54 protein-coding genes and 1 pseudogene (2 of these 55 only partly in view) are annotated in these 55,108 nt (G+C 63.7%); 23 read left to right on the plus strand and 32 right to left on the minus strand.

Annotation, left to right across the window (positions count from 1 at the left end):
• Positions 1-2,676, minus strand: partial view of a DNA polymerase I gene (gene polA, locus DEIDE_RS08735; RefSeq protein ID WP_012693592.1) — the 5' portion only. Its footprint begins 96 nt before the window's first position; the window shows 2,676 of its 2,772 coding nt (coding positions 1-2,676); it begins with the start codon at positions 2,674-2,676; its stop codon lies off the left edge, out of view.
• A 96-nt stretch (positions 2,677-2,772) separates the two neighbouring features.
• Positions 2,773-4,101, minus strand: coding sequence for a phosphoglucosamine mutase (gene glmM, locus DEIDE_RS08740; protein WP_012693593.1), 1,329 nt, complete (start codon positions 4,099-4,101; stop codon positions 2,773-2,775).
• A gap of 114 nt (positions 4,102-4,215) precedes the next feature.
• Here glmM and DEIDE_RS08745 point away from each other — a divergent pair, with 114 nt between their 5' ends.
• The gene (locus DEIDE_RS08745) at positions 4,216-4,491 is read left to right on the plus strand and encodes a hypothetical protein (protein WP_041227191.1); all 276 of its coding nucleotides are present in this window, start codon (positions 4,216-4,218) and stop codon (positions 4,489-4,491) included.
• A complete protein-coding gene (locus DEIDE_RS08750) occupies positions 4,488-5,489 on the plus strand; it encodes a phosphotransferase family protein (protein ID WP_012693594.1) in 1,002 nt (333 codons plus the stop codon). Before DEIDE_RS08745 ends, DEIDE_RS08750 begins: the two co-directional genes overlap by 4 nt.
• Before the next feature lie 4 nt (positions 5,490-5,493).
• Here the strand turns inward: DEIDE_RS08750 and DEIDE_RS08755 are convergent, their stop codons facing one another.
• On the minus strand, positions 5,494-6,588 hold the full coding sequence (locus DEIDE_RS08755; RefSeq protein ID WP_012693595.1) for a DNA glycosylase AlkZ-like family protein: 1,095 nt from the start codon (positions 6,586-6,588) through the stop codon (positions 5,494-5,496).
• Positions 6,589-6,790: 202 nt separating this feature from the next.
• Here DEIDE_RS08755 and nadE point away from each other — a divergent pair, with 202 nt between their 5' ends.
• Entirely contained in the window at positions 6,791-7,636 is an 846-nt protein-coding gene (gene nadE / locus DEIDE_RS08760; protein WP_012693596.1) for an ammonia-dependent NAD(+) synthetase, read from the plus strand.
• Here nadE and DEIDE_RS08765 read toward each other — a convergent pair.
• Complete coding sequence (locus DEIDE_RS08765) at positions 7,623-8,615, minus strand: SDR family NAD(P)-dependent oxidoreductase (RefSeq protein WP_012693597.1); 993 nt, start codon at positions 8,613-8,615, stop codon at positions 7,623-7,625. The two genes, nadE and DEIDE_RS08765, sit on opposite strands and share 14 nt — an antisense overlap.
• A gap of 86 nt (positions 8,616-8,701) precedes the next feature.
• On the opposite strand from DEIDE_RS08765, the gene DEIDE_RS08770 reads away from it, so the two are divergent.
• From DEIDE_RS08770 to DEIDE_RS08790, 5 genes are all read left to right on the plus strand, one after another.
• Positions 8,702-9,049, plus strand: a complete 348-nt coding sequence (locus tag DEIDE_RS08770) for a histidine triad nucleotide-binding protein (protein WP_012693598.1) — start codon at positions 8,702-8,704, stop codon at positions 9,047-9,049.
• Positions 9,046-9,732, plus strand: a complete 687-nt coding sequence (locus tag DEIDE_RS08775) for an HAD family hydrolase (RefSeq protein WP_012693599.1) — start codon at positions 9,046-9,048, stop codon at positions 9,730-9,732. The genes DEIDE_RS08770 and DEIDE_RS08775 overlap by 4 nt, the downstream gene beginning before the upstream one ends.
• 63 nt (positions 9,733-9,795) lie before the next feature.
• Entirely contained in the window at positions 9,796-10,104 is a 309-nt protein-coding gene (locus DEIDE_RS08780; protein WP_012693600.1) for a PadR family transcriptional regulator, read from the plus strand.
• Positions 10,101-10,640: a hypothetical protein gene (locus tag DEIDE_RS08785; protein ID WP_012693601.1), complete on the plus strand. Its 540-nt coding sequence runs from the start codon at positions 10,101-10,103 to the stop codon at positions 10,638-10,640. The genes DEIDE_RS08780 and DEIDE_RS08785 overlap by 4 nt, the downstream gene beginning before the upstream one ends.
• The gene (locus DEIDE_RS08790) at positions 10,637-11,158 is read left to right on the plus strand and encodes a hypothetical protein (protein WP_012693602.1); all 522 of its coding nucleotides are present in this window, start codon (positions 10,637-10,639) and stop codon (positions 11,156-11,158) included. The genes DEIDE_RS08785 and DEIDE_RS08790 overlap by 4 nt, the downstream gene beginning before the upstream one ends.
• A 58-nt stretch (positions 11,159-11,216) precedes the next feature.
• Here DEIDE_RS08790 and DEIDE_RS08795 read toward each other — a convergent pair whose 3' ends face one another.
• The 5 genes from DEIDE_RS08795 to hutU all read right to left on the minus strand — a co-directional run bounded on the left by DEIDE_RS08795 (position 11,217) and on the right by hutU (position 17,660).
• The gene (locus DEIDE_RS08795) at positions 11,217-12,107 is read right to left on the minus strand and encodes an L-serine ammonia-lyase, iron-sulfur-dependent, subunit alpha (RefSeq protein ID WP_012693603.1); all 891 of its coding nucleotides are present in this window, start codon (positions 12,105-12,107) and stop codon (positions 11,217-11,219) included.
• Between the two features lie 191 nt (positions 12,108-12,298).
• Positions 12,299-13,798 (minus strand): histidine ammonia-lyase, encoded by a 1,500-nt coding sequence (hutH, locus tag DEIDE_RS08800; RefSeq protein WP_012693604.1) that lies wholly within the window; start codon positions 13,796-13,798, stop codon positions 12,299-12,301.
• Positions 13,799-13,841: 43 nt separating this feature from the next.
• The gene (gene hutI / locus DEIDE_RS08805) at positions 13,842-15,041 is read right to left on the minus strand and encodes an imidazolonepropionase (RefSeq protein WP_012693605.1); all 1,200 of its coding nucleotides are present in this window, start codon (positions 15,039-15,041) and stop codon (positions 13,842-13,844) included.
• Positions 15,034-15,957, minus strand: a complete 924-nt coding sequence (locus tag DEIDE_RS08810; RefSeq protein ID WP_012693606.1) for an arginase family protein — start codon at positions 15,955-15,957, stop codon at positions 15,034-15,036. Before DEIDE_RS08810 ends, hutI begins: the two co-directional genes overlap by 8 nt.
• Positions 15,954-17,660, minus strand: coding sequence for a urocanate hydratase (gene hutU / locus DEIDE_RS08815; RefSeq protein WP_012693607.1), 1,707 nt, complete (start codon positions 17,658-17,660; stop codon positions 15,954-15,956). The genes DEIDE_RS08810 and hutU overlap by 4 nt, the downstream gene beginning before the upstream one ends.
• A 103-nt stretch (positions 17,661-17,763) precedes the next feature.
• Here hutU and DEIDE_RS08820 point away from each other — a divergent pair, with 103 nt between their 5' ends.
• Positions 17,764-18,528, plus strand: coding sequence for an IclR family transcriptional regulator (locus tag DEIDE_RS08820; protein WP_012693608.1), 765 nt, complete (start codon positions 17,764-17,766; stop codon positions 18,526-18,528).
• Between the two features lie 91 nt (positions 18,529-18,619).
• On the opposite strand, the gene DEIDE_RS08825 is transcribed toward DEIDE_RS08820, so the two are convergent.
• The 3 genes from DEIDE_RS08825 to DEIDE_RS19380 all read right to left on the minus strand — a co-directional run bounded on the left by DEIDE_RS08825 (position 18,620) and on the right by DEIDE_RS19380 (position 20,176).
• Entirely contained in the window at positions 18,620-19,096 is a 477-nt protein-coding gene (locus DEIDE_RS08825; RefSeq protein ID WP_049760458.1) for a WGxxGxxG-CTERM domain-containing protein, read from the minus strand.
• 182 nt (positions 19,097-19,278) lie between these two features.
• Positions 19,279-19,944, minus strand: coding sequence for an L-serine ammonia-lyase, iron-sulfur-dependent subunit beta (gene sdaAB / locus DEIDE_RS08830; protein WP_012693609.1), 666 nt, complete (start codon positions 19,942-19,944; stop codon positions 19,279-19,281).
• Positions 19,945-20,005: 61 nt separating this feature from the next.
• Complete coding sequence (locus DEIDE_RS19380; RefSeq protein WP_012693610.1) at positions 20,006-20,176, minus strand: hypothetical protein; 171 nt, start codon at positions 20,174-20,176, stop codon at positions 20,006-20,008.
• A gap of 630 nt (positions 20,177-20,806) precedes the next feature.
• Between DEIDE_RS19380 and DEIDE_RS08835 the strand changes: the two genes are divergently transcribed.
• From DEIDE_RS08835 to DEIDE_RS08845, 3 genes are read left to right on the plus strand one after another with little or no spacing between them, the layout of a single operon-like run.
• Entirely contained in the window at positions 20,807-21,688 is an 882-nt protein-coding gene (locus DEIDE_RS08835; RefSeq protein ID WP_162485428.1) for an alpha/beta hydrolase, read from the plus strand.
• A gap of 56 nt (positions 21,689-21,744) precedes the next feature.
• Positions 21,745-22,125, plus strand: coding sequence for a hypothetical protein (locus DEIDE_RS08840; protein WP_012693612.1), 381 nt, complete (start codon positions 21,745-21,747; stop codon positions 22,123-22,125).
• Positions 22,125-22,541 carry an inorganic pyrophosphatase gene (locus DEIDE_RS08845; protein WP_012693613.1) on the plus strand — a complete coding sequence of 139 codons (417 nt, stop codon included), beginning with the start codon at positions 22,125-22,127 and terminating at the stop codon, positions 22,539-22,541. Before DEIDE_RS08840 ends, DEIDE_RS08845 begins: the two co-directional genes overlap by 1 nt.
• Positions 22,542-22,924: 383 nt before the next feature.
• Here DEIDE_RS08845 and DEIDE_RS19030 read toward each other — a convergent pair whose 3' ends face one another.
• A complete protein-coding gene (locus DEIDE_RS19030) occupies positions 22,925-23,161 on the minus strand; it encodes a hypothetical protein (protein WP_162485429.1) in 237 nt (78 codons plus the stop codon).
• A gap of 610 nt (positions 23,162-23,771) precedes the next feature.
• Between DEIDE_RS19030 and DEIDE_RS08850 the strand changes: the two genes are divergently transcribed.
• Positions 23,772-24,020: a hypothetical protein gene (locus DEIDE_RS08850; protein WP_012693615.1), complete on the plus strand. Its 249-nt coding sequence runs from the start codon at positions 23,772-23,774 to the stop codon at positions 24,018-24,020.
• Between the two features lie 558 nt (positions 24,021-24,578).
• On the opposite strand, the gene DEIDE_RS08855 is transcribed toward DEIDE_RS08850, so the two are convergent.
• From DEIDE_RS08855 to DEIDE_RS08865, 3 genes are all read right to left on the minus strand, one after another.
• Entirely contained in the window at positions 24,579-25,484 is a 906-nt protein-coding gene (locus tag DEIDE_RS08855) for a hypothetical protein (RefSeq protein WP_012693616.1), read from the minus strand.
• A 68-nt stretch (positions 25,485-25,552) separates the two neighbouring features.
• A complete protein-coding gene (locus DEIDE_RS08860) occupies positions 25,553-26,248 on the minus strand; it encodes a response regulator (protein WP_012693617.1) in 696 nt (231 codons plus the stop codon).
• A complete protein-coding gene (locus tag DEIDE_RS08865) occupies positions 26,245-27,867 on the minus strand; it encodes an ATP-binding protein (protein ID WP_012693618.1) in 1,623 nt (540 codons plus the stop codon). The genes DEIDE_RS08860 and DEIDE_RS08865 overlap by 4 nt, the downstream gene beginning before the upstream one ends.
• Before the next feature lie 207 nt (positions 27,868-28,074).
• Here DEIDE_RS08865 and DEIDE_RS08870 point away from each other — a divergent pair, with 207 nt between their 5' ends.
• From DEIDE_RS08870 to DEIDE_RS08880, 3 genes are all read left to right on the plus strand, one after another.
• The gene (locus tag DEIDE_RS08870) at positions 28,075-29,034 is read left to right on the plus strand and encodes a Bug family tripartite tricarboxylate transporter substrate binding protein (RefSeq protein ID WP_012693619.1); all 960 of its coding nucleotides are present in this window, start codon (positions 28,075-28,077) and stop codon (positions 29,032-29,034) included.
• A gap of 79 nt (positions 29,035-29,113) precedes the next feature.
• Positions 29,114-29,644, plus strand: a complete 531-nt coding sequence (locus DEIDE_RS08875) for a tripartite tricarboxylate transporter TctB family protein (protein WP_012693620.1) — start codon at positions 29,114-29,116, stop codon at positions 29,642-29,644.
• A complete protein-coding gene (locus tag DEIDE_RS08880; protein WP_012693621.1) occupies positions 29,645-31,165 on the plus strand; it encodes a tripartite tricarboxylate transporter permease in 1,521 nt (506 codons plus the stop codon). It begins immediately after the preceding gene.
• 58 nt (positions 31,166-31,223) lie between these two features.
• Here DEIDE_RS08880 and DEIDE_RS08885 read toward each other — a convergent pair whose 3' ends face one another.
• From DEIDE_RS08885 to DEIDE_RS08940, 12 genes and pseudogenes are all read right to left on the minus strand, one after another.
• On the minus strand, positions 31,224-31,874 hold the full coding sequence (locus tag DEIDE_RS08885; RefSeq protein ID WP_012693622.1) for a response regulator: 651 nt from the start codon (positions 31,872-31,874) through the stop codon (positions 31,224-31,226).
• On the minus strand, positions 31,871-32,899 hold the full coding sequence (locus DEIDE_RS08890) for a DUF4097 family beta strand repeat-containing protein (RefSeq protein WP_012693623.1): 1,029 nt from the start codon (positions 32,897-32,899) through the stop codon (positions 31,871-31,873). Before DEIDE_RS08890 ends, DEIDE_RS08885 begins: the two co-directional genes overlap by 4 nt.
• Positions 32,896-34,623, minus strand: a complete 1,728-nt coding sequence (locus tag DEIDE_RS08895; RefSeq protein WP_012693624.1) for a sensor histidine kinase — start codon at positions 34,621-34,623, stop codon at positions 32,896-32,898. Before DEIDE_RS08895 ends, DEIDE_RS08890 begins: the two co-directional genes overlap by 4 nt.
• A gap of 82 nt (positions 34,624-34,705) precedes the next feature.
• Positions 34,706-35,401, minus strand: a pseudogene (lepB, locus tag DEIDE_RS08900) (signal peptidase I).
• Complete coding sequence (locus DEIDE_RS08905; protein ID WP_162485430.1) at positions 35,398-35,727, minus strand: hypothetical protein; 330 nt, start codon at positions 35,725-35,727, stop codon at positions 35,398-35,400. The pseudogene lepB and the gene DEIDE_RS08905 overlap by 4 nt, the downstream one beginning before the upstream one ends.
• The gene (locus DEIDE_RS08910; RefSeq protein WP_012693628.1) at positions 35,724-36,041 is read right to left on the minus strand and encodes a PadR family transcriptional regulator; all 318 of its coding nucleotides are present in this window, start codon (positions 36,039-36,041) and stop codon (positions 35,724-35,726) included. Before DEIDE_RS08910 ends, DEIDE_RS08905 begins: the two co-directional genes overlap by 4 nt.
• Positions 36,042-36,291: 250 nt before the next feature.
• Positions 36,292-36,768: an NUDIX hydrolase gene (locus tag DEIDE_RS08915; RefSeq protein WP_012693629.1), complete on the minus strand. Its 477-nt coding sequence runs from the start codon at positions 36,766-36,768 to the stop codon at positions 36,292-36,294.
• Complete coding sequence (locus DEIDE_RS08920; RefSeq protein ID WP_012693630.1) at positions 36,765-37,217, minus strand: acyl-CoA thioesterase; 453 nt, start codon at positions 37,215-37,217, stop codon at positions 36,765-36,767. The genes DEIDE_RS08915 and DEIDE_RS08920 overlap by 4 nt, the downstream gene beginning before the upstream one ends.
• Positions 37,214-37,501: a 30S ribosome-binding factor RbfA gene (gene rbfA, locus DEIDE_RS08925; protein WP_012693631.1), complete on the minus strand. Its 288-nt coding sequence runs from the start codon at positions 37,499-37,501 to the stop codon at positions 37,214-37,216. The genes DEIDE_RS08920 and rbfA overlap by 4 nt, the downstream gene beginning before the upstream one ends.
• Positions 37,502-37,562: 61 nt before the next feature.
• Entirely contained in the window at positions 37,563-38,873 is a 1,311-nt protein-coding gene (locus DEIDE_RS08930; protein WP_041227527.1) for a LysM peptidoglycan-binding domain-containing protein, read from the minus strand.
• A gap of 99 nt (positions 38,874-38,972) precedes the next feature.
• On the minus strand, positions 38,973-39,455 hold the full coding sequence (locus tag DEIDE_RS08935) for a hypothetical protein (protein ID WP_012693633.1): 483 nt from the start codon (positions 39,453-39,455) through the stop codon (positions 38,973-38,975).
• 14 nt (positions 39,456-39,469) lie between these two features.
• Positions 39,470-41,596 carry a vWA domain-containing protein gene (locus DEIDE_RS08940; RefSeq protein WP_012693634.1) on the minus strand — a complete coding sequence of 709 codons (2,127 nt, stop codon included), beginning with the start codon at positions 41,594-41,596 and terminating at the stop codon, positions 39,470-39,472.
• 278 nt (positions 41,597-41,874) lie between these two features.
• Between DEIDE_RS08940 and DEIDE_RS08945 the strand changes: the two genes are divergently transcribed.
• The 5 genes from DEIDE_RS08945 to DEIDE_RS08970 all read left to right on the plus strand — a co-directional run bounded on the left by DEIDE_RS08945 (position 41,875) and on the right by DEIDE_RS08970 (position 47,937).
• Positions 41,875-43,899: a DNA topoisomerase subunit B gene (locus DEIDE_RS08945; RefSeq protein WP_012693635.1), complete on the plus strand. Its 2,025-nt coding sequence runs from the start codon at positions 41,875-41,877 to the stop codon at positions 43,897-43,899.
• Positions 43,900-44,339: 440 nt separating this feature from the next.
• Positions 44,340-45,236 (plus strand): haloalkane dehalogenase, encoded by an 897-nt coding sequence (locus DEIDE_RS08950; protein WP_012693636.1) that lies wholly within the window; start codon positions 44,340-44,342, stop codon positions 45,234-45,236.
• 568 nt (positions 45,237-45,804) lie between these two features.
• Positions 45,805-46,560: a cupredoxin domain-containing protein gene (locus tag DEIDE_RS19035; protein ID WP_012693637.1), complete on the plus strand. Its 756-nt coding sequence runs from the start codon at positions 45,805-45,807 to the stop codon at positions 46,558-46,560.
• Positions 46,561-46,577: 17 nt separating this feature from the next.
• Positions 46,578-47,024 (plus strand): CHRD domain-containing protein, encoded by a 447-nt coding sequence (locus tag DEIDE_RS08965; protein ID WP_012693638.1) that lies wholly within the window; start codon positions 46,578-46,580, stop codon positions 47,022-47,024.
• A gap of 292 nt (positions 47,025-47,316) precedes the next feature.
• Positions 47,317-47,937 (plus strand): cyclase family protein, encoded by a 621-nt coding sequence (locus DEIDE_RS08970; protein WP_012693639.1) that lies wholly within the window; start codon positions 47,317-47,319, stop codon positions 47,935-47,937.
• Positions 47,938-48,161: 224 nt separating this feature from the next.
• On the opposite strand, the gene DEIDE_RS08975 is transcribed toward DEIDE_RS08970, so the two are convergent.
• Together DEIDE_RS08975 and DEIDE_RS08980 are read right to left on the minus strand one after the other, a co-directional pair.
• On the minus strand, positions 48,162-48,617 hold the full coding sequence (locus tag DEIDE_RS08975) for an acyl-CoA thioesterase (RefSeq protein WP_012693640.1): 456 nt from the start codon (positions 48,615-48,617) through the stop codon (positions 48,162-48,164).
• Complete coding sequence (locus DEIDE_RS08980) at positions 48,614-48,940, minus strand: 4a-hydroxytetrahydrobiopterin dehydratase (protein WP_012693641.1); 327 nt, start codon at positions 48,938-48,940, stop codon at positions 48,614-48,616. The genes DEIDE_RS08975 and DEIDE_RS08980 overlap by 4 nt, the downstream gene beginning before the upstream one ends.
• A 363-nt stretch (positions 48,941-49,303) precedes the next feature.
• Between DEIDE_RS08980 and mutS the strand changes: the two genes are divergently transcribed.
• Positions 49,304-51,853: a DNA mismatch repair protein MutS gene (gene mutS / locus DEIDE_RS08985; protein ID WP_012693642.1), complete on the plus strand. Its 2,550-nt coding sequence runs from the start codon at positions 49,304-49,306 to the stop codon at positions 51,851-51,853.
• Between the two features lie 54 nt (positions 51,854-51,907).
• Here mutS and DEIDE_RS08990 read toward each other — a convergent pair whose 3' ends face one another.
• Positions 51,908-52,315 (minus strand): hypothetical protein, encoded by a 408-nt coding sequence (locus DEIDE_RS08990; protein WP_041227193.1) that lies wholly within the window; start codon positions 52,313-52,315, stop codon positions 51,908-51,910.
• Positions 52,316-52,766: 451 nt separating this feature from the next.
• Here DEIDE_RS08990 and DEIDE_RS08995 point away from each other — a divergent pair, with 451 nt between their 5' ends.
• Entirely contained in the window at positions 52,767-54,065 is a 1,299-nt protein-coding gene (locus DEIDE_RS08995; RefSeq protein ID WP_242402896.1) for a DUF2254 domain-containing protein, read from the plus strand.
• A gap of 121 nt (positions 54,066-54,186) precedes the next feature.
• Here the strand turns inward: DEIDE_RS08995 and DEIDE_RS09000 are convergent, their stop codons facing one another.
• Positions 54,187-55,108, minus strand: partial view of an alpha-hydroxy acid oxidase gene (locus DEIDE_RS09000; RefSeq protein ID WP_012693644.1) — the 3' portion only. The gene runs 158 nt beyond the window's last position; 922 of the gene's 1,080 nt are visible here — the last part of the coding sequence; its start codon lies off the right edge, out of view; it ends in the stop codon at positions 54,187-54,189.

Genomic DNA, 55,108 nt, shown 5'->3' on the forward strand with positions numbered 1-55,108 from the left:
AGCCACATCCTCGGCGCGGTTTTCCGGAGCCTCGATCAGCAGTTCGTCGTGGACCTGCAGCAGCAGCCGGCCACCCAGCGCTTCAAGCTCGCGGTCCAGGCGGATCATGGCGTGCTTGATGATGTCGGCAGCCGTGCCCTGGATGGGCATGTTGTAGGCCAGTCGTTCGCCGGCCTCCCGGACATTCCGGTTGGTCGCGGCCAGCTCCGGAACGTAACGCCTGCGCCCATACATGGTCTCGACGTAGCCCTGAGTACGCCCGAATTCGAGCGTGCGGTCGATATACCCGCGAATGCCAGGATACGTATTGAAGTAGGTCTCGATAAAGCCAGCGGCTTCAACGTAGGAAATGCCCAGCTCATTGCTGAGGCGGTGGGCACTCATGCCGTAGAGCACCCCGAAGTTGACGGTTTTAGCGGCGCGCCGTTGAGTGGATGTCACGCTCTGCTCCTCAAGCCCCAGCACCTGCGCGGCCGTGCGGCGGTGAATGTCCGCGCCCTCGCGGAAGGCCTGCTGCATCAGGGGATCGTCGGCGATGTGCGCCAGCAGCCGGAGTTCAATCTGCGAATAGTCAGCGCTGATCAGACAGTAGCCCTTGTCGGCGATAAAGCCCTTGCGGATCTCGCGGCCCATCTCGCTGCGAATCGGGATGTTCTGCAGGTTGGGGTTGAGGCTGCTCAGGCGCCCGGTGGCCACCGCCGTCTGCGCGAAGGTGGTGTGCAGACGCCCGGTGCGCGGATTGACCAGACTGGGGAGCGGGTCGAGGTAGGTGCCCCGCAGCTTGTCGAGTTCGCGGAATTCCAGAACCAGAGGAATAACCGGGTGTTCGTCACGCAGGGGTTCCAGAGCGGCCACGGCCGTGGAGCGCTTGCCGGTCAGCTTGGTCTTCCGGCCACTGGCCAACCCGAGTTCGTCGTACAGCACAGTTTCCAGCTGTGAGGGGCTGCGGACACTGAACTCACGGCCCACGTGCTGGTGGATTTCGGTCTCCAGCGCGGCGAGGCGGGCGGCTGCAGCGCCGGCCAGCCCACGGATGTACTCGCTGTCCAGCCGCACGCCACGCACTTCCATACGGGTCAGCACTGCCGCGAGCGGCTTTTCCATACCGGCATAGAGCTTCGTGCGTGCCTCGTCAAGCTGCGGCGGCAGATCCCGGAGGAGCCGCGCCGTGACTGCCGCGCGGCCGGCAGCGTCCGCAGGCCAGGGCACTCCCAGGTACCGGGGCGTGACGGTGGCCATGGTTGTATTCGAAGGGTCCAGCAGGTAGGCGTGCAGCAGCGGGTCGTCGCCGGGGTCCACCACGGTTCCCCGGACGCTCAGGTGCGCTGCCAGTGCCTTGGCCCCGGCCGCTGTAACTGCCCGCTGTCCGATGAACTCAGCCTCGCTGACCGTGTCGGGATACCGCGTCGCCAGTTTCGCTGCAGCCTTTTCCGCCTCACGCCGGGCCTTTTCCTGGGCCTTAAGCTGCGCTTTGGTGGGCGGCGCGCTGCCCTGAGGATCCAGCATGCCCTCGAACAGGGTCTGCGGCCCCACACCAGTCTCAGCCAGCCGCTGATCGGGCCTGATCAAAGGCGCGACACGCACGACACCGGGCTCTCCGTCCTCTGAGGCCTCGAATGTCGCCGCAGCGGTCAGTGCAGCTGTGAGGTCATCCTCGCGTGACAGCACATATCCCCAGACCACGTCCTGCCCCGGAGTGCGCCAGGGCGCTACCGCCGGAGTGTCCAGCGGATCGGCAGGTTCCGGGCGCGTACTGGCCTCCGCGTCATGAATGCTGTCCGGGACGTTCAGCTCTGCTCCAGAAACTCCGTTGAGTGCCAGCACGTCGCGCCGCACGGAATGCAGTTCGAGTTCCGTCAGCAGTTCGTCGAGCCGGGCAGGGTCTCCAGGAAGCCGGCCCACCCCGAAGTCCACCTCCAGCGGCAGATCCGTGACCATGCACGACAGTTCGTGGCTGAATTTCACCGCCTCTTCGGAATCCAGCAGTTTCTGCCGGGTGCCGTCGGGCTTCAGGGTGCCGGCGCGGGCTGCCTCGTAGATGCCCTCGAGCGTGCCGTATTCCTGCAGCAGCTTGGCGGCTGTCTTGGGTCCGATCCCCTTGGCCCCGGGAATGTTGTCGCTGGCGTCACCAGTCAGAGCGCGGTAGTCCACCCACTGACGCACGGTAACCCCATACTTTTCGAACACCTGATCCGGACCGATCAGGGAAAAGTCGTTGGCAATCACCTTGACGTGATCGTCGAGCAATTGATAGGCGTCGCGGTCACTGGTCACGATGCGCACCTGCATGCCGCTGCCCTCGGCCTTGCGGGTCAGGGAGGCAATCACATCGTCAGCTTCGTACCCCGGTTCTTCCAGGCGGGGAAACCCCAGGGCGTCAACGATGGCCCGGATGCGGTTGATCTGCGCCGGCAGGTCCGCCGGGGTCTCGGCGCGGCCGGACTTGTACCCGTCGAACTGTTCGTGCCGGAACGTCTTGACCGGCGGATCGAACACCACGATCACCTGATTGCTGCGCTGCTTGGCCAGCCGGAGGGTCATCCGCAGAAACCCCAGAATGGCGTTCGTGGCCTCGCCCCGGCTGTTGGTCAGGGGCGGCAGCGCAAAGTACGAACGGAACGCCAGCGCGTGACCGTCAATCAACACCAGCGTATCGGGGGTGGGGGACGTGGTCATACCGGGCATTCTACCGGGCCGCCGCATTCTTCTGAGAACAGAACGAAGCCGGAACAGGGAGGATCCTGTTCCGGCTCTACCTGGGGTCTTTCTGGCTCAGGCCTGTCCGCGCGCCTCGACTACGCCGGCAAGCACCCGCGCGACCTCGTGAATTTCTGCGGCGTCCTGGCCCTCGACCATAACGCGGATCAGGTTCTCCGTACCGCTGGGGCGCAGGTTGACCCGTCCACGACCCAGCAGTTGCTCCTCGGCCTGCCGCACTGCCTGCTGCACCTGCTGGTCCACGGCAATGGCCTTCTTGTCCTGCACACGCACATTGACCAGGGTCTGGGGATACATCACGAGATCATCGTGCAGAGCGTCCAGTGTGGTCCCCAGTTTTTTCATGCTGGCCAGGGTCAGAAGGGCGGTCAGCACCCCGTCGCCTGTAGGCGAGATGTCCAGGAACAGCACATGGCCGCTCTGTTCGCCACCCAGGCTGAGACCCTTTTCGTGCAGACGCTCGTGCACGTAACGGTCACCTACGGCGGTACGCTCCAGCGGAATTCCGGCGTCCTGCAGCTTGGCCTCCAGGGCCATGTTGGTCATGATGGTGGCCACCACGGCCTGCTCGCCGCGCGCCCGGGCGTTCAGCAGCAGCATGTGGTCGCCGTGAACCACCTGACCGCGCGAGTCCACGAACAGTGCCCGGTCGGCGTCGCCGTCAAAGGCGACGCCCAGGTCATATTCGCCCTCGCGGACGATCTGACGCAGGTGGTCCATATGTGTGCTGCCGCACCCCCGGTTGATGTTGCGCCCGTCCGGGGTGGTATAGATCGCAAACACATCCGCTCCTGCCGCCTGAAACACCTTGGGAGCCACCCGGTAGGCCGCGCCGTTGGCGCAGTCCAGCGCAATCTTCAGGCCGCTCAGGTCCGGAGCGTGGCTTTTCAGGAAGTCGGTATACAGGTGCTCGGCCTCGGTGTAGTTGGTCACGCTGCCCATGGCTGTGCCTGTCAGCGGCGCAAAGCCGGGAACCTCATCGATGGCCGCTTCGATCTGAAGTTCGGTAGCGTCACTGAGCTTCTGGCCGTCTGCTCCGAAGAACTTGATGCCGTTGTCCTCGTAGGGGTTATGCGAGGCGCTGATAACAACCCCGGCGTCGGCCTTCAGGTGCCGGGTCAGGTAACTGACCCCGGGAGTCGGCAGGACGCCGACATGAATCACAGTGACGCCTCTGCTGGTCAGGCCAGCCGCGAGCGCGGCTTCGAGCATGTCACCGCTCTGGCGGGTGTCTTTACCAATAACCACGCGGGCGTGCGGGTTGACGCGCCGCAGCACCTCACCCGCAGCTGCCCCCAGGCTCATGACCCAGGCAGATGTCAGGGGAAATTCTCCGGCCACGGCCCGCACTCCATCGGTGCCGAAATACTTGCGTTCGCTCATGCTGCGCGCATCATACGCCCATGAGTGACGTGAGTACCTGACACATCCTTCACTGCCTAGGTCTCAAATTTATGGCATCGCAACTTTTTGGGCTTGCAGGGCGTACTCTGGGGCATGAGTGGATTTTCTGGAGGAGGATTCTCGTTTAGCCGCAGCAGTCATGGTCGCGGAGGCTTCTTCGCCCATTCACGCTCCAGTGGTCACCGCGGCGGAATGGTCGGCGGTTTGTTGGGCCACAGCCACAGCAGCGGGCGGCGTGGACACTATGTCCAGGGTGGCCACTACCGTCAGGCCAAACGGCGCCGCTCTGGCGGATGCCTGGGGGCCTTCCTGGTCACGGCTGGGCTGGCAGGAGCCGGGGTCATGGGCCTGGTGTCACTGATCGCTTGATTCTGGTTCCACCGCTGGCCGCACTGCACGATGCCTGGGCGGTGATACGCGGCGCAGGCCCGGCTGGCACAGCTCGGGTGTGGCCTGCGGAGTTGCAGGCCGCCTTTCCTGGCCGGCGACAGCTTCTGGAAGCCTGGACGGGAGAGGGCGCCGCGTTTGTCCGCTACGCTACGACTGAGGGGCCCCTTTTTCTCAAGTATCTTCCGGCCGGCTGGCGGGACCAGAACGCCTACCGCCGGCTGGAACGTGAAATCAGGTTTCTGCGTGATCTCGCACCAGTGATGCCAGTGGACCACGCGCCTCTGCTTCATGCCGCCCTGGATCGCACGCGGCTGCGCGCGCACCTGCTGACGCCCGATCTCACAGCCCAGACCACCGGATGGGGAGCGTTGACCACGGATGATCAGCGAGAAGCCGCTCTTCACGAGATCGTGCGGTTGCTCGCCCGCCTGCATGCCTTCTGGGCTGGTCCAGGTTCTGTGCACCTGACCGGGCGCTGGGCCTGGGATCCTCGGGAGGTGCTGACCCAGGCCGAACGCATCGCCGCAGCGGTTCCATCTGGCCATCCAGCATTCTTTGCCGTACAGGCGGCCGCCCAGGCCCTGCCAGTTCTTTTACAGGATGCGCCTGAAGTCACGCTGGTCCACGGCGACATTCACGCCGGACAGGTGCTGTGGCGCGTGCATGACCGTCAGCCGGTCCTGATTGATTACGGGCAGGTGCACACCTCGGTGCCCGGTGAAGACCTGGCCCATCTGCTCAGCGTGCGGCTCAGCTCAGCCGAGCGCCTGAGGCTTGGTCCGGCACTCAGAGAAACCTACCGTGAGACCCTGGCGGTTCATGGCCTTGGCCTCTCCCCTTCCAGGCTGGCAGCTCAGGAACGGGCGGGGACAGGGCTGAACCTGTTGTCAACGGCCCGTCAGGCCCGCCAGTCTTCGGGCAGCGGGGTTCAGGAGGCGCTCGGCAATGTGGTTCAGGCCTGGAACGAACTGGGCTGAGCGCTCAACCGCGGAGGCCCAGAAAAGCCTGGTAGCGGCCCAGCTCCGTCTCGAGCCCCCGGCGCAACGTGGCGGTCTGGCGCACACCCGGCACGAACCCGAAGTCTGCCTGGAGCCGGTCAGAGTTCACGCTCAGGTTGGCCCACCCGACGGCCCGCTCGGCCTGGAACACCGGCAGGGCGTAATAGCCCATACGCCGCTGATCCAGCGGAGTGTAGGCCTCAAACCGGTAAGTCCAGCCGTGCAGGTGCGTGAAGCGGCGACGGTCCCAGACGAGTGGGTCGAATGGACCCACGATGCGTACACCGCGTGGCGCACGGACATCCAGCAGCTGCTCAGCGCGCCAGACATAGCGCATCCCCTCAACGGTGCCGCTCTGCAGCTCGTCCTTCACCACTTGCCTGTAGACCGCACGCAGCGGGCCATGCAGGTGTGGAAATCCAAACCGGGACAGGCTGATCAGATACCCCAGGCTGGCTTCCGGCAATGGGCCGTAAAGTCCGGCCAGCAGATGCACCGCGCCCCGCAGTCTCTGTTCGTCCGGCAGCGGCGCTTCCCTCAGGGCCTGGAGATGTGAAGCGGCGGCGTACAGGCGGACGCCGCCAACCCGGCGCGTCACGCGGGCTTCACCGGAGTAATGCAGGGCCTCCAGAGCCCGGGTTGTGGCACTGGACTGCCCGCCCCAGGCATTCGTGACCCGGCTCTGCCCCAGGGCTGCGGAGACATCACGTGGGTGCAGTTCTCCGCGTTCGTGCAGCATGGCGCGCACCTGCGCAAAGAGCTCCGGGTGCTGAAGTTCGGCGCGACTCCGCGCCGGAACACGTGGATGCAGCAACGCCTGCACCTGCCGGGGCACAAAGCCGTAGTTGGGAAGCATGTCCTCTTCGGCGTCCAACTTCGGGTAGAGCCGCTCAAGATCTCCGGCACGGTAGCCGCGCACCCGCTGCATCAGCGTGAGGTCCTGGGCACGGGCTGGAGCGCGGATCGGATCGGCCTGCACGAAGCCCATGCGGTCCAGCGCACCTTGCAGCGTGCCACGCGGCCCGAAAGTGGAAAAAGCCGCCGCTCGCAGGGTGGCCGGGGTCAGGTGCGCTGTCATGCTCCTCTGAGGCTAGCGTGGGCAGAGCAGCAGGATGTTCGACCCCGTCAGGACCTCACACACAAGGACAACGTCCTGTTCACTGCACAGCGGTAGGGCAGGCACAGCCCCTAGTGGCCGGACCACACCAGGCAGAAACGTCCTGGTACGCTACTCCCCACTTCTCCTTCACAGCGCTCCGGCACATGGAATACTCCATGGCATGACCACTGGCCTGCGTGAACGGATTCAGCGCGAATTGCACGTGCAGCCCATCATTGACCCTGCGGCTGAAGTCGAACGCCGCGTGACCTTTCTGTGCGATTACCTCAGCAGCACCCCGGCACGTGGTTTTGTACTGGGTATCAGTGGCGGTCAGGACAGCACCCTGACCGGGCGGCTGTGCCAGCTGGCTGTAGAGAGGCTGCGTGCCCAGGGCCGTGAGGCGGTGTTCGTGGCCATGCGACTTCCTTACGGCGTGCAGGCGGATGAGGCCGACGCACAGGCTGCGCTGACCTTTATCAGGCCAGACCGGAACCTCACGCTGAATATTCAGCCCAGTTCCGACGCCGCTGCCGACGCCGCGCATGACGCGCTTGGCACCGGCTTACGCGATTTTGTGCGGGGCAACATCAAGGCGCGCGCGCGGATGGTCGCGCAGTATGCCGTGGCTGGTCAGGAAGGCCTGCTGGTGGTGGGCACCGACCACGCCGCCGAGGCCGTCACAGGTTTTTTTACCAAGTACGGAGACGGCGGCGTGGACCTGACGCCCCTGACGGGACTGACCAAGCGGCAGGGAGCAGCGCTGCTTCAGTCCCTGGGCGCCCCCGAATCAACCTGGCGTAAAGTGCCCACCGCTGACCTGGAAGATGACCGCCCTGGCCTGCCCGACGAGGTCGCGCTGGGCCTCACCTACGAGCAGATCGATGCCTACCTGGAAGGCCGCGAGGTCAGCGAGGAAGCCGCCCGCCGCCTGGAAGGGATGTTTCTGAACACCCGCCATAAACGGCAGCTTCCTGCGACGCCATATGACACCTGGTGGAAAGAAAACAGCCTTACAGCTCGTTGAATTCGGACTCTGCCCGGCGTTTGAGGGGGTTGCGCCGCGTCACGTCCGACTCGGCCTGCGCCCCCAGGACCATGCGGTCACTTGAAGCTGGCGCTGGAAGCAGGCGGTTACTCAGGGCCAGGACATCGGCGGTGAGTTGTGGGGCCAGCGCCTGAACATACCGCAGCATCAGCGCCGGCCCGCCGATCATCACTTCCGCGTCACCACGGACCAGGGCAGCGATCATCCGGCGCGCAGCGGTGGGCGCGTCCAGCGACAGCACCGGCAGGTTATCCAGTGTGGCGAACAGGGCGTACTCCTTCTTATGCTGACCCTTGACCTGCGCATGGCGGGGGCTGCCCGTACGCATCAGGCTCGGATGGACAGCCGTGACGGTCACCCCTTCGCGGGCGAGTTCTGCACGCAGGGCCTGTGCCAGGCCAGCCACGGCAAACTTGCTCATGCAGTACGGACCGAGATGCGGCACAGCCACCCTGCTTCCCACCGACCCGACGACCAGAACCCGGCCCTGGCGGCCGCGCAGATACGGCAGCGCGGCCCGGGTCAGGCGAAGGGTGGCAAAGGCGTTGATTTCCATGATTTCCCGGAAATCACCTTCGGTCATGTTGGCCAGCGGGCCGGTCTGGATGATGCCAGCGTTGCTGACCAGCACGTCCAGGCCTCCATGGACCCGAACCGTTTCCTGAACGGCGCGGTCCACATCCGCCTGAATGGTGACGTCACCAGCCACGGTATGAACCCGGGCACCATGCGAGCGCAGATCTTCGGCAGCACGCTCCAGCGCGTCAGCGTGCCGGGCCATCAGGGTCACGGCTGCGCCAAGCGAGCACAGCTCCCGGGCCAGCATCAGCCCCAGGCCGCGTGATCCCCCAGTGATCAGCACTGAGCGCCCCTGAAGGTCATATGGCGCGTTGAAGGCGCGGCGCGCGGCCACCGCTCCGAGACCGGCAGCCAGCAGCAGTCGTTTCGGAAGTCTCATAGCCGCAGTTTGCCCCCCGGTTCGTCAGGCCGGGAGGCGTCTAAGGGAACGGCTAAGAACTGGCCTTCAGCGGCTACAGTGGAGGCATGACCGCGCAGCCTACCCTCTTCGAGCGCATCATCGCCCGCGAGATCCCCAGTGACATCGTGTATGAAGACGAGCATTACATCGCCATCCGCGATATTGCCCCCAAGGCGCCAATTCACCTGCTCGTCATTCCCAAACGGGTCTCGGCGCGCATAGACGAGATTACCGACGCCCAGGAAATGGGCGAGTTGTGGCTGACCGCGGTGAAGGTTGCCCGGCAGCATGCCGCGGATTACCGCCTGCTGGTCAATGCTGGCAAGGGCGGCGGTCAGGTGGTCTTTCACACGCACATCCACATCATGGCCGGCTGGGAACACGGTCCGGATAACGATACAGGCAGCGCGTGACGCCAGAGAAGTTCAGCGCTGTCCTGTTTGACCTCGACGGCGTGCTGGTCGACACGGAGACCATTATCGGCGAGCTGTGGGCCGACATCTTCACTGGACACGGACTTAACCTGACGCCCAGCGAAATCACCCGCCTGACCTCCGGACAGCGCTTTGAAGGTGTGATGCAGGCGCTGGACGAGCAGCGCGGTTGGAAAGCGCCGGAAGATTTTCTACCCATGCTCGATCAGCGCTTCAATGGAGCCTTTTCACATGTTCCCTCAATTGAGGGTGCAGCGGATACTCTGCGCGCCCTGCAAGCTGCAGGAATCCCTTTCGCCGTAGCCAGCAACAGCGAAAAGGGCCGCCTGCATATGAAACTACGTGGTGCGGGACTGGCTGATCTGGTCGAGCCACACGCCTATGACCCCTCGTATGTGGGTGGTCTCGGCAAGCCTGCACCGGACCTGTATCTGTACGCCGCCGCGCAGCTTGGCGCAGAACCCGGCCGCTGCCTCGTTATTGAAGACAGCGTGCCAGGAGCGCGCGCAGGGCTGGCCGCCGGCGCGACAGTCTGGGCACTGCTGGCAGGGGGCCATATTCTGCCGGACGACGAAGCTCACCTGCTCGAACTGGGCGCGGCGCGGGTGCTGCATTCGCACGCCGACCTACGCGCCGCGCTGGAAGTGCAGACCCTGGTTTGAGACCAGCCTCAGCTGGTGGCATATCCGCTCGACGCTCAAACTCTACATATGTAGAAATGTTGTATGCCGCGTTCTCCCAATACGAGTCCGCACACACGCTCCGTGCTGGAAGCTCTGCTTCAGTCCCATCCTGATCCTGCCTACGGCTATGACCTGAGCAAGACAACAGGCCTCAGAAGCGGCACCCTCTATCCCATCCTTCAGCGCCTGCACGCGCAGGGCTACCTGGAAGCCCGCTGGGAAGAATCCCTGCATCCGGGAAAACCGCCCCGGCATGTTTACACCCTCACAGAACAGGGCACACGCCTGGCTCGCGAACTCCGCGAAACGGCCCGCACCCCACCACAACTGGTCAGAGGAGCGCTGTCATGATGCCTGAAGAGTGGCACCAGGGTATGAAGCATGAAGCCGAGAGTGTCCCGGACGGTCAGTGGGCCCGGGAGACCCGCTGGGCCGCGTGGTGGGCTGGGCGCACATACGAACTGAGGCAGGTGCTGACCCGCAAGCCACTCGGAGAGCTTCTGCTTGTGCTGCTCCTGCCGTACCTCATTCTTCTACCGGGTCTGGACCGTGTTGGCAACATCTATAGCCAGGGGGTATTTCTGCTCCTGTTCGGCCTGCTGGCCGGGCTCAATGCAGGAGGAGCAACACTGTTCCTGCTTTTATGGACCGCCCGGTATGCCTGGAGTGACCGGGCTCCCTGGGCACTGGCCGTCACAGCCTCCGCAATGACCCTGAGCCTGATGCCTCTGGCACTTGCTCTCGTTCAGCTACGGGTCCAAGGCCCGGCACCGGCACTCTCCCCTGCCCGCGTCATGGGGGGGACCGTGGTTTTACTTGCCGTGCTCTGGGCCTTCGCCTGGGCCATTCAGGTACTGAAGCGCTCAAGGGTCAGGAGAAAGACATGACCCCGGAAGAGTGGCATCAGGGTGTGGAGAATGAGGCGGTCAACGCCGTGGATGAGCCCTGGTCAGTGGAAACAATGCGTTACCTGCGCCGCAGGCAACTTGTGCTTTCCGTATTGAAGCTGGGAACCGAATTCAGCCTTCCACTTGTCTTCGTCGTCCTGATGGTGCCAGTGCTGGACCGACTGGCGACAGCCGAGCTGGCTTTTGCCCACGCCTGGGCCCTTGGCCTGACAGGCGCTCTGCCCTCTGCCGAAAGTCCCTTCCCCTTGCTGGAAGCAGGAGCGTGGATCTGCGTGGCAGCCGTGTGGTTCATGGTTGGGGCCATACATGGAAGGCACGGGTTGAGGCTGGCAGTGGCCCTGACTTGCCTGTGGCTTGGTGGCCTGCCTACCTGGGGATTTCACCGTCTGACTGGACTAAGCACCCCGCTGCCGGATTGGTGGTTGTGGCCAGCGGCAGCAGGGCTGGTGTGGCTCTGGAGGAGCCAGCAGGCGACAACAAGACAGCAGGCCAGCTGAGCCAGGAATGTCGCCGCTGAGGGTGCAGGCTCAGCGGCGACATTCCTGGTCTTGTTCTTCAGGCCATTGGAAGTTCGACCATGCCGCCCGGCAGGTCGCTGTCATCCTTGCCTTCCATGCGTGCCGTAACGGCCAGTCCGGTGGGCGTCTGGGCCAGCCCGCCATCAGCTGTTTCCCGCAGGGCAGCGGGCATCATGCGTCCAACCGACGCCATGGCCCCGAGAACCTCATCAGGCGGAATGAAGCTTTCCAGCTGCGCCAGAGCCAGCTGAGCCGCACTGACCGCGTGTACCGCGAAAAAAGCGTTGCGGCTGACACAGGGCACCTCCACATAACCGCCTACCGGGTCGCACACCAGCCCGATGGTGTTCATCAGGGCCAGGGACGCGGCGTGAACGGCCGCACGTGGCGAGCCGCCCAGAAGCTCAGTGACGGCGGCGGCGGCCATGGCGGCGCTGGAACCGATTTCTGCCTGACAGCCCCCGGCGGCCCCGCTGATGAACATGCGTTTGCTGATGGCCTTGCCTACCCCGGCGGCCAGGATCATGGGGTCAACCAGCCGTTCGTCTGGCAGGCCCAGATGGTCGGCTACACCCAGCAGGGCACCAGGAATGGTGCCGGCGGACCCGGCAGTGGGTGCAGCGACAATGCGCCCCATGCGGGCGTTTTCCTCATTGACTGCCATGGCGTAAGCCTGAACACGGCGAATGAGTGGGGCATTCAATACGTCCGGCGCGTCCCACAGCCCCTTGGCATTCCAGCCGACCATCCCGGTAATGCTTTTGGCCTCGCTGCTCAGACCGCGCTCAATGCTGTCGCGCATCTCCCCGATGCGCCGCAGCATCTCAGCACGAATATCGGCAGGGTCCAGGCCAGTTTCCTGGCAGTCACGGTCCAGCACCCACTGACTGGCTGGAGCAGGGGCATTCATCAGTTCTTCGAGGGTCATGGGCGCTCCTTGGCCGCCCGCGCCAGGCCGCACAGGGCCTGCGGGCAAAGAATGGGGGATCGGCCGAAGTTTACTCCGTAGGCGGGAGAAAACCGGGGCTGGGCTTCACCCTCAGTGTCCAGGAAAGCTGGACTCCTGTGGTGAAAAGCCGGTAGGACTGTCCTTACCCTGGTGCCCTGACGGCGCCCCTGTCAGGCCTCCTGAGCGACACGCAACAAGTCGCCGGAAGTTACCAGTTCACGCAGACGGAGCAGGTCCGGCTGAAAATACCGATCAACCTGCATGGTGGGCACGGCCCCTCGGATGTGCTCGTAGGCGGCCTGCACTCCTATGCCAGCGCGAAACCCGGCAAAGTCGAGCGCCTGGGCCGCGCACATCAGTTCAATGCTGACCACGGTCTGGGCATGGTCCAGGATCTGCCTGAGCTGCCGGGCTCCATGGGCCCCCATGCTGACATGATCTTCCTGGTTGGCGCTGGTCGGGATGCTGTCCACGCTGGCCGGATGGGCCAGCACCTTGTTCTCGCTGACCAGGGCCGCCGCCGTGTACTGCGCGATCATGAAGCCGCTGTTGAGTCCGCCTTCAGGTGCCAGGAAGCCCGGCAGACTCGACAGGGCGGGGTTAAGCAGCTGCTCGCAGCGACGTTCGCTGATGCTGGCCAGCTCTGCCACAGCTACCTTCAACGCGTCGGCAGTCAGTGCCAGCGGCTGCCCGTGAAAATTCCCGCCTGACACCACCTCTCCGGTGTCGGGAAAAATCAGGGGGTTGTCGGTCACAGAGGCGAACTCCACGGCCAGTACCCGGGCCGCCTGGCTCAGGGCGTCATGGGTGGCACCGTGCACCTGCGGCACAGCACGCAGGCTATAGGCGTCCTGCACCTTGCCGCAGGACGCGTGACTCGGCGCGATCTGGGACTCGCGCAGAAACCGGCGAAGCTCCTCAGCCGTGTGTACGGCCCCTGGATGTGGGCGCAGACCCACGACTTCCGCTCCGAACGGCCGGTGCGAGCCTGACAGCGCCTCGACCGTCATGGCCGCCGCGAGGTTGGCCGTGCCCAGCAGCGCCCAGGCGTCATGCAGAGCAAGGGCCAGCAGGCTGCCCATCAGCTGCGTGCCGTTGATCAGGGCGAGACCTTCTTTGGCCTGAAGTTTCAATGGCTTCCATCCGAGCTCATTGAGAACTTCCGCAGCCGGACGAATCTGACCCCCATATTCGATCTGGCCCAGCCCGATCAGACTCAGGGCCAGATGGGCCAGCGGAGCCAGATCTCCTGAAGCGCCGACGCTGCCCTGAGCAGGAATGACCGGATGTGCCTGCGCATTCAGCAGGGCCAGCAACAGGTCCACAACCTCAGGGCGCGCCCCCGAATGCCCCAGCGCCAGCGACTGCGCACGCAGCAGCAGCATGCCGCGCACGACTTCAGCCGGCAGGGGCTCACCCACGCCAATGGCATGCGAGACGATCAGGTTGTGCTGCAGCTGCGCCAGCTGAGCGCGGTCCACACGCACCGAGGCGAACTTGCCAAAACCAGTGTTGACCCCATACACCGCCTGATCACCGTCCACGATCTGCTCGATGACGGCGCGGGCACGGACAATCCGGCTGCGCGCCGTGTCAGACAGCTCGACCGGCTCGTGGCGGCGGACAACCGCGATGAACTGCTCTACAGAAAGGGTGGTATCCAGTATCACGTCAGAAACTCCTTAAAAAGTTGCGAATGAGGACCCTTGGGGTTCAGACCCGAGTGCCGGCCTGCCACACGTCGCGGACCGGACTGGCACCCAGGGTGTAAGCCAGGTCGCGCCAGTCGGAGCTGTGCAGAGCCAGGAAGTCGGCCCGCTGCCCGGGAGCAAGGGCTCCCCGGTCACGCAGGCCCAGAGCATGGGCAGCGTTCACGGTACAGGCACTCAGAGCCTCTGGTGGCGTCAGGCCACACAGCCGCACGGCCAGGGCCAGGACCAGCTGTGAGCTGAACACTGGCGAGGAGCCTGGATTGAGATCAGTCCCGACAGCCACAGCAGCCCCGGCGTCGATCAACCGGCGCCCGGGCGCAGCTGGGAGCCCCAGGTGCAGGGTCACACCGGGCAGGATCGTGGCCACCGTGTCCGAGGCTGCCAGAGCCTCGATCTGGGCCTGCCCGCTGGCTTCCAGATGGTCTACGCTCAGCGCTCCCAGCTGGCACGCAAGTTCGGTGCCGCCGATTGCCTGAAACTGATCGGCGTGAACTTTGACCTGAAGCCCATGCTGCTGCGCCGCGGCAAGAATCTGGCGGGTCTCTTCAACGCTGAACGCTTCTTTCTCGCAGAACACGTCCACGGCCGTGGCCAGGTGTTCTGCGGCCACCCAAGGAATGAGGTCCTCACACACGCCCTGCACGTAGGCTGCGCGGTGGTCCTGCGGTGGAACATGGATCAGCAGTGTGGGTATCAACTGAAACTCGGCCTGCAGGATTTGCACGGCCTGTAACATCCGGCGTTCGGCTGCAAAGTCCAGACCGTAGCCGCTTTTCACTTCAACCGTGGTGGCACCGGAGTCCCGCAGCGCTTCCAGGCGGGGTCTTGCCAGGGCCACCAGGGCTTCCACGGAGCTGGCCGCCGTGGCCCGCATGGTCGAGCGTATGCCTCCACCCCGCGCCAGAATCTCCTCGTAGGGAACACCCGAAATGCGGGCCTCGAAGTCGGCCAGACGGTCACCCGCCCAGACCGAGTGGGTATGCGGATCGACCAGCCCAGGCACGACCGCCACACCGCCGAGATCATGAATGCTGGTCGAGGCTGGGGCCTGCTGCCGGGACCCGGTCCAGGCAATCACGCCGTCCCGGACCAGCATGGCCGCGTCGTCCAGCCGGGTCAGCTCCCGCATGGCTGCTCCACGCTGCACGCCAGGCGCCGGGGTCACGAGCTGCGAAATTCCTGTGAATAGCGTCTCATTCATGCCCGGACGCCTCGAAGACCTCGCAGAGCGTTTCCATGATGAGCCGGGCGCACAGCAGTTCGCTGCGGCCAGTCGGGTCCAGGTTCGGGGCAAGCTCGACCAGATCCAGGCCCACCACACGGTTGTGCCGGGCGGTGGCCGCCAGCACCGCCATGGCCTGCGCGTAGGTAAACCCATCCGGTTCCGGGCTGCTGGTTCCCGGAATGACCGAGGGGTCCAGGCCGTCCACATCCACGCTGATGTACACGTTCCGGTCCCGCGGCAGGCTCTGGAGCACAGCAGGGAGATCACTTTGCACGTCAGTCATGGGAATCAGGCTGTGACTCCGGGCACGGGCAGCTGCCACGGCCTCGGGGTCGAAGCGCAGGCCGCGCAGGCCGATGGTCGTGATGTGCACGAGGTTGGGCAGCGTCTCCACCGCCCGGCGGAAGGGGCTGGAGTTGCTCCAGCGGGTGTCATTGCGCACATCGGTAAAGTCCAGGTGGGCGTCGAGCTGAACCACGTGCAGTTCCGGTACGTCTGCAAAGGCCCGCAGCAGCGGGAAGGTGACGCTGTGATCCCCGCCCAGGAAGACTGGCAGGGTGCAGCGTTCCCGCAGCGCCTGGGCAGCTGTGGTGGTGCGCGCCTGCATCAGTTCGGGTTCCAGGCTGGGCAGAACCACATCTCCGGCGTCCGCAAACGTCACGCCTCCCAGGCGGGTCTGGCCGTCGAGCCCGGTGAAGGGCGGCACGCTGCGCAGGCTGGCCTCGCGCAGGGCACGCGGAGCGAAGCGCGCCCCCGGGCGGAAACCCAGAGCAATGTCGTACGGCACGCCCAGCACCGCCACGTCCGTGCGCCAGCTTCCCTGGGGTTCGACCAGGGGCGCACGGACAAAGGTGGCAATTCCGCCGTAGGGCAGGTGGGCGGGGGTGATCACTGCTGGCCTTTGGAATGATCGGTGATGCCCAGGCTGGGCAGGTCCAGGCCACGCTCGCGCGCCACATCCAGGGCCAGATCGTAGCCGGCGTCCGCGTGACGGATCACACCCATGCCCGGATCGTTGACCAGGCAGCGGCTCAGGCGCGCGGCGGCTTCGGGCGTGCCGTCAGCCAGCGCAACCAGCCCACTGTGCTGGGAAAAGCCCAGGCCCACGCCACCACCGTGATGAAAGCTCATCCAGGCGGCACCTGACGCGATGCCCACCCCGAAGTTCAGCAGCGCCCAGTCGGAAACAGCGTCCGAGCCGTCCTTCATCGCTTCGGTCTCACGGTAGGGGCTGGCGACGCTGCCGGCGTCCAGGTGGTCGCGGCCGATCACGATCGGTGCCTTCAAGCGGCCGTCAGCCACCATCTCATTGAACAGCCTCGCGGCCTGGTCGCGCTCCTTGTAGCCCAGCCAGCAGATGCGCGCTGGAAGGCCTTGGAAGGCGATCTGATCGGCGGCGTAGGTCAGCCAGCTCTGCAGCCGCTCGTCTTCGGGGAACAGTTCGAGCAGCGCGCGGTCGGTCGCACGGATGTCCTCAGGGTCGCCGGACAGCGCCACCCAGCGAAACGGCCCCCGACCCTCGCAGAACGAGTCGCGGATAAAGGCCGGCACGAAGCCCGGATAGTCAAAGGCATTCTCTACCCCGGCCTCCTGGGCGCGGTGACGCAGGTTGTTGCCGTAATCGAAAGCGACGGCGCCGCGCCGCTGCAGCTCCAGAATGGCGCGGACGTGCGCGGCCATGGCCCCATAGGCACGGGCACGGTACTCCTCAGGACGGGCTTCACGCAGCAGCGCAGCGTCCTCATCGGGAGCCAGGACCGGGATGTAACCCCACATGGGGTCGTGGGCGCTGGTCTGATCAGTGATGAGGTCAGGTGTCCAGTTCATGGCCACCAGCCGAGGAACCAGCTGTGCCGCGTTGCCCTGCACACCGATAGAGCGGGCTTCACCGGCGGCCTTGTAAGCCTCGGCCCGGGCAATGGCATCTTCCAGACTGCTGGCCACCTCATCGAGATAGCGGGTTTCCAGACGCTTCTGGATACGGGTGGGGTCAATCTCGATGGTGATACTGACGCCTCCGGCCAGCTTGACGGCCAGCGGCTGCGCGCCTCCCATGCCTCCCAAGCCAGCCGTCACCGTAATGGTTCCCTGCAGCGTGCCACCGAAATGCTTGCGCGCGGCCCCGGCAAAAGTTTCATAGGTTCCCTGCAAGATGCCCTGGGTACCGATGTAGATCCAGCTGCCAGCTGTCATCTGGCCGTACATCATCAGACCCGCCTGATCCAGTTTGTCGAAGGTTTCCCAGTTGGCCCAGTGGGGTACGAGATTGCTGTTGGCCAGCAGCACGCGCGGCGCCCACTCGCTGGTTTTCAGGACAGCGACGGGTTTACCTGACTGAATCAGCAAGGTTTCGTCGTTTTCCAGGCGGTCCAGGGTCTCCACGATCTTATGAAAAGCAGGCCAGTTACGTGCAGCCTTGCCACGTCCACCGTAAACCACCAGCGTTTCGGGGTGCTCAGCCACCTCCGGGTCCAGGTTGTTCATCAGCATGCGCTTGGCGGCTTCCTGAATCCAGCCTTTGGCGGTGCGCTGTGCACCCCGGGGGGCACGGACGACAGGAGCAGATTCTGTGGGGGCGGGCACTGTGTTGGTCATGGCAGGTCTCCTGGGAAAACGAGGTATGCCCTATCGTCTGCCCCAACTGCTCTCCCCACAATGGAAGTTTCCGGATACTCCGGAAACAGGCTAGGATTGTCCTGTGCCCCGCATCCTGGCCACCGTTGAACATGCCGTGCGGCTGCTTGAACTCTTCGATGCCGATCATACGGAGTGGACCCTCAGCGATCTGGCGCGTCATGTGGCACAACCCACATCGACGGTGCATGAGCAATTAACCACCCTCTGCGAAACTGGTCTGCTGACCCGGGTGAGCCGAGGCCGCTACCGGCTGGGCTGGCGGCTGCTGAAACTGTCGAGTGCCCTGTACGGCAGCCTGCCCTGGTACCCCCCCGCCCACGCAGCGATGGAACGCCTTGCGCGCCGAACCCACCTGCTGGCCTTTTTGTGCGTACTTGACGGTGCCCGGGTGCTCTGCGTGGCCAGATCGGTACAGGGCCGGGATGGGCCACCTGTTGCCGGAGAGCTGGATTTTGAGCTGCCGGCCCATGCCACCGCCAGCGGCAAACTGCTGCTGGCTCTGGCTGGGCGGCCACTTCCCTATCCAGCTCCAGTGTTTACGGAGCGCACCGTGACCACAGCAGCTGCCTGGGACGCTGAGGCCACCGCAATTCGCCAACATTTACATGCCGTCACCGCTGACGAATGGGCCAACGGAACAGGCGGTCTGGCTGTGCCGATCCGTGGTGAGCATGGCGTGGTTCTGGCGGCCCTCGGCGTCAGCCTGCCTACCCCCAGGCTGCGCGAGAGTGACATGCTGCTCCGTGCACTTCGGGATGCCGCTGATGAAGTGAGCTGGCACCTGGGTTACCGTGCACCGATACGCGCAGGCAACTCAGAGCACTGAGTTACCTGCGGCGGTCTTTTAAAGATTTATCTGTAATCAGCCAGCACCAGGCGGCGGGCCCGATAAAACGCTTCCTGCGCGAAGGTTGCGCTCAGGGCCGGCGGGTCTGGGTTGTCTGGGTTGTGGTGTGGGCGTGGGTTGCACGGTTGCGGCCAGCAAGACCAGCCAGGCCAAGCAACCCTAACAGGCCCCAGGGAAAGCCAGACCGGTTCTCTGTCTCTGTAACCGTGGTGCCCGACGTTGTCGTAGCAGCATCGGTGTCAGTGGCTTCGGTCGTTTCGGTGGTTTCAGTCGTCTCGGTGGCGTCGGTGGTATCTGTTGTCTCCGTGCCCGTCGCATCGGTGGCATCTGTTTCAGTGGTGTCGGTGCCCATGGCGTCCGTATCCGTCGCATCGGTACCGGCCGTATCGGTTCCGGTTGTATCAGTACCTGTAGTGTCAGTACCGGTCGTTTCCGTACCTGTGACATCCGTTGTGGTTTCTGTCGCGGTTTCTGGTGTGGTGGTGTCGGTCTGGGCGTAAGCCACGGGAGCTGAGAGCAGTGCAAGGGTGACGAGCAGGGTTTTCATTAGAAACCTCCTGCGGCGAAGTATGGTCTGTCGATGTCTTAACCCGGTGACAACTGGATCAATTCATCCTGCACTAATGCTCATGTAAGACACAATTTGGATGAAGCTGAGCACTAGATGCCTGCCACGGGGATGCAGTGGGTAACCAGCCATCATGTCAGCTGCACGCGTGCAACAGCGTCCTAGCCGTCCATCAGTTTCGGGAGGAGACGCACCCAACCCATGTCAGGCCAGCGGTTCAGAAACGCCAGGGCCTCCACACTCAGGGGCTGGTCAAGTTCGACCGCCAGCAACGCCTGACCTCCACGGGCCTGACGTGTACAGGTCAGCGTGGCGATATTCACGCCGTCAGCAGCGATGGTGGCGGCAATACGCGCGATCATGCCAACGGCGTCGGTATACAAAAGCAATACTGTCGGACTCGACGCACTAAAGTTCACGCCGAGACCCTGAACATGAGTGACCTGAATAACGCCGCCACCCGTGCTACTGCCCTGGACGGTAACCTCACGGCGTTCAGACCGGACCGCTATATGGGCGGTATTCGGATGTACATCCCCAAGGTCGACATCACGAAATTCGAAATTGAGGCCAGCTTCCTTGGCTTCTTCAAACGACCGTGGCAGACGGGCATCATCAGGTGAGAAACCGAGCAGACCGGCAATCAGGGCCAGGTGTGTGCCGTGCCCACGCCCCGTTTTGGCGAACGACGCATGCAACCCGATAGTCGCCTGACGAGGGGCCTCGCCCAGCAGATGATGCGCCACCAGTCCCAGACGGCAGGCGCCTGCGGTATGGCTGCTGCTGGGCCCGATCATGACCGGACCAATCATGTCGAGAAGAGACATAATTAGAAGTATAGGCAGGACCGCCGACTGGCGTCCTGCCCCCACAGACAATCGAAAAAAGCTATCTGTCGTTCAGCGTGCCCAGATTCTCACGCAGCTCGTCGAGCTTCTCCTGGGAATCGGCGGCAGTGTCCATACCGTTGGCATCGACACTGCCGTCGGCACCCTGCATTCCGTCATTGATCTGCTCTGTCTGGTTTACGTCACCGCTTTCCGGGTTGGGATTGGTCATGTCAGCAGCTTGCTCTGTAGTTGCTGCAGCGCAGGTAGGAAAATGCGCAGTGAATCTTTATGCCACCCGTGAAACAAGCTGAACCTTCTGTTGCGCCGCCGCCTATGCAGATCAGATTTGGAGAACGTCGCAAAGTTAAACCCATTCAGCCACGCCAACTTGACACCTTTCTCGAAAGAAGTGGGCCCCAGAACGTGCACCACTGTTGGTAGCACAAGCCTTCCATATACAACTGGCCTGCCCTTTCTCGCTCACCAGAGCTTTGGCACGCTCCTCACTTCAACACACCTTCGACCACGTCAACTCGGCAGGAAGATCCAGAGCTCGACTTTTTTCGTATCGCCCACCCCACGTACTGTCCAGCCACACCTGGAATCCAGTCCTGTTGAAGTGGAAGCTATTCACCGGTTTCTGAGCGGTATGACAGGCCCAGCGGCATCAAAACAGGAAGCCGCAAACTCAGGGCTTGGCCCTCAAGTCGAGTTCCGGCCACGGACTGCGCGTGAGGGCAAGGGTCACCTGGGCTGCTCTATCCTTGGTCCCCGCATAGAGCACTGTAAAAGGAATCTCAAGCCAGAGTGTGGTGGGTATGCCAGGCAGCGCGGGCTGTGGACCTCTATGGTAATCAGCATGTCTCTGCCCGGCCGTTCCCCCCGCCGCTCATCGCGTCTGCCTCTGACCCTGCTGATTGCGCCGTTGCTGGCAGCCTGCTCGGGGCAGGACGCGCAGACGGTATTGAACAGAACTGTGTCCACCAGCGGCCTGAATGTCAGTACAAACGTCCGCTATGGCCCGGACGCCCGAAACTTTATGGACATCTATTCCCCCCAGGACGCTAAAGGGGCGCCAACGGTGCTGTTTATTCATGGGGGTTCCTGGGAGGGCGGTGACAAAGAAGGCCACCGCTTCGCTGGTGAGTCCCTGGCCCGCGCTGGCTACGTGACAGCCGTCATGAACTACCGCCTGGCGCCGGTAAACCGCTACCCCAGCTACGTGCAGGACGCAGCAGCAGCGCTTAAGGTGTTGCGTGACCGGTCCGTGAGCCTTGGAGGCAGCCCCGACAACATATTTGTCATGGGCCATTCGGCCGGAGGCTTCAATGCAGTTGAGGTTGTGGTCAACGAACGCTGGTTGCGCGAGGTGGGAGTGCCGGTCAGCAGTATCCGCGGCGTGATAGGGATTGCCGGACCGTACAGTTACGATTTCCGGCAGTTTTCGAGCGCCCGCGCCTTCCCGCAAGGCGGGCTGCCCGACGAGATCATGCCTGACCGCCACGTGCGACCCGATGCTCCGCCGCACCTGCTGCTGGTGGCCGAGAACGATTCTGTGGTCTACCCGCAGAACGCCTTGAACATGGAAGCGGCCCTGAAGCGTGCCGGCATTCCGGTCACGCGAACAGTGCTGCCCCGCGTCAACCACCTGACAATCATGGCGGCAATAGCACGTCCACTGACCTTCCTGGGAGGTACAAGGAAAGCGGTAATCGACTTTATCGAGACTCACCGCCGCTAAGCAGGAGTGGACTATGGATCAGGCGGCCTCTCACAGCCTAACCATAAAATGAAGTCATGACTTCCCGCCTTGTGACTGGCCTGCTGGCCAGCGCGCTGTGCATCACGCTCAGCGCCTGCCGGTACAACTATGTGCCGCTGATTCCTCCTCAGGCTGAAGTCCGGCTGCCTGCACGGATAACCAACGCGACCCTGGTACGCGAGGAGCAGCAGCTCAAGCTGGGGGCGCAGATCCATGGACGTTTTGAGCCGGGTTATCTGACCGTTCAATGGTTCGATGGCAGCCGCGAGCTGGGGACGGACAGCGTGTACCTGGACAGTGCATTACGCGAAGCTGTCTTCAGACTTGACGCACCGGCCAAGGGTGCTTACCGCGCTGTACTGTCTTTCGGAGGAATCGTACTGCGGCAGGTAGAACTGTATGAGGTCAGCCCATAATGGCGGGTCAATCGTGGAATGGCGTGGTGGAATGGACAGCTGGCACTAAGGAGCGCTTTGTCTGGCGTTCCGGCCGCGTGATTCCCTTACGTACCGAGACCTTGCCTGCCCCCGTCAATTATGGTTGTCTTCCGGGCGTATGGAACCCGGCCGATGATGCCGAGGCGGATGCCGTGTGGCTCGGTGTCCCCCGGACAACAGGAGATCAGATCGAAGATGTCCCAACTGGCCTGCTGTACCTGGACGACGGCGACCACAAAGTGGTGTTCGGCCCTCTGGATGAAGGCGTCGAAGCTCTTCTGGCATGGTTTCCGCCGGGCCGTGGAGCGCGCCTCCTGGACGCCAGCGCAGCTCAAGCCTGGCTGGCAAATCTGCCTGCTGCCCCCACCGGGCTGATTGCCAGATCAGCTACCTGAGGCTGCCGATGTCGACCCCTGGACGCTGCAATGATGTGTAGACGGAGAATTCACATGCCTTTTGTAAGGACGCCGTTGGGTATGACCCCATAGTGCTCCCGCCATCCTTCTGGAACAACGATGTTTCTGATCAAGCAGAGTATGCAATGTGTTGCGGCTCCGCGTCATGCAGTGTCAGACCCTGCGCCGCTTGGTACCCTCGCACAAGAGCTGAACTGGGCCTGAAGCGCAGCAATCGAGTACAGAAAAGCTCAGGGGGCTGAACCACTAAGGAGGCTTGCCAGACCGAATGTCATGTGTATAGCTCCTGGCGAATGTGCAGTAGTCGAACTCGCAACGACCTGACTGAAGGGCCGCTCCATTCACAACGCGGCTTCCTACTTCTAAAATTCGAGAGGATAAAAGCGTCTCTTTCCCACGCCAGCCACACATCGTTTTATAAGCAGGCAAAACCCGCCTTGAAGCGCCAGTGCGTCAGACACCTGACGCCGCCAGTTGTACTCGTCATGGGTGACAGACGCCGGGCAAGACGCCGTCAGCGCTTTTTCGTCCGGTGAACAGTTCCAGAAGTCAGCCTCACCGTTGACGTCTCTGAAGCGGAAAGGAATGAGTTCTGTCATGCGTACGTAGTGTCTACGCAAAACACCGGTCCAGGAGGTCGCAATAGCCGTCTGATGTGCCTGAGACCGCACATGCCAGTGCTACGCCGAATGTATGAAGCAGGCCGCAGAAATACGCTTGTCCAGGATCGGGGTCCGGGTGCTGTTCGGCTGGCACCCGGACAGCAGCAACGGCCTGATCCGAAATCAGAACTGACAAAGCCACCCTTCAGCACTGGAGCAGCTGAGGAAGGCCAAACCCTTCGTCTCTACCGTGTTGGAGTTCGTAGCTTGAAGTCATATGCAAATGAAGTAGTTGACACGACTTTGATCACCGAATTTCAAAAATACAGTGTTAAACTAACAATTACGAGATTAATTACTTATGACAGCAACCTATTTCCAATTTGCAAATATGGCAACTTCACAATAAATTCCCCATATTATTAATCGTGATCATATTTTAATTATACAGTTGTATATATTGCGATCCACCACGCATGTAAGCTCTTTAGCAGCTGTCTGTGAAAGCTTACAGACCCCATCGTGCGGCTCAGGCTCATGATCAAGCTGGTTCAAAGGGTGAGGAGGCATTCACCTTTAGACAGTTTGAGGTGGCAGACTGGGAAGCATGAGCGACCCTTCCACTCCTGCCCGCCCTACCCGTGTGCTTCTCAATGTCCGCCTCCAGAACGGCGACCCTGTGGACGCTGAAGTGGGGCGCAAAGCCGCGCTGTATATGTCGCGGCAGCCCGGCGTGCTGAAGGCTGAAGGGGGGATGGCGGGAAATCTTGAAGTGCACTATGACGCCGAGTCGGTCACACTGACTGACCTGACCCGCGCTATGGCCAAGGCTGGGCTGCGGGTCGGCATCGTCTGAGAGCGCTGGCGACGACCATCAGTTTCTGAGGTAAAACTTCCGGTCCCCTTGGTGAGACACGGGACGCAGTGGCTGAGTGACGCAGTGGCTGAGTCATGCACACTCCAGGGTCAGGCTCTGACAATAAGCACAGCACATGGGGTCACGTAGCAATAAGGTCACGCAGCGTGACCCCGATCGTCTGGCACACACGGCAGGCCTAAGCTCAGACAGGCACGCAGCCTCGTGAGTGCCCTCTACTCCTCCAATCACAGATCCAGTGCAGCGGCGCACAGCCGCTACTGACAAGGTCAGGGCAGACCGTATCAAAGTTGCAGGAATGGCAAGAGCACGAGACCTCAGACGGAAAAGGCACAACATAGGGTTTCCAACGCAGTAGCAACCCTAATCCGGATCAGATATCGGATGCCGACAAAGGAATAAAGTGCTCTGCTCCGTGCGATTTCATCCTGGTGCGCTCGCAAGGCTTTCCCTCACCGCGGCAGCCTGATCAACACGCTGAGTCTTCAGGACGTGGCCTACGGCACATGCCATGCTGCCACGTGTTCCAGCAACGATCTAGCGCTGCCTGAGGTCCTCAATCTTCCAACGTCGCGCCAGATCATTGGTGCGGATGGTCACCCAGGTCAGGGACTCGCTGCCGGGCGCAGACACTGCGCTGTGGTCCTCTTTCCAGGCTACGAACCGTTCAATACCGGTGGTGCTGCCATCAGGACGCACGTTCGGAGTGACCTCGAACAGATAGTTCAGGTAGACGCCTCCAGCCTCGCCGGGACGCGTCGGCAGACGTTTGCTCTGTACCTCAAGGTTACGCGCCACGTTGGGCCACACGATGTCCTTGGCATTGCGCCGCCCTACTGGGGTATCCATGTTCTCGCAGGCAGCCAGCGGGCTGGGCAGCTCTGCCGGAAGTGGGTTCTGCGCGATCAGCCCTGTGAAATCACCTTTCCAGGCCACACAGATACTGTCCAGATCTATTTGAAGCGCGTAGGGCACCTCCGGAGTGACCCGTGACAGAAAATGCAGCCACGGGCCGCCCTGTGAATGGCCCAGCAACACCAGCCTGGGTGGGCGGACAGCACGCAGCCAGGTAGAGCGCATCCGTTGCACATCCGCCCATAAGCCACCAAATCCACGCTGCTGCGGCTGCACGTAGGGTGACGAGAAGTTCGCTCCAGGGTGCGACGCATAGCCAGCAACCTGCACGCGGTAACCAGCCGCAGCAATGGAATCTGCCACAGCGTCCAAGGTCCCCCGGGCCGACAGGACATCACGGTTATCGCGCGGGGCACGGCAGGGCGGTCCGCAGCGGCCAGACATAGCCAGCACAACCACGTCCGGAGCGGGACCATCCAGATTCAGAGGCGCACTGCGGGGAGCGGCCACGGTCATGATCCGGGGCGCGCAGCCTGCGGCGCCCATACAGAGTACGGACGCCAGGAGCAGGGAAACGGATCGGAGCACGAAATCAGTGTAGGTTTACACCCGCACGGCAGCCGGAATCTGAAGAACAGTTGGTTTAGAGCAACTGTTCAGGCTTCTGGGGGGAGGGGGCAATGACGGTACAGCTTGGCAGGCCGCCCCGCCTGCCCGTACTGGTGGTCGAGCTGCGCCTGTCCAGCCCGCACCAGATGCTCCAGGTACCGCCAGGCGGTGACCCGGCTCAGGCCCACACGGTCGCCGATCTCTTCGGCACTGACTGCCTGACCGGTGTCGGCCAGTGCCTGCGCCACTCGTTCCAGAGTATGCGGATCGATACCGCGCGGCAGGACCCCAGCCGTCGTCGGCGTGACGCCCAGCAGCCGGTCCAGGCTCGCCTGATCCACACGTGAGGCACTGGCCGCTGCATTCAGGCGCCTTGTGCGGTGCCGGGCCACCAGTTCCGCCAGACGCTGGCCCGTAAACGGCTTGATCAGGTAGTCGAAAGCGCCGTGGGCCAGAGCCAGCCGCACGCTGCTCTCGTCATCGGCAGCGGTGATCAGGGCCACGTCGGTGGTGCGCCCTGCCGAGCGCCAGTGACGCAGCAGTCCCAGGCCGCTGCCGTCCGGCAGGTGAACATCCAGCAGAATCAGGTCCGGCTGCAGGGCCTGGGCCAGCGCGTCACCCTGGGCGCAGGTGGCGGCACTGCCGACCACATGAACATCCGGGTCACGTTCCAGCAGATCCCGGTTGACCCGGGCCACCCGCAGATCGTCCTCGACAAGCAATATCCGAACCCGCGTGGTCATGGTCCTCCTCCGCTGCGCGCCCCAGGTGCCGGAAGGCTCACCTGAAAGACCGTGCGCCCGCCGCGCCGGGAATGGCGCAGTGCTCCTCCCAGAGCCTGGATCCGCGCACATACACCTGCCAGGCCATACCCGCGGCCTTCACCCTTGCTGCTTACGCCCTGGGTAAACAGCGTCTCGGCCAGAGCAGCAGGGACGCCCGGTCCGCTGTCCTCAACCTCGACCTGCATGCCCTCAGGGTCCTCGCCGATCAGCACCGTGACTTCTCCGGGCTGACCGGCCAGGGCCTCGAAGGCGTTTTCGGTGAGGTTGCCCACCGCGGTGACCAGCGTGTCAGCGTGACGTTCCCACAGCGGCGACAGGCAGCTGCCCTCGGCCACGTGAAAGTCGATGCCCAGCTCCTGCGCCCGCTCGCGTTTGCCGGCCAGCAGGGCCACCAGCCGGGGCACCTGCACGTCTCGCAGCAACTGGCGGAACTGGGCATCCGCCTGGATCTCGGCGTTCAGAACCCTCAGGGCTTCCTCGCTGCGCCCCAGCTGCAACAGCCCGGAGAGCACATGCAGGCGGTTCTGGTACTCATGCGTCTGGGCACGCAGCACATCCACAAACCCACGTGCGTGCGTCAGTTCATCGGCCAGCGCCAGCGCCTCAGCGCGGTCACGGAATCCCGAGACAAACCCGCCCCCCATGGCGTCCGGTGCCCCGTTCTGGCCATTGAGCGGTTCGAGATTCACCAGCACCGGCTGCCCGCGCAGGGTCAATTCCAGGTTCTGCTGGCGTGTACTCAGGCCGCCGGCAGTCAGGGCCGCAAGTTCAGGCCACAGCTCCGACAGGGGCGCTGGAGTGCAGACCGGTCCCAGCAACTCGATGGCCCTCTGGCTGGCCAGCGTAACCTGCCCGGTGCCGTCCACTGCAATGACTCCCTCGCGCAGCGCCGCCAGAACCGCGCGCTGCTGCTGGGCCAGCGCAGCAATCTGCTCGGGTTCCAGGTTCAGAATCTCGGCACGCAGGCGCCGCGCGGCCCAGACCGCCCCGGCCGTGCCCAAGGCCATGGCCAGCAGAAACCACGGCAGCAGGCTGATCAGCGCCTGCGCAACCAGATTCCAGGCCCGGGGCATCAGGTAGCCCGTACTGACCACACCCACCACCCGCGTTCCCGCCCGTCCACCAGCCCAGATCGGCACCTTGCCGCGCACACTGAGCCCCAGGCTGCCGCGCGCCACGCTGACAATCTCCCGGCCTGCAAGCGGCGCGTCATTGTCACCGCCCATCATCGGGCGGCCCAGGCTCTCGGGAACGGGATGCGCCAGCCGGATGCCCTGAGCGTTGCCGACCACGATAAAGTCCGCCTTGGCCTCGTCACGCAGGGCGTTGACCTGGGTGTTCAGCGCGGGGTTGGGTTCCCCACGTTCGGCACCCTGGTAGACCAGAGGCAGCTGCGCGACCAGCCGGCTGATAATTACGGCCCGCTCCCCGATCCGTTCCCGGGCCTCGCGGTAGAACTGCCAGGTCTGTACCCCAACCAGCAAGGTGGTCATGGCACACAGCACCAGCAGGTGCCAGCGCACCATCCTGCCCTGCAGACCCAGCCCCCGCCCTTTGAGGGCACCCAGAATATTCATGCGACGCTGTTCATTCTAGAAGTGCGGCCAGCCGCGACACATGGTTGCGTTCATTGTGTTCACGTTTGTGCATTGCGTCAGCAGATTTTGCCCTGCCAGACGGAAAAAACCCTTGATCCACCTGAGAAGCAGGAGTAAGGTATCAGACAACCGCAATTCAACTCCTGACCACTCGACTGGAGTGGACTGAGCTGCCCTGGAGGCAACATGACGAACCTCAAGAAAACCGCCCTGACCCTGTGTGCCCTGCTGACCATTGCTCCTGCCGGCATGGCTCAGAACCTTTCCGGCCTGCGCATCATGGCTCCGGCCGCTCCCGGCGGTGGCTGGGACCAAACCAGCCGCGCCATGCAGAGCGTTTTGCAGAACGAGGGCATCATCAAGCCCGTTCAGGTGTTCAACGTGCCCGGCGCCGGCGGCACCATCGGCCTGGCCCAGCTGGTCAACAGCAAGGGCGACGACAAGCTCCTGATGACCATGGGTCTGGTCATGGTTGGCGCCATCAAAACCAACAACAGCAAGGTGGACCTCTCCCGCGTGACCCCAATTGCCCGCCTGACCGGCGAGTACGAAGTGGTCGTGGTTCCAGCCAGCAGCCCCTTCAAGAACATGGACGACCTCGTGAAGGCCTGGAGGGCTGACCCCGGCAAGGTCTCGTTTGCTGGCGGCAGCGCCGGCGGCACCGACCACATCGTGGTGGGCCTGCTGGCCAAGGCCGCTGGCATAGACCCCAAGAAGATGAACTACGTGCCGTTCAGCGGCGGCGGTGAAGCGGTCGCGGCTCTGCTGGGCAACCAGGTCAGCGCTGGCGTCAGTGGCTACGGCGAGTTCGAGCAGCAGATCAAGGCCGGACGCCTGCGGGCCATCGGCATCAGCAGTGGCAAGCGTCAGGCCGGCATCAACGTGCCCACCTTCAAGGAACAGGGCCTGAACGTTGAACTGGCCAACTGGCGCGGCATCGTGGCCCCTCCTGGCATCAATGCCAGCGACAAGGCCGCCCTGGTTGCCGCCCTGGACAAGGCCGTGAAGTCCAAGGAATGGCAGGACACCCTCAAAACCCGCAACTGGACCAACCTGTACATGAGCGGCAGCAAGTTTGACGTGTTCCTCAAGGTCGAGCAGAGCCGCATCAACGGTGTGCTCAAAGACATCGGCCTGATCAAGTAAGCGCTACCCCGTCACTGGGGGCGGGAGTCAATCCCGCCCCCTTCGCCATGCACCATGTGCCCCTTATGCTGGAGATCCTATGCCCGAACCTGTTCCACCCCCGTCCCCCAAGTTTTCCCGGCCCGCGCGCCGGCAGCTGAGCGTGCCAGATCTGGTGGTGGCCCTGGCCATCCTGGCGCTGGGCCTGACCGTGTGGTTGGGCGCACGCAGCATCACCACGGGGGCCAACGTGCAGGTCGGTCCTGGGGTGTTTCCGACGGTTGTGGGTGCACTGCTCACCGGGCTGGGCGCTCTGCTGACCCTGGGGGCATTGAGGGGTGACCGCGCCGAGCCGGCGACCGAGGAAGACACCGACCCCAACGCGCCGGTCAACCACATTTCCCCCCTGACGATCCTGGGCGGCTTTGCGCTGGGGACCGTGCTGCTGAACTCCCTGGGCTTTGTCATTGCCGGAGCCATCATGTTCACCAGCGTGGCCTGGGCTTTTGGTGAGCGCCGGCTGGGCATGGTGGTGACAGCAGCGCTGGTGCTGGCGCTGGTGACCTATCTGGTCTTTACACGCGGGCTGGGTCTGACACTGCCGCCAGGCATCCTGAAGGGCGTGCTGTAAATGGAAGCCATCACCTCCCTGCTGGCCGGCTTTGATACTGCCCTGACACCTATCAATCTGCTGTGGGCCCTGCTGGGCGTCACGCTGGGCACGCTGGTCGGCGTGCTGCCTGGTATCGGACCGGCACTGACGGTCGCGCTGCTGCTGCCGGTGACCGCCAAACTGCCTCCGGTCAGTGCGTTCATCATGTTTGCGGGGATTTACTACGGCGGCATGTTCGGCGGCAGCACCACGTCCATCCTGCTGAACACCCCGGGCGAATCCAGTTCAATCATCACGGCGCTCGAAGGCAACAAGATGGCCCGGCGTGGACGCGCCGCCGCAGCGCTGGCCACGGCTGCCATCGGCTCTTTCGTGGCAGGGACCATCGGGACGCTGCTGCTGACTTTCGCTGCTCCGGCCGTCGCCGAGATTGCCCTTCAGATTCCTCCTGGCGCCAAGTTTGCAATTATTCTGCTGGCTTTCACGACCGTCAGTGCAACCTTTGCTGGCAGCCCCCTGCGGGGATTGATCAGTCTGGGCCTGGGTCTGTTCCTGGGGTTGGTGGGCACCGACAACCAGTCGGGCGTGGCCCGCTTTGACCTGGGCTTCCCGGAACTGCTTGACGGCATTGACGTCGTGACTGTGGTGGTCGGTTTGTTCGCCATTGGAGAGACCCTGTACGTGGCCTCCCGGTTCCGCAAGGGCAAGGCTGACGTGGTCCCGCTGACCAAGGGGGCACACATGAACCGCGAGGACTGGCGCCGCAGCTGGAAGCCGTGGCTGCGGGGCACCGCGCTGGGCTTTCCCTTCGGCGCACTGCCAGCCGGGGGCGCCGAGATTCCTACCTTCCTGTCCTACATGACGGAAAAGAAACTCAGCAAGCACCCTGAGGAATTCGGCAAAGGCGCCATTGAAGGCGTGGCGGGACCAGAAGCGGCCAACAACGCTTCAGCCGCCGGTGTGCTGGTGCCGCTGCTGACCCTGGGCCTGCCCACGAGCGCCACGGCCGCCATCCTGCTGGCTGCCTTCCAGCAGTACGGTCTGCAACCCGGTCCGCTGCTGTTTGTCACCAGCCCGGATCTGGTGTGGGGCCTGATCGCCTCGCTGTACATCGGCAACGTCATGCTGCTGGTGCTTAACCTTCCGCTGGCGGGGGTCTGGGCCCGGCTGCTGCTGATCCCGCGGCCATTTCTGTACGCCGGCATCCTGGTGTTTGCCACGGTGGGCGTGTACAGCCTGAACAACAGCGTGTTCGATCTGGTGCTGCTGGGCCTGCTGGGTGTACTGGGCTACCTGATGCGCCGCTTTGACTTCCCGATCACGCCGGCCATTATCGGCATGATCCTGGGGCCAGCCGCAGAAAGTCAGTTCCGCACCGCTGTTCAGCAGACCAATGGAGACTACGCAGCGGTGTTCACGCAGCCCCTGACCCTGGCGCTGGTCATCATCACGCTGGCGGTCCTGATCATCCCGGCCCTGCTGCGCATGCGCCGTGCTCCGGCTGCCAGCACCAGTGGGCACACGGACGAAGTGGACTAAACAGAAGTACAAGCAGAGGCGGGAAGGCCTGATGCCTTCCCGCCTCTGCTGTTTGTTCTCAGCCCTCGTCCAGTGTGGCGATGCCATGGCGCAGCGCATACAGCGCAGCCTGCGTGCGGCTCTCCAGGCCGAGCTTGCTCAGGAGGCGGCTGACATGGGTCTTGACGGTCGCCTCACTAACCCCCTGGTCCTGCGCGATGTCGCGGTTGCTGCATCCCCGGGCAATCAGCTGCAGCACGATGGTTTCCTTGGGGGTCAGGCTCTCGCGCATCTCAGGGCTGCGGAAGTCGCGCACCAGCCGCCTGGCGGCTTCGGGATGGAGGCGGACCTCACCGCGTGCCGCGGCATGAATCGCGTCGGCCAGCGTGTCACTCGATGCGTCCTTGAGCATGTAGCTGATCGCGCCGGCCTCGATGGCGCCATTGACCTTGTGCTCCTCCAGGGTGCTGGTCAGCGCAATAACCTCGGTGTCGGGAAAGGCCCGGCGCAGCTGCCGGGTCGCCGCGATCCCGTCCATCACCGGCATCATCAGGTCCATCACGACCACGTCCGGGTGCAGGCGCCCGGCTTCCTGCAGGGCCTCCTCGCCGTTGGCAGCCTCCCCCACGACCTCGATGTCAGGATCCAGACCCAGGAAGAGTTTGAGGCCCTGGCGGACCACAGCGTGGTCGTCCACCAGCAGCACACGGACGGTTGAAGGGATGGTCATGGGGTTTCCTCCAGGGTGAAGTTCTGGCTGGGCGCATCGACAAACACGTCCAGCTGAGGGGCAACGGGCTGGGGCAGGCCGGGGAGCCGCAGCAGGGTCTCACGGTCGGTGAATCTCACGCGCAGCGCAAGGGTGCGGGGCACCCGCAGGGTCACGTCTCCGGTCTGCGTCCGCAGGTCCAGGTTGCCAATCGTGCCTGGACGCGCGGTCACGATGATGTCTCCCGAGGCGGTGGTCACGCTGGCCCGCGCCGAGTGGCGAGGCAGGGTCAGACGCACCTGACCACTGCCACTTCCTACACTCAGGGCTTCCAGCTGCGCCCCGCGCAGATCCAGCGCCATGTGTCCCCTGACGGTATTGGCCCGCAGCGCCTCAGGGCCGGCACCGCCGGGGGCCACCACCCGGATGTGCCCACCCGACGTGACCAGCGCCAGAGGACCTGCTGCCCGCGCCGGCAGCGTGACATTCAGGTGGCCTCCCAGGGAACGGGCACTCAGGGCCCGCACACGCAGTGGCCGCAGGTCCAGGGTCTGGTCCCCGCCCGCCGTGCGGGCAACCAGGGTCAGCGGAATGCGGGGGGTCAGGGACGCCTGCAGGCGATGTTGCAAAGGGCGTGGGCTGGTCACCACCACACCGTCCTGGTCCAGCGGCTGCACGTTGAGCCGGATTGTGGCGTCCAGGGTGTGGCCCTGCCGGTCTACCCTCAGATTGACTGGATTCCGCGCACGGTGGGTGGCCTGTCCCCACAGCACGTCGCCGCTCCGAGCAGGCAGAGCAAGAAGGTGAAGGTCACCGCGGTCTCCTTCAAAGCGCAGGGTGGCGCTGGCGGCCATGTCAAGCGGCAGGGGGCCGTCCAGCGGAACGGCCAGCGGCGTGGTCACGGTTCCCAGGCCAGGGGTGGGGGAAAACGATACACCCTGCCACGCGATCAGACTGCCGCCCGCCAGCAGCAGCAGGCCCAGGGCCATGCGGCCCAGCACCGGAAGCAGCGGACGGGAGGGCGGAGCCGCCGAGGGAACACTCATGCGTGCGCCTCCTCGCGCTGAAGAGGAGCCGCCGAAGCAGCCGGAATCCGCAGGGTGACGATGGTGCCTTCGCCTGGTGCACTCTGCACGTCCAGCGTGCCGCCGGCTCCAGCGGCCCGCTCACGCATGCTGCGCTGTCCCAGGGTGCCGCGCCCCTGCGACGCAGGGTCAAAGCCCCGCCCGTCATCGCGCACGCTGACTGTGACCACCCCCAACGACTCGTGCACACACAACCAGACCTGGGTGGCCCGGGCATGTTTCACCACGTTATGCAGGGCTTCCTGAGCTACCCGGTAGGCGGCGGCCTGAGCATCCGGTGTGAGGTGTGGCTCGGCGCGCAGCTCGGCATGAACCCGCAGGCCGTGGCGGGCCTCCAGGGCATGCGCGTGCTGGGTCAGGGCCGCGATCAGCCCGCCTTCCTCCAGGGCGTCGGGGCGCAGGCTGAACAGCAGTGCCTTCATCTCGCTGACACCGCCCTCGGCCAACCGGATGGTGTAATCCAGGCTCTCGCGGGCCCGCCCTGGGTCGCGGTCCAGGGTGGCGCGCGCCGTCTTGGCCCCCAGGGTAATGCCGTACAGCGCCTGGGCCACGCTGTCATGCAGTTCACGGGCCAGCCGGGCACGTTCCTGCTCCCCGGCCCGCGCGCCGGCCCGTTCGATCAGCTGTGAGGCATGCAGCGCTGTTCCAGCGTGATCGGCAATGCTCAGCAGGAAGGCCAGTTCCTCTGCCCCGGGCCGTGTGCCACCCTGATACACGGCCCGCAGGGTCCCGCCGTCCAGCGTGCCCGCCGAGGGAGGCAGCGTGACGGGAAGCGTAACCAGCGTGGCCCCATCTGCCGTCACCTGCACGTTGGCCTCACCGGGTACGGGCGTGCGCTCTGGCAGCCCGCTCAGCGCCGGATGGCCCTCGCCGCTGGTGGCGTGCGGCGTACCGTCCGGCGCGACCAGAGCCACCGACCGCGCGGTGCTGGCTGTCCAGGCCTGCGTGGCCAGATCAGTCAGGGTCACGCCCAGATCGTCGCCCAGCGCCACCCGGCCTGCGGCGCGGCGCAGCGCCACCACCTCGCGCCGGGCCGCCTCATCCCGGCGGTCGGGGGCCAGCAAGCCCAGCGTCAGGCGGGTCCAGAGCCGCCCCATGAGGTTCAGCACGCCACCCAGAACCAGGGCACTGCCCGCACCGGTCAGGATCAGCCCGACCACGACGCTTTCATCGGGAACCAGGGTCCATTCGCGCCAGACCACCGGGGGTGCCCCGGGGCTCAGGACCCATAGTGGAGCGCTGAGCCCCGCAATCATCACCGCCAGCAGCGCCACCAGCACCATCCAGCACATCGCAGCCAGTGGCAGCTGCACGACGTGAAAAAGCAGTGCACGGTAGGTTGAAGGGTCCGCCAGGGTATCGCGCAGCCAGGGCAGAACCCCCCGGTAGGCGCGTGGCAGGTGCGTGCGCTCAAAACTCACACCCAGCAGGCCGGCCAGCACCCGCTGCACGTCCGCCAGGGCCCCCACCAGCCACAAGGCCCCCAGCAGCAGAGGCGCGCCGACCAGCAGCGGCAGGGTCAATACCCCACCGACCACACCACCCGTCAGCAGGACGGCCACCAGCCCGCCGGCCGGGAGGGCCAGCAGCACGTACAGTGCCACGCGGTAGGTGCGGGGGCTGAGCAGGTCTGCCGCCAGGCCTTCCTGCCCACCGCGCTTTCCTGCCCTCATGCCGTCCATCATGAAGCCAGCCTAGCGGGCACGGAAGCCGGGCACGTCCAACGAAAGGGTGAAGGAACGACTCCAGGGCCCACCCCGTTGCTCTTCAGCGTGGCTGGGTGGGCAGCCAGCGTGGAGACCATCTGAGACTCCCCTCTTCCTGCGGCTCAGGAGCGGCCTCAGCCTGGCATGGTGGTTGAACTTCACCCCGCTCGGCCAGGGGCCACAGGCTCAGGACTGCACGCCCGGCAATGTCGTTGCGCTTCACCACACCAAACATGCGGCTGTCCAGGCTGCCGCCGGCGCTGCGGTTGTCACCGATCACGAAGTAGTGTCCGGGGGCCACAGTCACGGGGGCCGTGTTGGCGAAGTTCGAGGTCACGTCGTGGCAGCTCTTTGCCCAGTAGCCCAGTGTGCGCGGCTCGGACTCCGGGCGACCGTTCACATACAGCTTTCACGCCCGCACCTGCACGCGGTCGCCAGGCACGCCGACCACTCGCTTGACGAGGTAAGGCCGGTACGCCCAGGGCAGCCGCACCCCACGGTAGTCCCGTTTCCACTCATAGACGGCGCCGCGCGGCGGCTTGAAGACGACCACGTCACCACGCTGGTAAGCGCCCAGACCCAGCTGACGCGCCCAGCCTTCGGCCTTGGGAATCAAAAGCAGTTCCCCGTGGCGTAGACCCGGAAGCATGCTGACACCGTCCACATTGACTGCCGTTGCCCCAAACTGGGTGAACAGCAGCGCGACCGTTACCGGGGAAAGCCACTCGCGCCACAGCTGCCTCAACTGGCCCTTCATGGCTGCGCCTCCTGTGTCACGGGGGCTGGGGCTGTACTGCTCTGGACCGCGTAAGCCGCGCCGCCCAGCGCGAGGCCTATCAGCCCCACGCGAAGTGCCCTGCCCAGGGTATGCACCTGAACCAATCTCCAGGCGGCTGGCCAGACCGGTCCAGCTTCCTTCAGCGCCTGAGCCCAGGCTTCGGCTTCACTCCGGCCCTGCAACCGGGCGTCCAGCATGGCCTGATGCAGATGACCCAGCAGTTCTGCGCGTACCTGCCGCGCGACACGCGGCGGAAGCAGGCGGGTCACGCCGCGCAGGTAGCGCTCCACCTCGGGCCGGATCACCACAACCTCCGCAGGGCGCCGTCAAACGCCCGGTATCCGTCACGCCGACGGTCGAGTTCCTGCCGCCCAGCTACAGTCAGGGTATAGGTCCGCACTGGAGGACCTCCGCGTGCAGGCAGGGTTTCGGCCGCCTGAAGGTACCCGGCCCGCTCCAGGCGGTGCAGCGCCGGGTACAGGCTGCCGGCATTGAGACGGATCTCGCCCTGCGTCAGCGCGTCCACCCGCTTGGCGATGTCCTGACCGTAGCCCCCTTCCCGTTCCAGCACACTCAGCAGGATCAGGTCAAGGTTTCCTTTGAGCAGATTGACGTCCATTCGGTATCAGTATCCGATATCAGTATGTGAGCATGGTGGAGCCGGAAGCAGGCCGTTACAGGGAGCAGACAGGTCGTGCAGGTCGGTGACTCTCTCGCACTCAGGACGAAAACTCTGCCGCCTGACATTCAGCAGTCCCGACGCTCCGCCCGTCAGGTCGGCAGAACTTCCCACCCCGTGGACGAAGCTCTGGCTGAATGAAGCCCGGGCACCGCTTTGCCTTTCCGGACAAGACCGCGCTGTCCTTCGATCAGATCGGGTAGTAGGAGCGGGCCTCGCCGCTCAGGAAGTCCCGGGTAGGCACCCAGATCAGTGGGTTACGCTCCTCGCACTCAGGCGGCGGGCCGTAGCGCACCAGACCCTCGACCTGCGCGAACGGCACCCATTTGACGCCCACCACTTCCGGGTCGCTGGGGTCGATCTCGCCGTGCGCCTGAGCCGTGAAACGGCCAAACGTCGCGTAACACTCGTTGCGTGTACCGCTCAGCAGCTCGCCTTCGAGCAGGCTCACGAACGTCAGGTCGGTGACAGTCAGGCCAGTTTCGTACTGCACCTGCCGGACTGCGGCGTCTCCCAGGGTCTCACCCGGGTTCGCCTTGCCGCCGGGCAGGCCGTAGAAGATGCTGCCGTCGTCCATACGTTCCTCGACGAGCAGCAGATGGCCGTCCCGCACGAGGTAAACGTGGGCGGCGCGCTTGACGGGCAGGGTGCGGGTGGGCCGGGTCATTCGCCCGGCAGTCTAGCGTTCCTGCCTCCTCCCAGGATGTGCAGGACGTCGTCGGGCAGGCGGGACGGCCGGTAGGTCTTGTCGGTCGCGATGTGGCGCGTCTCGCCGGAGGCTACGAGTTCCTCGCCCCGGCGCAGTTCGTACAGAAAAGTCATGGTGCGCGAACGCAGGCTGCCCAGGCGGGTGCTGAGGATCAGGGTATCGCCATAACGCGCCGCGCGGCGGTACTCGACATTCAGGCCCGAGAGCATCAGGTAAAAGCCCCGGGCCTCCACCTCGGTGTAGGGCAGCCCCAGCGTTTCCATCAGGTCGGTGCGGCCCACTTCGAACCACACCGGGTAGGTGGCGTGATGCACCACGCCCATGGCGTCAGTCTCGGCGTAACGGACCCGGATGATGCTCTCGCCGGTGACGTCCACCCTGCTTCCGTCACTCAGGGCCGCGCTCACAGCCGGGCGTCCTCCAGGGCGCGGAATTCCAGGGTGGGCGTGCGGCGCATCTTGACCTGCGCGCCGATCTCACGCTGCAGGTGGCCGCGTGCGCGGTTGAGCGCGTCGAGCAGCCCTGGCATGTCACTGGTCAGGGCACTGACGTACACGCGCGCCAGAGTGTAATCGGCCGTCACGGTCACCCGCTCGACGGTCACGATCATGGGCACGCGCGGGTCGCGGAGTTCGGCAATCGCTTCGCTGAGCACGCGGGTCAGCTGGGCCTGCACCTGCTCGGGTTTCATGCTGGACCTGCCAGGCACACGGCGGGAAGGGAGAACTTCATCCTGGTATGGTAGCCCGGCATCAGCGCGCGTAGCGCCTTCCGGTGTAACCGGTAAATACTCCGATGCCGTAACTGACCTTGCGCATACTGTCCAGCACAGCCCGGCCGTTCCACGCCAGGCCAGCGCTGCTGCCGCCGTCGAGCAGCAGCGCCTCCTTCACCCCCAGGCGGGTCATGACCTTGCCCATCTCCGTGGTGGTGAGCCTCACCCGGGTACTGACCATCACCAGATCCCGGTTGCTGCTCAGTCCCACGGCGCTGCGGGCGGCGCGGCCAAACAGGGCCGGATCACGGAACACCTGGTTGTAATTGGTATGCACCGCGCCGCCGGTCACGATACGCGGACCCGTGGCGATCACGGTTTCCATACCGCGCCAGGTGGTGTCCAGGGGGCGGCGCAACAGTGGCGTGGTGGTGGCCCGGATGGTGGCCCGGTTATCGGGCGTGATCGCCAGCGCCATGGGAATCCGGCCCCAGGTCAGCATGCGCCCCTGCATCACGATGTCGCCAGCCGGAGCATAGGTTCGCGGATGAAAATAACTGCCATTGATCAGCGCCTGCGCGCCACTGCGCTGCGCCAGCTGACCAACCCGGGCCCCCAGGCCAAAGACCAGACCGGCGTGCGGCAGCACGGGCGCGACCAGGACATCCCGGTGCCGCAGGTCAACCCGCACCAGCTGCACCGGGATGTTGAGCGGTCTGAGCTGCTTGAAGGTCACGGCTTTCCCGGTCGCGCGGGGAGGAATCGGCACCGGCACACGCTGCGCGACCAGAATTTTCATGCCCGGCACCATGTGCTTGCGGCTTGACAGCCCGTTGAGCCGGCGCAGGGCGTCAGGAGTGGTGCGGTACTTGCGCGCCAGGCTTTCGGGCGTGTCACGCGCGCCTATACGTATGAACGAATAGATGACCCGGACCTCGGTTGTGGGACGGCGCACCGCGGCAGCGGCGCCTGGCCTGGGCACCCTGAGCTTTTGACCGACGTGAATGGTCGTGCTGCGCAGTGAATTGGCCGATTGCAGCGCAGCCACACTGACGCCATACCGCCCCGCAAGAATGCTCAGCGTTTCGCCGGAGCGGACGGTATGGGTTGCTGGTGCCGGGGCCCTGATGGGGGCCGTAGCTTCTTTCAGGCGAAGGATCTGTCCAACCATTATGGTGTCGCCTTTCAGGCCGTTCAGGGCCCGTAACCGGGCAACAGTCAGGCCGTGCCGGGTGGCGATTTTGAACAGGGTGTCTCCCGTTTGAACTTTTACGGTGGAGGGCGCAGCCATGGCCGCGCCGGTCAGCAGGACAGTCAGCAGGGCATAGAGACGCAGGGGGGAACGCATGGGGTCACACTTGAACATCAATGCCCCCCCAGCTGATGAGCCGAACCTGACCCGCTATTCAAAGTCTGGTGTGGGTCACTGGGGTCCTGGTGCAGCAGGTCACGACCCAGGGGTACTGCCGGGAAGCACAGCGACCCGGCCCACCATGTAGGCACAGCCATACAGAAACAGGGTGGCCAGCGGCAGAAATTTCAGGCCCCGGCGGTGATCGACCATATGGCCTTTTACCAGGACTTCGATGATGTAGAGGGTCAGCAGGGAAAATGCCGCGTACATCCAGTGCTCGGGGTCCCGGCTGGGATCGTAGGGCAGACCGTACTTGGTCAGGCCTCCACCGACGTCTGTGGCACTCGGCACCTTGGCGCCGCCCAGAGCCAGAATCACGCCCGTCACGCCCGGAATCAGGGTAAGTGCCCAGGTGATCCGCAGCCACACCAGAAAGGAAAAGCCAACGGTACCTTTGAGGGCCGGGCCCAGGCTCCACACGAACAGGACCAGCGTGGCCAGCGCAAAGGGCGTGGGAAACAGCAGGGCCAGCGAACTGCCGAACTGGTAGCCGTGGATCTGACGCAGGAGCTCCATAGATCCAGAGCGTATTACACCGCGCCGGGGCTGGGCTGGGAACCGTCGGGGTTGAGCTCCAGCACGGTGGGGGTCTGCGGCAGATACGTGCCGGGCCGCAGCGGCATGCTTTCACCGGGGCGGCGCAGGTGCAGGCCTTCGGGCACCTCGACGAGCAGCAGCTGGGTCCCACTGGGAGTCAGCTTGAGTCCGGCAAGCACCGGCGACCCCAGCGTGGCTCCAAGATCACTGACCCCCGAGCGCACCACCAGCACATGGTCTCCGTAAGGACCGCTGATATGCACCGTCAGGTCGTCGGCGCGTAACGTCAGGGGCAGGCCCAGCCCAGCCAGACTGCCCAGATCGGCCTCCGGTGCGCGCGCCGCTCCGGCCACAGCGATGCCCAGCAGCGTGCCGGGCCGCACCACGTCTCCGGCCTGCAGCAGCAGAGCGCCGCGGCTGACCTCCAGGTCGTCCGGTACTCGCAGAATCTGCAGCCCGTCACGGTGCTGCTCAGCCCGTAAGCCGCTCAGATGCGGCACGCGCGAAACCTGCCCAACGTCAAACGGACCGCTGAGCGGCGCAGGAATCCCCATAACGTCGCCCTGGGCCGTCACCAGGGCCAGAGTGCGCTCCTCGCTGTATTCCAGGCCTTCTACGCCTGGGACGGGAAAGGCCCCGCCCGGAAGCCGGTTGGCAGCCGCAGGCACCTTCCGGCGCCGCCGCAACAGCAGGCTCAAGCCCACCAGGGCCGCGGCACAGAGCAGCAGGAGGCCAAAGCGGGCCGGAAATTTGGGCTGGCCTTCGAGGCTGGTCTGTGAGGCGCCTTGGGTGGCAGGCGCGTCCCCTGAACGCACAGCAGGGTTTGCTGAGGAGCCCTGTGCAGCGCCTGGACCCACCGCGAGGCGTACGGTGGGCAACGGCACGCTGCGGCCCGTTCCAAGCAGCACAGGGGTGACCTGTGCTGCATTCTGGCCAGTGTGTCGCAGGCGCACTCCGAATTCCCGCGCCCCCGGACGCCGTTCGAGCGTTGCCGTCAGGCTGCGTTGCTGGGGGTCCACCCGCAGGTCGCCCAGAGACAGGCCGCTTCCGGCCCGGTAGCGCAGCACAACGTCCTCTCCAGGGCGCAGATTCAGGTCCGCACCCGGGTTCAGCCAGTTCAGGCCAGAGCTTTCGGGAGTGTTCAGCCGGAGCAGCAGGGCAGCCGGCCGCAGATTGATGCCGTCTGCGGTCGGTACCAGCGGAGCACACAGCAGGGCTGCGCTGCCTGGAGCCAGCGAGCCACGCAGTTTCAGCCTCACGCGGCCGTCGCGTACGGCGTTCTGCGCGAGGCTCAGGCGGGCGGGCATGGCGCTGCCGAGGCTGACAGGAGTTCCATTGGGCAAAGGCACGGTCACCTGGTCCAGGCTGGTCACGTCAAGGGCGCCGCCAGCCAGATTGCCCTGTCCCAGAACCGGCACCGTACCGGCCTTGTAGGTGTGCCCTGCGGCGTAGACACTGGCCCTGAGCGCCGCGCGCAAGTCGTCAGGAATGCGCGTCCCCAGCGCCACATAATGCAGGCGGTCCAGTGCGCCCCGACGCTCAAAAGCCTGCAGCGCGCTGCGAGCGGTATGGAGCCGTGCGGGATCGTTGTCGATGCCATCGGTCAAAACAAATATGGTGGTCAGATACTCGCCCTGCCCCCCCAGCTTCGACAGGGCGGTATGCAGGCTGCGGTACAGGTAAGTATTTTTCCCGTCTGCCTTCAGCCCGGTGAGAAGCGCGCTCCACTCGGGGTTCTCCGCCGGTCGATCAACACCGCGCTGATACCTCACCCCGCTGTCGAAGCTCACCATTTCCACCCGGTCGGGTCGAAGTCGGCGCACATAGGCGTCCACACTGGCCTTGACCCGCTCGAAGATGTCTGCCTGACCGTCTCCTGTGCCGCGCATGCTGCCGCTGGTATCCAGCACGAAGACCGCACGTGTGCGCCTGGGCAGCTCACCGGCCGGCAGACGGCAGGTGGGAGCAGCGCGGAGAGGCTGTGGACGGCGCAGTGAAACGTCCGGGGAATTCACCCGGGCCTCTGCAGGCACCGGCACCGCAGACGAAGGCACAGCGCTCTGGACATCGGCGTGAGGAGCTGTCAGCAGGAGCAGGGTGAGGGCAGCAACACGGCGCATTCAAAGCATATTCTGACGGGTCCCTGCCACAGGGTCATCCCCCACCTGTCGCCACTCCCTTCGTTGTTTCAAAAAAGAACGATCTGGTGGGCTTCCAAGGTTGTCCTGGTCCCTATCCAAGTCACCTGCCATATTACGTTATATACGTAAAATATTTGACCCATTTCAAGTACGGTAGTATACTGAACAGACCAGAAGGCGCACAGGGCGCCCGAATTTCTGCTCTTTTTCACCCTTCCAGCCGCGCCGCCTCCGGCGGACTGCGCTTCAGGAGCGACATGACCCAGCAAGACGAAAAAATTAAATCCGCTGTTGAAGAAATCGGCGACAATAGCTCTTCTCAGGGCAAGACCAATTACACCGCTGACGACATCTCTGTGCTTGAAGGGATGGACGCCGTACGCAAGCGCCCCGGTATGTACGTCCAGGGCGGCACCGGCATTGACGGCTATCACCAGCTGCTGACCGAGATCATCGACAACGGCATCGACGAAGGTCTGGCCGGTTTCGCGACCGAAGTGCATGTGATCATGCACGCCGACGGCAGCGCGACCGTGACCGACGACGGACGCGGCATTCCGGTGGACATCATGAAGTCCAAGGGGCGCCCGGCCATTGAAGTGATTTTCAGCGAGTTGCACGCCGGCGGCAAGTTCGGCGGTGGGGCTTACAAGGTCTCAGGCGGCCTTCACGGCGTGGGTTCGACGGTCGTGAACGCGCTGAGTACCTTCCTGGACGTCAAGGTCAACAAGGGCGGCAAGATCCACCACATCCGCTTTGAACAGGGTCAGCTCGTGCAGCCTCTGCAGGTGCTGGGTGATACTCCCGCAGAGATCACCTGGGCCACCAGCGTGAGCTTCCAGCCTGACCCCAGCATCTTCAAGGAGTTCGACAACCAGTTCGACTACACGCGTATTCGCAACCGTCTGCGCGAGCTGGCCTACCTGACTGGCCTGAAGATCGTCGTGCGTGACGAGCGCACCGAACTGCATGCCGGCATGGTCAAGGAAGAGATCTTCCACGAGAAGGGCGGCATCGCCAACTTTGCCCGCGCACTGGTGGTGGATGACAACAAACTGCTGTACGACCAGCCCATCGTGATGCGCGGCAAGCACAGCGACGTGGAGGTGGAGGTGGCGTTTATCCACGCCAACACCTACGCCAGCGACAACATCCTGACCTACGCCAACATGATCCGCACCCGTGACGGCGGCACGCCGCTGACCGGCTTCAAGACGGCCTACACCCGCATTCTCAACAAGTACGCCCGCGACAAGAACCTGATCAAGAGCGGCCACCCCGTTCCCAGTGGCGATGACCTTCTCGAAGGCATCTACTGCGTCGTGTCGGTCAAGCTGGGCGAGCCGCAGTTCGAGTCACAGGCCAAGGTCAAGCTGCTCAACAGTGAGGCCCAGACAGCCGTGAACGCCGTGGTTGGCGAGAAGTTTGCCGAGTTCCTCGAGGAAAACCCCCGGGTCGGCAAGACCATCGTGGAGAAGGCTGCTGAGGCCGCCCGCGCCCGTGAGGCAGCCCGCAAGGCCAGGGACATCGTGCGCCGCAGCAACCCGCTGGAAAACGACGATCTTCCCGGCAAGCTCGCCGACTGCTCCAGCCAGGATCCGGCCGAGTCGGAAATGTTCATCGTGGAAGGGATCTCGGCAGGCGGCAGTGCCAAGGGTGGCCGTGAGCGCCGCTTCCAGGCCATCCTGCCCCTGCGCGGCAAGATCCTGAACGTCGAGAAAGCGGACCTGAACAAGATCCTCAAGAACGCCGAGATCCGCGCACTGATCGGAGCCATCGGAGCGGGCGTCGAGGGCACCGGCGACCGGATGCACTTCGACCTCAGCAACCTGCGTTACCACAAGATCATCATCATGACCGACGCGGACATGGACGGCGGCCACATCGCCACCCTGCTGCTGACGTTCTTCTACCGGTACATGCGCCCCGTGGTTGAGGCCGGCTACCTGTACATCGCGCAGCCGCCTCTGTACCGCATCATGGTAGGCCGCGAGAAGAAAGGCACCTACCTGTACACCAACGAGGACCTCAAGATCCACGTGGCCCGCGCAACCAAGGAAGGCAAGAAGTTCGATATCCAGCGCTTCAAGGGTCTGGGCGAGATGAATGCCGACCAGCTGTGGGACACCACCATGAACCCTGAGACCCGTGCACTCAAGCGGGTGCAGATTGAAGACCTGATCGTGGCCAACGAAGTGTTCGAGAACCTGATGGGCACCGAAGTCGCGCCGCGTAAGACCTTTATCCAGGAAAACGCCCGCTTCGCCGAAATCAGCGTCTAAAGCCAGCGACATATCACAAGGGGGCGACTAATCGCCTCCTTCTTTTTTGTTTATGCAGCCCCGCATCAATCAGGGCGTCACCGGAAGTACATGACGGTCGCGCCTGGCGGTCAGGCACGAACGAGCCTGTTGTTCTCCCGCTCTGGCGGCCGGTCCCCTGGCCTGCTCAGGTCGTCGAACAATCCTTACTGGCCCAAGCAGCAACCTCGGTTACGAGCACCGTGTGTTCCCTCTGCACCGGCCCCATTCAGGTTTTGCTGCAAGGGCACGCGTGGGCCTCGGTTCAGGCGGATGAGGCTGACAACCTTTGACCCTGCCACGCCGGAACGAGCACTGCCATATGCAGCCCTGAGCATGTGAATTTTCGAAAGCGAGCAGGTCGTTATCCTTCAGGAGACCGCATTCATCTGGATCTGCCTTCCTCTCCCTAGGAGATCAGCATGACCAAAGCTTCTGGCCCATCCGCAACCGACCCTTACGCCCGCACCCGAGTTCAGGTGCTCGACTCAGAACTTGCCTTCGTCGATACCGGGGGAGGCGGACGGCCTATCGTGTTCCTGCACGGCAATCCGACGTCCTCGTACCTGTGGCGCAATGTGATCCCCGAAGTAGAAGGGCTCGGGCGCTGCCTGGCCCCGGACCTGGTTGGGATGGGCGAATCCGGAAAGGCTCCGGCAGGCAACTACAGCATTGCCGAGCACGCACGCTATCTGGACGCGTGGTTCGACACGCTTGGTCTACGTGACGTGATACTTGTCCTGCACGATTGGGGCGGTCCGCTCGGGTTTCACTGGGCAGCGCGTCATCCAGAGCGTGTGGCTGGCATCGTCTACATGGAAACCATCGTGCAGCCGGTCACCTGGGATGACTGGGACCCGGGTGGCGTGCGTATATTTCAGGCTCTTCGCAGCCGCGCCGGAGAGGAATTGATTCTGCAGAAAAATGTGTTTATCGAACGGATTCTGCCGTCCTCGGTGATCCGGCCGCTGGGTGAACAGGAAATGGAAGCCTACCGCCGTCCATTTCTCAGTGCGGGCGAGGAGCGCCGCCCCATGCTGACGTTCCCCCGGCAGTTGCCAATTGACGGAGAGCCGCCAGAGGTGATTGATCTCGTGGAGAGGTACGGGCAGTTTCTGAAAACTACCCCCATTCCCAAGCTGTTTATCAATGCCGAGCCCGGTTCGATCCTGACCGGACGCCAAAGAGAGTTCTGCCGAAGCTGGCCGAACCAGCAGGAAGTTACGGTGGCAGGGCGGCACTTTATTCAGGAAGATTCTCCAAGAGAAATTGGGCAGGCAGTGGCAAACTTTGTCCGTGAACTTGTCGTTCACAGCTAGAGAAGCATGTTTGCAGGGACCGTTGAGCCGCGCCTCAGGTTCCCGGTTTTTCTGCTGGTCCCTGAGGTTCCGCGAAAAATGAGGTGGCACCCAATTTCATTTTGACCTCTGCGTTCAATAGCCGGAAGGCATCGCTGTCCCTGGTCATTCTGAGGAAGAGGAATACTGCCAGATATTGCAGATTTCCAAAGAGCGGGTGATGTTGACCGCAGGAAATCTCTATCTGGCCATTCAGACGTTCCGCGCTCGACTTATGGGCCAGTAAGGCAATAAACGGTTCTCGCCTTTCAATGACCTGTCAGCCCGGGACGAATCAGGTGACAGGTGAAATGGGGGCCTGTCATAGCGAGCACAGCCCCATACGTTGAGATCACAGCTTGAGTAAATCTTTACATCAGCATCAGATGCTTTCTACGCGAACTTTTGGTTTTTATCGGCCATACCGTTGTTAACGGGTCAGCACATAGGGAGTCAGGCACCCTGCTACGAGGCAAGGACAAGCTTAGTCCGAGTGCAATCAATCCAAAATCCGTGGTGCTGCATATAACTTAGTAAGGAGGACTTCTTCATGCCAAGGGGCAATCTGATTCTGTCTTCTTCACTCGCTGGGGGCCTGCTGCTTGTGGGCATAGGCGCCTCAGCGGCGGCACCTACGCAGGTATACACGTTCAAACACACTGCAGAGCGTACCGATCCGAAAGCGAGTGGCCGGGTCGTTGTTCGGGCGGCCGGGACCGATACTCTGGAAACCACGTTGACCCTTTCGGGTCTGACACCCAACAAAGCGTATGCGGCTCACTACCATGCTCTGGGGCCCCAGGCCAGCGCAGATCCCTGCATGACCAATGGCCCGGTGACTCTGGGTTTTCCACCGTTCAAGGCGAGTGCCACCGGACGGGCGACCGTCAAGGTGACTGCTGAGGCTTCGAAGGTGGCTGGCAATGCCGGTGCATACATCAACGTTCATGCCGCCAGTGACCTGAAGGTGGTCCCGCTATGCGCTGCCCTTCGCCGGACTTCGCCAGCCTCCGGTTCATCTGTTGTTACCCCAGCCCCCACTGCTCCTAAAGCAGCAATCACCGTCAGCATCGGAGACCACGTGTTCCAGCCAAAGATGGTGACGGTCAAAGCCGGAACCACCGTGACCTGGAAACATCAGGGCGCCGCTGTTCATAACGTGGTTTCACTCGCCACGCCTTCACTGCGTTCCGAAGATCTGGAAAAAGGTGAAAGCTACAGCTACACCTTCAGCAAGGCAGGTACCTACGACTACTACTGCTCGTATCACGAAGGCATGACCGGCACGATCATCGTGACCGATTGAATGCGGAGGGAATGAATATGATGAAACGTAATGTTGTTCTTGGGGTTGTTGCAGCTTCCGTTCTCAGCGCCTGCACCATGATGGGTCAGCCAAGAACGCTGGCGTTCAAGCACAACCCTACGCCAGCTGACCCCATGGCTGCTGGGACCGCTATGGTCATGACCAAAGCCGATGGCATGGTCACTACGACGCTCACCCTGACTGGTCTGACCCCCGGCAAGACCTATGCGTCTCATTACCACGCTTTTGGGCCAGATTCGAACACCGACCCCTGCGCCTCCAACGGACCTGTCACGGTTGGCTTCCCACCTTTCACGGCTGACGCCAGTGGCCGAGGGACGACCAGCGTCACCAATGAGATGGCGAAGATTGCAGGAGACCTGGGCGCCTACATCAACGTGCACCACGGCGACGCCCTTTCTGTCGTGCCTGTCTGTGCGCCAATCAAGATGACCAAAGGCTGAAAACAGAACGACCGGCAGTTAAGCCCGTCGCTCTAGACATCAATATGGTGTTACACAGGCAGTCCAGCATTTGCCGGGCTGCCTGAAAAGTTTGGTCCACGCTGCCGGCTGCCAGATACGGAAAGAGTCAGCCGGGGCAAAAGCCGAACGTTCACCTACCCTGTCATCCGCCGACAGGGGCGGCTACGACCCCCGGGTCCTGTGGCCTGGAAGAAGAATTCAACCCGTTATCAGCCTCCCAGGTGGCTTCCAGTCTGTCATCTGCTTTGAGCCTCTCCTCTACCCTGTAGCCATGACGCTGCTAGACATTTCGCGCGCCCTGACTGCTGCTCACCCCAACTGGCCGGGAGACGCCCCCCTCCGGGTCAACCCCGGTGCGCGCATATCGGCTGGTGACAGCGTGAACACCAGCGAGCTTTGCACCAGTACCCATACAGGCACGCACGTGGACGCCCCCTGGCACTACGACGACCTTGGCGAGCGCCTGGACGCTGTCCCACTGGAGGTCTACGTGGGCTCATGCCGCGTCCTGAGTGTTCATGGCAGCGGGCTGATCGAGCCGGAGGAGCTCGGCGACCTTCCAGAGACTTTGCCACCCCGCCTGCTGCTTAACACAGGTCAGCCTGAACACTGGGCCGATTTCCCTGAGGATTTCCGCGCCCTGAGTCCAGCGTTTATCCGTGAGGCGGCGCGGCGCGGCGTGCAACTGATCGGTACCGACGCGCCCAGCGTGGACCCGCTGACGAGCAAGACGCTTGATGCCCACCATGCCTGCCAGGACACGGGCATCTACATTCTGGAAGGGCTGAATCTGAGCGCTGTAACCGACGGTGAGTACGAGTTGCTGTGTCTGCCATTGCCTCTGGTCGGGGTAGACGGCGCCCCCGCCCGCGCGGTGTTACGCCTGGTGTGATAGGTACCTGGTCCTGTCCGGTCACGGTCATCCAGGCTGCTTTTCGCATCCCAGATCGTCAGGCTTCTGCTGTGACATGTGCGGGCCAGTTTCTGCTTGATTGAGACAGAAGCCAAGCTCCCTGAACTGGGCTGGACAGGGGTCTGTACTGGTGGCAGGCAGGGAAAGCGCACTGCTGCTGGGATATCTCAAAGGCGCCCGAACAGGAATCAGCAGATTCCGTTTCAGAACCCGAAGCGGGTGGCCACTTCAGCAGGCGCCCGTTTGGGACGGCCGGTCACCGGGTCCACCCACACCCAGTCAGTCCGGCATTCCACCAGACGCTGGGGCTCACCGGCGGTCAGACGGTCGATGGTATAGCCGCGCACGCTGCGCAGCCCGGCATGCTCAATCAAGGCGGTACGAATCATCAGCACCTCGCCCAACAAGGCCGGTCGCAGATAGGTGATGGTGTGCCGGCGGGCGACAGGGACGGCGCCCATTGCGGCCAGAGCAGCCGTGCCCATATCCAGACGCAGGGCGTGGGCACGGGCAACCGCTTCACACCAGGACAGGTAGACGGTGTTGTTGACATGTGAGAGGTCATCGAGATCAGAGGCCTGTACGGTGCGCCGCAGCTCATGACGACGCTCGTCCGGCAGGGCCTCCCAGGGATAGTCCAGTCCAGGAAATGTAGTCAACGTTCCTCACCCAACAAATCGTTGACTGCCTGTGCCCCTTCGAGATCGAGCATGGTCACGCCCCCTGCGTCGTGCGTAAAGAAAATGACCCGGACGCGACGGTATTTCAGATGCAGATCGGGATGGTGTCCGCGCTCCTCAGCCAGAGCCGCGATTCTTACTACAAAGTCCACTCCTGCCTGATAGGTCTCGAAAGTAAAGTCCCGGAACAGTTTGCCCTCATCACCCCACCAGCCGTTGGGTTTGCGCTCCTGCACGTCTCCGTCAGTCAGCTTGCGCTTCGGGTCGTGGCCCATGCGGGAGTCATAAGGGTGGTAGCTCATACCTCATGTTATGGGAGACGGGCTTCCTGTTCCTTTGCTTGCCACTTGGTGTAAAAATAGAGGGTACAACGGGAGTAGAATTACAAAAAATAGAATTTATTTAATGTAGAATCAGATTCAGATCAGAAAACACGAAAGAGAGGTGCCCTATGACTTTATTTTTACGTCGCCTGTTCCGTGGTCGTCGTGCTGTGCCCCGCAACAGGCCGGCACCTGTACCGCCGCCGATCACTCATCTGGACCTGCTGCGGGCCCTGGGGTGCGACGAGTAGAACCACCCTCCTGACGCCCTGGTGGTAGGAACGCCGGGAATTCAACGTCCATTCGCCATTTGTTCGCAGCTGCCCAGGTATTCTGGCGCCCATGCGAGCAGCGCAGAGTGTATTGAAAGGAACCGGGTCGGGGTCGCTGCCGCCGATGCTGGATCAATATGTGCGCATGCGGGACGAAGTTGCCCAGCAGTTGCCTCATGCCATCTTGCTGTTTCAGGTCGGGGACTTTTACGAGACATTCGGTGAGGATGCCGAACGGACCGCCCGTCTATTGAGTCTGGCCCTGACCCACAAGACCAGTAAGGACTTCAGCACCCCCATGGCCGGCATTCCGGTGCGCGCGCTGGACCAGAACGTGGAAAAGCTCCTTGCGGCTGGCGTCTGTGTGGCGGTGGCCGATCAGATGGAAGAAGCCGGAACGGGGCTGGTGGACCGCAAGGTCACGCAGCTCCTGACCCCCGGTACCGTGACCGAGGAACGGCACCTGGGCGCTGACGAGAACTATCTGGCGGCAGTGGCCACGGGCGATGGCTACGCGCTGGCCCTGCTGGACGTCAGCACCGGAGATTTCCGGGCGGCGGCGTTTCATACCCGGGTGGCCCTGTATGACGAACTGGGCCGCCACCGTGCCCGAGAGGTGCTGCTGGCACCGGAGCTGGCCGGGAATCCGGCGTTGCTTTCGGACTTTCAGGGACGCTTTCCGGTGATGCTCTCGCCGGCCAATTTTGCCGAGGACGCCAGCCGGGCAGAGCTGCACAGGACCCTGGGCGAGGTGCCCGGGTCACTGAACTCGGCGGCCCTGGTCCGGGCCTGCGGGGCCATTCTGGGCTACGCGCGCATGGCCCAGCAGGGCCAGCTGGCCATGGTCCGGCGGGTGGTGCGCTTTGAACCTGGCGCTCACATGCGTCTGCCTGAAGCTGCGGTGCGGGCGCTTGAGCTGTTCCAGGCGCAGTCGCCACAGGGCGTGACCCTGATGGACGTGCTGTGCCAGACGCGGACGGCGGGCGGAAGAAGGCGGCTGCGCGCCTGGCTGCGAGCGCCGCTGCTGGATGAGTTGAGCATCCAGGCCCGGCTCGACAGCGTCCAGGCCCTGACCCGTGCGCCGGATCTGCGCGGCAGCGTGCGCTCGCTGCTCTACCGTGCCCACGACCTCGAACGCCTGGCGGCCCGGGTCGCGACCCGGCGCGCGTCTCCCAGGGAGGTAGCGTCCCTGGCGCGCACACTGGATCTGCTGCCCGACGCCGTGACACTGCTGGCTGGACAGGACGGACTGCTCGCGGGAGTACACACCCGGCTCTCGTCCCTGCCGGATGTGGTCACGCGCATCCGGGCCGCGATGGTGGACGACCCACCGCTGCGGCTTGGGGATGGAGGGCTGATCCGCGACGGCTTTCACGCCGAACTCGACGAGCTGCGTGCCGGAGCCCTGGCCCACCGCGAGTGGCTGGCGCAGCTGGAGATCACGGAGCGGGAGCGCACCGGAATTTCCAGTCTGAAGGTCGGCTTCAACAATGTTTTTGGCTATTACCTGGAAGTCACCGGGCCTCACCTGAGCAAGGTGCCGCCGGATTACCGTCAGGTGGCGACCCTCAAGGACCGGGCGCGTTTTACCCGTCCGGACCTGCGCGAGCGCGAGCGCGAAATTGCCCGGCTGGAGGCAGCGGCCAGCCGCCTGGAAATAGAGGTCTTTACGGAGTTGCGCGACGCCCTGTCGGCCCACGCTGAGGCGCTGAGTGAAGCTGCTGGTGCACTGGCCGAGCTGGACGTGCTCTCGGCCCTGGCAGAACTGGCGGTAGAAAGCGGCTGGACCCGGCCCCGGACCACGGACGGCGAGACCCGGCTGGTGCAGGCGCGCCACCCGGTCGTGGAGCGGTCGGCAGGCGGGCGTTTTGTGCCCAACGACGCGCAGCTGGGCACAGGTCGCCATACCCTGCTGCTGACCGGGCCGAATATGGCCGGTAAGAGTACGTATCTGCGGACGGTGGCCCTGTGCGCGCTGCTGCACCAGATCGGATCCTTCGTGCCCGCAGACCGCGCAGAGCTGCCCGTATATGACGCGATTCACACCCGCATCGGCGCCTCTGACGATCTGGCCGGCGGCCGCAGCACCTTTATGGTCGAAATGAGCGAGCTGGCCGCCATCCTGCACGGCGCCACCCACCGCAGTCTGGTCATCCTGGATGAAGTGGGCCGGGGAACCAGCACCCTCGACGGGCTGGCCATCGCGCACGCCGCGCTTGAACACCTACATGCCACCCGCGCCCACACGCTGTTTGCCACCCATTATTTCGAACTGACACGCCTGGAAGCTGACTTTCCGGGACTGGTCAACCTGCACGTGGCCGCCGAGGAAGATGCGGCGGGCTCGGGGGGGCTGACCTTCTACCATCAGGTGGTGCCTGGAGCGGCCCGGCAGAGTTACGGTGTTGAAGTCGCACGTCTGGCGGGGCTTCCCGCCCCGGTCACCCACCGGGCGGCTCAGCTGCTGACCTCATTGAACGCCCAGGGCGACGACCGCCGGCTGATCCGCGAACTCGCAGCCCTGGACCTCAGCCGCCTGACGCCGATGCAGGCGCTGGAGGTCCTGCACAGCTGGCAGAGGGCCGCGACAACAGGCGTCCCGGAAACCGTCGAGGGCTAGCGTAGAGCGCCTGCGCTGCCCTGAGGCCAGCTCCTGCGCGTGACGCGCACCGGTCTAAGTATCCACCGGCTGAAATACAAGTGTCGGCGCACAGTAGTCGTGTCTGGCGGCAATCCAGACGCGGTAGAGTCCAGGCTCATCCAGCGCTACGGTTATGGAGTCAAGAGTTCCGGGGGCCATCTGGGAATAGATATTTTCGCCCTGCTCCGCACGATGTTTGCGCAGTTCAACCTTCAGGTCGCAGTCACTGTACCGGTCAAATTCCATATCGTCCGGATAGGAAACGAGCATCAGATAGTCCTTGCTTGCCAGGCGCATAGGCACGTTTTCGCCCAGTACTGAATTCAGGACGACAGAGGGAACGCTGGTGTAATTGTTGGCCGTGGGCGTGAGGGTCCCGGCAGGATCTCTCTTCTGGCACGCAATGAGAACCAGGAGACAGGCCAGGGCAGCACGCTTCATCCAGATCAGCTTAACGGGTCACAGATTGTGGGCAGCAGGTGCGCTACAGCAGCGCAGAGCAGGCAACTATGGCTCAACCCCCCTGCCCCGCCTGCTCCGTGAGTCCATCCGCCACCATCTTCTTTCCTGCCTGCAAAACCTGCCCCGACCATCCAGGCTCCAGAGAAGAAAGCCAGGCCGCTCTTCAATGTGCAATAAAGTGCGCCAGGAAAAATCCTTCCACAGCCGGTGCTAAGGTGGCTGGCATGCCGGCCAGCAGACCGACCTTGACACTCGCTGCAGGGCTATGGCTGGCCGATCTAGGCGAGCCGCCTGTGAAACAGTTCAGATGGACGACATTTCAGGGCCAGAACCGCTCCAGCGGAAGTGGCGGGCAGATGAGGCACAGGCCGGTGGCAGAAAGCTGATGCGATTACGTGTCTATTCGCGCTTGGGAACCCGGCTGAGAGACATGCTGCACAGCCTGTGGTTTCTGCCCAGCCTGATGGTCGTCCTTGCAGTGCTGCTGGCTGTCCTGACCATCCGGATAGACGGGATGCTGCGCCACTCTGGTCCGCCCCGGCTTCTCCTGTTTCCCGGAGGCGTGGAAGGCGCCCGGTCCCTGCTGGGAGGCATCGCGTCCTCCTTATTCGGTGTTGCAGGTACAGTTTTTACCATTACGATCACCGCGCTGAGCATTGCTTCGGCCCAGATGGGTCCGCGGCTGATGGAGAGCTTTACACGTGACTGGCGCAACAGCGTCTCTCTGGGAACGTTCCTGGGAACCGTCGCCTATACGTTCACGATCCTACGGTCGGTTCCCAGCGACAGCAGCCAGACTGATTTCATCCCACATCTAGGCGTATATCTGGCGCTGCTGTTCACGTTTATAAGCGTCATCGTGCTGATCTACTTTATTCATCACGTGGCCACGAGCATCAACGTGGGATACGTCATAAGCTCGGTCCACGATGACCTGTGCCGGACGCTGCTTACCCAGACGGTCCAGGGACAGCGCCACGACCAGCCGCACCTGCTTCCGCCAGAATGGAAGGAGCAGGATATTGTGTATGCGCCACGCAGCGGGTACCTTCAGAGTGTTGACACCGATGCACTGGTGCATCTGGCGGTAAGCCACGGCGTGACCGTCTGCCTTCTGGTTAGGGCGGGCGACTTCATCATGAAAGACGTTCCGGTCGCCTGGGTGACCCCGCAGGCGTGTAAGGGCATTCCGCGCACATTGACCATCGGGAAGACTCGCACGACCAACCAGGATATCGAGTATGCCGCCCGGAAACTCGTGGAGGTGGCTTCCCGGGCCCTGTCGCCAGCGATGAATGATCCGTATACAGCCATGACCGTCCTGGATCACCTGGGTGACGCCCTGGTGTCCCTTCAGAACCGTGGCCTGATTAATGGACAGTTCGAGAGAGAAGGCCAGGTACGGTTGATCATGCCGCAGCCTGAATTCTCCGGGCTGGTGGAAACCATGTTCAACATGATCCGGCAGTACGGCAGGACCCATCCGTCCGTCATGATCCGCATGCTCGAGGTTCTTACACGCTCAGCGGCAGCGCTCGTGGATCCGGACCGGCGGAGCGTATTGCAGACCCATGCCGACCTCGTCTACAAAGAAGCTCTTGAACACACTGAAGCTCAGCATGACCGTGACGCCCTGGAGCGGCGATACCAGCGTTTCGTCAGTGTTTGCAACGACGCGCGAAGATTACTGGACCCGGGTCGGCCACTCCCTGTTCAGATTCACGAGTGACCGCCCTCGCGTCAGCTTCAGATGCCTGGAGCTCCTCTACCGCCACAGCCCACGCCTGACGTTCCAGGTTTCCAAGGTCCTATGAAGTCCGTGGAGTGCGCCTGATGTGCTGAAGCTGTCTTTACGTGGACGGACGCAGCAAGTCTGGTCCAAGCTCAGCCAGCCGCACCTTGCCGCACAGGGCCATGGCCAGCTGCAGTTCCTCGCGCAGCAGTTCCAGGGTATGCCGCACTCCGGCTTCGCCCGCCAGGGCCAGCCCGTAGAGTGGCGCGCGGCCCAGGAATACCGCGCGGGCACCCAGAGCCACGGCCTTCAGCACATCGGTTCCACGGGTAATGCCGCCGTCCAGGTAGATCTCAGCCCTGCCCTGGACCGCCTGCACGATCTCGGGCAGGACTTCCAGCGGGGTGACGGCGGTGTCGAGCTGCCGGCCACCGTGATTGCTGACCCAGACATGCCCGCCGGACTCCACGGTCAGGGCCGCGTCCTCGGCGGTGTGAATACCTTTAAGTACGATCGGGAGCCGCGTCACCGAGCGCAACCACTCCAGATCCCGCCAGTTCATGCTGGGATCAAACAGGGTGTTGAGGTAATTCAGGTCATCAAGGTGCTCGGTGCCGGGTTGTCGCCTCCCCACGTTGGGCAGGCTCATGCCTTCAGGCAGGTGCAGCGGTGAGCGCAGCATTACCTCACGCCGGCCGAGAAATGGGGTGTCTACCGTCAGCACCAGGGCGCGGGCTCCAGCGGCTTCGGCGCGCTGCACCAGGTCACGGCTGACCTCGCGGTCACGGTAAAGGTACAGCTGGAACCACATGCGGCCTGCCGCTGCCTGGGCCACATCCTCGATGGGTTTATGACTCATGGTGCTGAGGGTGGCAAGGCTGCCGGCAGCGGCGGCAGCAGTGGCCGTGGCGACCTCGGCTTCCGGATGCACCAGGCCGTGCATGGCGCACGGGGCAATCCCAACCGGAAAGCTCAGCGGCAGGCCAAGGACCTCGGTGCTCAGGTCTATGTGGGAAACGTCCACCAGAACACGCGGGCGC

This window comes from Deinococcus deserti VCD115, from assembly GCF_000020685.1.
GTDB lineage: Bacteria > Deinococcota > Deinococci > Deinococcales > Deinococcaceae > Deinococcus > Deinococcus deserti.

What these genes read in the sequence shown, in the direction of transcription:
- DEIDE_RS08745 (WP_041227191.1), top strand. Translation starts at nt 4,216, where the DNA reads ATGAGTGGATTTTCTGGAGGAGGATTCTCGTTTAGCCGCAGCAGTCAT.
- DEIDE_RS08930 (WP_041227527.1), bottom strand. Translation starts at nt 38,873, where the DNA reads ATGCGTTCCCCCCTGCGTCTCTATGCCCTGCTGACTGTCCTGCTGACC.
- nadE (WP_012693596.1), top strand. Translation starts at nt 6,791, where the DNA reads ATGACCACTGGCCTGCGTGAACGGATTCAGCGCGAATTGCACGTGCAG.
- hutI (WP_012693605.1), bottom strand. Translation starts at nt 15,041, where the DNA reads ATGAATGAGACGCTATTCACAGGAATTTCGCAGCTCGTGACCCCGGCG.
- DEIDE_RS08895 (WP_012693624.1), bottom strand. Translation starts at nt 34,623, where the DNA reads ATGATGGACGGCATGAGGGCAGGAAAGCGCGGTGGGCAGGAAGGCCTG.
- DEIDE_RS08995 (WP_242402896.1), top strand. Translation starts at nt 52,767, where the DNA reads ATGCTGCACAGCCTGTGGTTTCTGCCCAGCCTGATGGTCGTCCTTGCA.
- DEIDE_RS08880 (WP_012693621.1), top strand. Translation starts at nt 29,645, where the DNA reads ATGGAAGCCATCACCTCCCTGCTGGCCGGCTTTGATACTGCCCTGACA.
- DEIDE_RS08910 (WP_012693628.1), bottom strand. Translation starts at nt 36,041, where the DNA reads ATGGACGTCAATCTGCTCAAAGGAAACCTTGACCTGATCCTGCTGAGT.
- DEIDE_RS08875 (WP_012693620.1), top strand. Translation starts at nt 29,114, where the DNA reads ATGCCCGAACCTGTTCCACCCCCGTCCCCCAAGTTTTCCCGGCCCGCG.
- sdaAB (WP_012693609.1), bottom strand. Translation starts at nt 19,944, where the DNA reads ATGTCTCTTCTCGACATGATTGGTCCGGTCATGATCGGGCCCAGCAGC.
- glmM (WP_012693593.1), bottom strand. Translation starts at nt 4,101, where the DNA reads ATGAGCGAACGCAAGTATTTCGGCACCGATGGAGTGCGGGCCGTGGCC.
- DEIDE_RS08755 (WP_012693595.1), bottom strand. Translation starts at nt 6,588, where the DNA reads ATGACAGCGCACCTGACCCCGGCCACCCTGCGAGCGGCGGCTTTTTCC.
- DEIDE_RS08935 (WP_012693633.1), bottom strand. Translation starts at nt 39,455, where the DNA reads ATGGAGCTCCTGCGTCAGATCCACGGCTACCAGTTCGGCAGTTCGCTG.
- DEIDE_RS08840 (WP_012693612.1), top strand. Translation starts at nt 21,745, where the DNA reads ATGACTTCCCGCCTTGTGACTGGCCTGCTGGCCAGCGCGCTGTGCATC.
- DEIDE_RS08870 (WP_012693619.1), top strand. Translation starts at nt 28,075, where the DNA reads ATGACGAACCTCAAGAAAACCGCCCTGACCCTGTGTGCCCTGCTGACC.
- rbfA (WP_012693631.1), bottom strand. Translation starts at nt 37,501, where the DNA reads ATGAAACCCGAGCAGGTGCAGGCCCAGCTGACCCGCGTGCTCAGCGAA.
- hutU (WP_012693607.1), bottom strand. Translation starts at nt 17,660, where the DNA reads ATGACCAACACAGTGCCCGCCCCCACAGAATCTGCTCCTGTCGTCCGT.
- DEIDE_RS08915 (WP_012693629.1), bottom strand. Translation starts at nt 36,768, where the DNA reads ATGACCCGGCCCACCCGCACCCTGCCCGTCAAGCGCGCCGCCCACGTT.
- DEIDE_RS08825 (WP_049760458.1), bottom strand. Translation starts at nt 19,096, where the DNA reads ATGAAAACCCTGCTCGTCACCCTTGCACTGCTCTCAGCTCCCGTGGCT.
- DEIDE_RS08950 (WP_012693636.1), top strand. Translation starts at nt 44,340, where the DNA reads ATGACCAAAGCTTCTGGCCCATCCGCAACCGACCCTTACGCCCGCACC.
- DEIDE_RS08860 (WP_012693617.1), bottom strand. Translation starts at nt 26,248, where the DNA reads ATGACCACGCGGGTTCGGATATTGCTTGTCGAGGACGATCTGCGGGTG.
- DEIDE_RS08845 (WP_012693613.1), top strand. Translation starts at nt 22,125, where the DNA reads ATGGCGGGTCAATCGTGGAATGGCGTGGTGGAATGGACAGCTGGCACT.
- DEIDE_RS08945 (WP_012693635.1), top strand. Translation starts at nt 41,875, where the DNA reads ATGACCCAGCAAGACGAAAAAATTAAATCCGCTGTTGAAGAAATCGGC.
- DEIDE_RS08785 (WP_012693601.1), top strand. Translation starts at nt 10,101, where the DNA reads ATGATGCCTGAAGAGTGGCACCAGGGTATGAAGCATGAAGCCGAGAGT.
- DEIDE_RS19035 (WP_012693637.1), top strand. Translation starts at nt 45,805, where the DNA reads ATGCCAAGGGGCAATCTGATTCTGTCTTCTTCACTCGCTGGGGGCCTG.
- DEIDE_RS19030 (WP_162485429.1), bottom strand. Translation starts at nt 23,161, where the DNA reads ATGACAGAACTCATTCCTTTCCGCTTCAGAGACGTCAACGGTGAGGCT.
- DEIDE_RS08940 (WP_012693634.1), bottom strand. Translation starts at nt 41,596, where the DNA reads ATGCGCCGTGTTGCTGCCCTCACCCTGCTCCTGCTGACAGCTCCTCAC.
- DEIDE_RS08795 (WP_012693603.1), bottom strand. Translation starts at nt 12,107, where the DNA reads ATGACCCTCGAAGAACTGATGAATGCCCCTGCTCCAGCCAGTCAGTGG.
- DEIDE_RS19380 (WP_012693610.1), bottom strand. Translation starts at nt 20,176, where the DNA reads ATGACCAATCCCAACCCGGAAAGCGGTGACGTAAACCAGACAGAGCAG.
- DEIDE_RS08965 (WP_012693638.1), top strand. Translation starts at nt 46,578, where the DNA reads ATGATGAAACGTAATGTTGTTCTTGGGGTTGTTGCAGCTTCCGTTCTC.
- DEIDE_RS08890 (WP_012693623.1), bottom strand. Translation starts at nt 32,899, where the DNA reads ATGAGTGTTCCCTCGGCGGCTCCGCCCTCCCGTCCGCTGCTTCCGGTG.
- DEIDE_RS08885 (WP_012693622.1), bottom strand. Translation starts at nt 31,874, where the DNA reads ATGACCATCCCTTCAACCGTCCGTGTGCTGCTGGTGGACGACCACGCT.
- DEIDE_RS08835 (WP_162485428.1), top strand. Translation starts at nt 20,807, where the DNA reads ATGTCTCTGCCCGGCCGTTCCCCCCGCCGCTCATCGCGTCTGCCTCTG.
- DEIDE_RS08865 (WP_012693618.1), bottom strand. Translation starts at nt 27,867, where the DNA reads ATGAATATTCTGGGTGCCCTCAAAGGGCGGGGGCTGGGTCTGCAGGGC.
- mutS (WP_012693642.1), top strand. Translation starts at nt 49,304, where the DNA reads ATGCGAGCAGCGCAGAGTGTATTGAAAGGAACCGGGTCGGGGTCGCTG.
- DEIDE_RS08980 (WP_012693641.1), bottom strand. Translation starts at nt 48,940, where the DNA reads ATGAGCTACCACCCTTATGACTCCCGCATGGGCCACGACCCGAAGCGC.
- DEIDE_RS08850 (WP_012693615.1), top strand. Translation starts at nt 23,772, where the DNA reads ATGAGCGACCCTTCCACTCCTGCCCGCCCTACCCGTGTGCTTCTCAAT.
- DEIDE_RS08970 (WP_012693639.1), top strand. Translation starts at nt 47,317, where the DNA reads ATGACGCTGCTAGACATTTCGCGCGCCCTGACTGCTGCTCACCCCAAC.
- DEIDE_RS08780 (WP_012693600.1), top strand. Translation starts at nt 9,796, where the DNA reads ATGCCGCGTTCTCCCAATACGAGTCCGCACACACGCTCCGTGCTGGAA.
- DEIDE_RS08770 (WP_012693598.1), top strand. Translation starts at nt 8,702, where the DNA reads ATGACCGCGCAGCCTACCCTCTTCGAGCGCATCATCGCCCGCGAGATC.
- DEIDE_RS08790 (WP_012693602.1), top strand. Translation starts at nt 10,637, where the DNA reads ATGACCCCGGAAGAGTGGCATCAGGGTGTGGAGAATGAGGCGGTCAAC.
- DEIDE_RS08765 (WP_012693597.1), bottom strand. Translation starts at nt 8,615, where the DNA reads ATGAGACTTCCGAAACGACTGCTGCTGGCTGCCGGTCTCGGAGCGGTG.
- DEIDE_RS08990 (WP_041227193.1), bottom strand. Translation starts at nt 52,315, where the DNA reads ATGAAGCGTGCTGCCCTGGCCTGTCTCCTGGTTCTCATTGCGTGCCAG.